The organism is Streptomyces sp. NPDC107546 (assembly GCF_055639175.1).
The window spans coordinates 1-55685 of record NZ_JBVKBA010000040.1 but is presented as its reverse complement, the minus strand read 5'-3'; the positions used below and the strand labels follow the sequence as shown (position 1 = coordinate 55685).

Here is a 55685-nt window from a genome sequence, read left to right as displayed (position 1 = left end):
CGGAGCGCACTCCGGCGCTGCGCGCCTCCGGGCCGAGGATGCGTTTCCCTCCCCGGCTGAAGCCGAGGATACCCACGCAAGATCAACGGATGGGAGTCCTCGTGGCGCTGCGCGTGAGCCAGATCAACGGCTGCGCCCTCTGTATCGACATGCACACCAAGGAGGCCGCCGCTGCCGGCGAGACCTCCGTACCTCGGGACGGTCACCGACGCCCGGGCAATCGGCCGGGAGGTGAAGCAGGCCCGTAGGCGGTCGAACTGACCCTACTGTGGTGCGGGCGCTCAGGAACTATGCCTTGGCGTTTCAGTTGGCGAGTCGAGTGTTGTCGGGACGTCGGTGGGGCTCCCCGTCAGGACGGGGCGAGGACGCAGAACTCGTGGCCCTCCGGGTCGGCCAGGCACGTCCACGGGACGTCGCCCTGGCCGAGGTCGAGGTCGCCGGCGCCGAGGGCTCGCAGCCGGGCCACCTCCGCTGCTTTGTCGTCACCGGGGTACGGCAGCAGGTCAAGATGCACACGGTCTGGCACGGTCTTCACGTCGGGCGTGCGGAGGAACTCGAGATACGGGCCGACACCCTTGGCGGAGCGCAACACCGCGTGATCGTCGGTCACCTCGTGCAGGGTCCAGTCCATCGCCTCATCCCAGAACCGGGCCATGGCGCGGGGATCCACGCAGTCGACCACCACCGCGGCGATCGGCCCGGTGTCCCGGTAGATCTCGCGAGGCTCCAGCACGCAGAACTCGTTGCCCTCGGGGTCGGCGAGGACCGTCCACGGCACTTCGCCCTGGCCCACGTCGACGGGCGTCGCACCGAGAGCCTTCAGACGCGCGACCAGTTCCGCCTGATGCGCCGCGGAGGTGGTGGCGAGATCGAGGTGCACACGGTTCTTCGTCGTTGTCTTGGGTTCCGGGACGGGAACGACGTCGACGCCGACGCCGACCGGGTCCGGCCAGACGAGGCCACCGGAGGGTCCCACGTAGGTGGTCACACCGGGGCTGTAAGCACTCCAGCCGAGCGCCTCGGCCCAGAACCGGCCGACCGCCGAGTGATCAAGAGCCTTGATGTTCACCATCACAGGTCGCAGTGCCATGTCGGCGATCCTATGCGCCCGCGCTGCAACGACATCCGCACCGGCGCCGAACAGAGATCAACTCGGTCACCGGACGAAGCGCCAATTCACAGCATGGTCCGGGTTCGCTCGTCGGTGTGCGCCTACAGGTCGAACTCCACGTGTTCCACGTCGGTGAACTGCACCTCCAGGCCCTGGGCCCGGCGGCCGCGGTCACGGAAGTAGATCTCGCCCAAGCCCTCGGCTGCGATATCGCGCAACTGCTGCTCGGTGGCCCCCTGTTCCTGGGCGTCGAAGAGACGGGCCGCGAACTCGGGGGGCAGCGCCACCGTCAGGTGACGCTGCCGCGGGTCGTCGGTCGTGCCGGGGGCGGCGGTGTACCCGAAGCGGCCGCGGGCGTCGATGACGATGCCGGTCCTGCTGGCCGCCTGCCGCTTGGCCCGGGCACGGACCTGCGGCTGCCAGCGTCTGCGGACTTCGCGCTCGAGCCGCTCGGCGAGCTCCGGTCTGGGCTTTCTCAGCTCGTCCTTGACGTAGCGTTCGACGGTGCGCTGGGTGATGCCGAGCAGCTCGGCCACTGGCCTCGTGCCCTTGAGCTGCTTGACGAGGTATCGCATCCGGGCACCGGCGCTCCTGGGGATCGGGCGGGTGAACGCCTTCTGCAGGACCTCTTCGAGGCCGTCCCCGACCGTGTCCATCGGTCAGCCCCTTTCCTACTCTCCGCCGTCGGTGGCGGTGATGCGGCCGTCCTTGATGTACCGGGCGAGGTTGAGGTCCTGGCCGTGCCTCTCGCGCACCTCTTCGGCCCACAGGGTGGTCTGGGTGCCCTCGTGCTTCACCATCCCCGGCAGGACGCCGAGGCGGAAGCTGCCGGGGACGGTCCTGCCGCCCTGGTAGGGCAGGACGTCCAGCGGGCTCGGTCCGTCGGCGGCGTAGACGGCGCAGTCCGACAGGATCGCCACAGGGTACCGTCCGGTGGCCGCGGCGAGGGCGAGCATCTTTCGGTGCATGTTGACACGGGCCCGGGAGATGACGGCGGCGCGGATGTCGGGCCGCCAGGTCGGCCGGGACAGTGCCGGCCACGGCCGGCCGGGGCGCCATCCGCCGCCGCGCGGGCGCTCCCGCAGTTTGCCGATGCCGCCCTTGACGGTCGCCTTGATCGCGGACAGGACGACTGCCATCTCCGCATCGCGTTGCTTGTAGCCGTCCATCGCCGTGAGGAACTCCTCCGGCGTCAGCCCCTCCGGCACTCCGAGGTCGGCCATGGTGGACACGTACGCGTCGCGGAGCCGCTTGTACCAGCTGTCCAGGTAGCGGCCGCTGGTAGTTCGGACGTGGGCCTCGAGGGGTGCGATGTCGTATCCCAGCTCGACGGCATAGGCCACGGTCGGCGTCGCGTACCAGGCCGGTCCCTCGGGCCGCTCCCCCCTGGGGGTGAACGGGCTGGGCAGCAGGTTCCCGTCGAGGTGCTTCCACTCCTTGCCGACCAGCACGCGGGACAGGTCGACATGGGAGAGGTCGACCAGCCAGGAGCCGGGCAGCTTCGGGTCGAAGGTCGGGTTCTTGACGTGGACCGGTTCGCAGGCGAGGCCGACGACCGCGCCGTTGGCGGCCGCGCCGAAGGCGAGGTTGACGTCGATGCCGACCACGTAGCGCTTCAGGCACTCGTCATCCGTGAGCGGCCGGGCCCAGTCGTACGCCTCCTCCAGCAGCATCTCGGCCGGGCCCCGCTGGTGGAACCGCGGCAGGCCGGCGAGGAGCGGGTGCCCGTCCGGCGCCTCGCACGGCGCGCAGTCCACCGGATCGCTGCCCAGCGAGCCGGGGTTGTACTCGCTGTGACGGCGGCCGTCGGCGTCCGGCTCGCTCGCCCTCGTGGGTGGGTGCAGAGCGGTCATCAGCTCAAGGCCCGTCACCGCGGTGGAGCCACGCGGGGTCATCACCCGCTGCGCGTAGGTGCCCAGGAGCCGGGCGAGCTCCGCCGGCGGAAGCTGCGCCGCGCCGTCCCAGTGGCGCGTGTCCAGGGCGTCCCAGGAGGGGATGCACAGCTGCACGCACTGGCGCCTGCCACCCTCGGCCGGGCGGTAGATCCGCGCCCACGGCCCGAACCCACGCCTGGTCAACTGCCAGTCGGACCGCTGCAGTTGCCTGACAACCTTGTGGGAGTCGGGGATCCGCCCGGCGAGGCGTTCCTCGTGGGCGAGCCGCTCTGGCAGCCCGTAGCGCTCGCAAGCGAACGCGGTGAGCACGATCAGCGGGTCCGCGTCCTTCCCCGAGTGGTTCAGGCGCGGAGCTCCGAGTCCGGCTTCGGTCAGGGTCCACTCGACCAGGGACGGCAGGGACTTGGCGGGCACGTCCAAGACGAGGCCACCGACGCAGTATGCGAGGACCTGGCCGTCCCGGTCGACGTCGACGACGGCGAGCGGCCCGTTCTCGAACCGCGGATCCACCTCGCTCGATGTGGCCCCGGTCGCAGTGGCCTTCTGCGGGGCGGCCTTCTTCGCCTCCGGCCGCGTCACCGACGGCGTTGCGGTGGCCGCCGGACGGGACTCCGCCACGAGGGTGGGGGGCGACGGGGGGTTGTTGGAGGCCGTCAGGGCCGCAGCATCCGGCGCCGGCCTGGTGGACGGAGTCCCTTCCTCTGCAGGTGCGGGCCCCGAGGGCGCAGGCACGGTCGCGGACGTCTCGTCGGCCGCCGCGGCGGGGTCGGCGGAGTGGGCGGGGTAGAGCTCCGCGAGCTTCTTCAGCAGGTGCGCGTATGCCTCGCGCTCGGGCGGCCTCGGTTCGGTCTTCCCGTTCTCCCAGCCGCTCACCGTGGCGCGCCGTACCTTCAACGCGCCGGCGACCTGGTCCAGCGTCAGCCCATGCGCCTGGCGCAGCCGCTTGCGCTCCGCCGGCGGCGGCAGCGGCGATGCGGAGGCGATCAACGCCTCGACCGCCTCGAACAACTCCGACATGGAAGACCTCCGGCCCCTTACCCTAGCTCAGGTAAACGTACGGATCGCGTACGGGCAGCGCACATTTCGCGCACTCACGGCTGCTGAAAATGATCTCCCGGAGATCGTCGTCGTGCCGGCGACCGGCGGCAGTTCGTGCGACCTTGCGCCGCGCTCCCCTACCAGCGTGACCGTTCCGCTCGCTCGACCGCCAAGGACCGGGCGTCCGCTGTCGGATGGGGCGGAATTCGGCCCGTGGCCGGTTCGCTGTCGGGCCGTCGGCGTCGTCCCGGCCGCACCGGGACAGCCACCCGGCCGCACGGCGACAGCCACCCGACCGCGCCCCGCGTCGATCGCCGGGGCGACGTACGAAGCGCCCACTTTGGTCAGTTGCGTCCGTCCGTGGAGGAGGCGGTGGCTTCCCCTGCGTGTCCGCCTCCTTGCGGGAGCCGTTCGACGAGGAGCATCGCCGCGTCGTCCGCCAGGCGGCCCCCGGTGTGGCGGATCAGCCCGCGGTGCAGCTGCTCGAGGAACTCCGAGGGAGTGCACGGGTGCACCGCTTCCATGGCCTGGTCCAGGGGGAAGAAGACCCCGTCAGGGCTGCGGGCCTCGATCACGCCGTCGGTGTGCAGCAGCAGCCGGTCACCAGGATCGAACGGATAGTTCTCCGCCTTGGCCGGCGTAACGCTGAGGAAGTCCTCCAGGCCCAGGGGAGGCAGCGGCGAGGTGGGCGTCAGTGCCTCGACCTTGCCGTTGCGCAGCACCAGTGGCGGTGGATGGCCGCGATTGACCACCTGGACCGTGCAGTTGTCGCACACCTGGGCAACGACGGCGGTCACGAAGTCCTCGGCCCGTTCTTCCTCATGGCCTTGATCGATCGTGTTCCTCCCGGTGCTCTGCCGCTCCAGTGCGGCCGCACAGTGGTTCATCACCTCGACCAGTTCGGCGTCATAGTGCGCGGCCTCCCGGAAGGCACCCAGCACGGCAGCGGCCAAGCGAACGGCAGGCAGTCCCTTGCCACGGACGTCCCCCACGATCATCCGGACCCCGTACCGGGTCTGCACAGCCTCGTACAGATCTCCCCCGATCTGGGCCCCCTTCTCTGCCGCGCGGTACATACTGGCCATCTGCACCGGCCCCAGCCGGGCGGGCACGGGCGGCAGGACCACCCGTTGCGCTGCCATGGCGACACGGCGTACCTGGTCGAGCTCGCTCTGCCTGCGCATGCGCATGGTGTTGCTCATGACGATGCTGGCTACCGACACCACGAAGAGGGACAGGAGGTTGCTGTAGACCTGTCCGCCCCAGCTCTCGTGGAGGGTCGCCGTGATCACGGTGACGGCAAGGGCTCCGCCCGCTGCCGAGAGGGTGCCTTTCGGCCCCATCGTGAGCGAAGCCAGGGCCGGCATCGCGGCGAGGATGGGACCGGTGACCACGGCGTGTGCGGGCGAGAGCTCGATACCCAGCGCGAGCATGATGATCATGAACGGCACACACTGCGCGAGTCTGAGGAGGACCCCGCTGTGCCCGCCCGCTCCTGGAGGATCAGATGAGCCGAACAGCGACCGCATGGCTACAGCCTGCCTCGCTGAAGTCCCGTGCTCCACTCAGGGCTCTTGTCTCCGTCAGGCCGGCCGATCGTCGTCCAGCTTGTCGACGCCGGCTCCCGACCGGCCGGGGGCGCGAGGGCAGCACAGGCCTTTCGGGGGCGTGTGACGCCTATGTCAGGACCTTCAGCAGCCGTTCCGCCAGGACCGCGGCCGACGCGGGGTTCTGCCCTGTGTACAGGTTGCGGTCCACCACCGTGTACGGCTTCCACATCTCGCCGCGGGTGAAATCGACGCCCAACTCCTTGAGCTCGTCCTCCAGCAGCCATCGGGCCCTGGGGCCCAGTCCGACGGCGTTCTCCTCGTCGTTGGTGAAGGCCGTGACCCGGTAGCCGGCGAAGGGTGAAACGCCGTGCACCCGGGTGGCCAGTATCGCGGCCGGCGCGTGGCAGACGACGGCGAGCGGTTTGCCGGAGGCGAGCGCAGCGGTCAGCAGCCGGCCCGCGTCGGCGTCGGCCCACAGGTCCTCCATCGGACCGTGGCCGCCGGGGAAGTAGACGGCGTCGTAGTCCTCCAGGTGGGCGTCCGACAGCTGGATCGGGCGCCGCATCTCCTCCGCGGAGCGGATGACGCCCTCCAGTTCGAGGGCGGTCTCCGCACTGCCTGCCATCTCGGGGCGCAGGCTCATCATGTCCACGTTCGGGACGACACCGTGGGGAGTGGCCACCACGACCTGGTGCCCGGCTTCCGTGAGCGCCTTGTACGGGGCCGCGAACTCCTCGGCCCAGTAACCGGTGGCATGTCTGGTGCCGTCCTTGAGCGTCCAGTACGTGGCTCCGGTCATCACGAACAGTAGTTTCGCCATCACGGAAGCGCCTCCTCATCCTCGCCGACGCGACGGGAGGTCATGCACCCAAGTCACCCTATGTCAGGGTCCGACCCGACGCATGCGGGCGGCTGCCCGCAACGCCCGCCGACATCCATGCCGCCGAAGCCGACGGCTGTCGGATCAGGCGCCGGGCGCAGGGCGGGTGGGCTTCGTCGACCCGTCGGGCGCCGGCCCTTCGCCAACGCGACCGCCTGCACCGGCTTCGGTCGCAAGCCCGCGATGATGGCCTCCATCCTGATGTACGCGGTCTTCACCGCGCTGGCCGGCATCGCCTCCAACCTCTGGGAATGGAACGCCTACCGCTTCCTGGCCGCCGTCGGCGTCGGCGGGGAGTGGGCGCTGGCCGGCACCCACGCCACCGGCTCCCTCGCCGTCTCGCTCAGCCTGACCGCCGTCGTCTTCGCCGTCGGCACGCTCCTCGTCCGGCTCGCCCCCGAAACCCGCGACCAGGCGCTCCCCTCCTGACGACCGGCTCGGCGAACACACCCGACAGCGCGTCCAGGGCCGGTTCGGTCACCCCCGGCCGGCCTTGGGCCGTCGTCGCCGCAGAGGTCGAACCGGGGTCGGCCTTCGACGAGTTCGGATCTGACCGGGCGCCGAGGCGGCATGACGCCCGGTGAGCCACCACCCGATCCGGCGCTAACGCTCGAGGAACGGGCCCAGTACCGAGAGGAGCTCGGCCGGCGCGTCCAGCGCGATGAGGTGAGCGGCGGTGGGGAACTCGACCAAGGTGGCATCGGGGATCTCAGCGGCGTACCGGCGGGCGATGTCCTGGAAGTCGGTGACATCGAGCTTGCCGATGCCGACCAGTGTGGGCACGGAGATGAGGGCGACGTCGCCGATTGCACCGCCCTGGGAGTGCTCTCCCACGATCTCTTGGTTGAGCAGCGACGTTCGTATCGGGCCCCGGAGTCGGTCGGCCAGTCCGACAGCGACGTCCTCCCACTGCCGAGCCGGCCCGCGCAGCCACATGTCCAGGTTGATACGGACGGCGGCGTCCAGGTCGCCCGAAGCCAGCGCCGCCGTTTCCGCCTCGTCGTACGTGACCATTTCCGAAGACCAGTGGTATCCCCGCCATGGCGGGGCGAGCACGGCCAGGGAGCGCACTCGGGTGGGGTGGGTGAGAGCGAAGTCCAGGGCCACGCGGCCGCCCCAGGAGGCGCCGACGAGCCGGACTCGTTCGTGGCCGAGGTGGTCCAGGAGACGGCGCAGATCGTCAGTCTCGCCGAACGGGCCGGTCGGAGGTGCGGACTCACCGAAGCCACGCAGGTCGTAGCGGATGACGGTGTGCCGTGCTGCCAGGTCGGGCACGATGGCGTCCCACATACGGTGGTCTGCGACGCCGGCGTGCACGAGTACGACGGGAGGTCCCTCGCCCGCGACGACGTAGGACAGGTGACCGAGATCATCGGTGAGAGTGAGCATCCGCAGATGCTCGCAGTACAACAGGACACGTGCCACCCAATAAGGGAAGCCTCCGCTCTCGCTGTCATGTCATCCGACTCGGCTCACGGTCGGAGCCACAACCCTTCACCCGGGCGGCCCTCTTCGTCACAGCACTAGCCTGCGCCCCATGCCCGACAACACCACGCACGCGCGACGACAGGCCCGAGGACCCGCGGCGGGTGCGTCTGAGCCGGGCCTTCGACGAGGACGCGGAGCTGTACGACCGGGCCAGGCCCGGATATCCGCCGGAAGCGACGGCGACGCCCCCTGACGCGCGGGCGGTCCGGACACCGTTCGGTTCCCGGGCCGCTCGACGGAATCGAGGCACCGGAGGGGGCACAAGAGCACGCCCGCGGTCTCCGTGCCCCCACACACACCCGGGCCGCGCGTCCCAACCGTCCGCGCCGGGTATCCCCTGGACAATCCCCCCGCGACGGCCGGCGCCGGACACCCGGATGCCGAGGCGCCGCAATCCCGCACTTCCGGAAGGTGGACCAACATGTCCGAGATCAACGGCCTGGAACCCGTGGCGACGTTCTGCGGGAACTGCAACTGCGGCTGTCCCCAACTGTTCGTCGACCCGAACGCCTCGGCCGACCGCCGGATCGTCCTGACCGACGACTTCGGCCAGCGCGTCCAGATGAGCGCCGACCAGTTCTCCTCACTCGTCGACGACGCCAAGGCGGGCAAGCTGGACGGCATCGCTCTGCCCTGACCCACCACCGCCGCCGCGCACCGCGGTCGCCCGGCATCGCAACGGATCGCTTCGGGTCGGTTCCCCTGCTCCAAAGGAGCCGCCCGTCGCCGGCCTCTGCGGGTGAACCTGTCGTGTCCGATCACCTGTCCGGCCCGCTCGGCGGCCAGACATCGCCGCAGCCGCGCGCCTGCGTACCCTGTTCCCCGTGTCAGCCTCCCGTCTGCGTCGCGTCGCCGTCCTGGTGCTCGAGGGTGCGAAGCCGCTTGACGTCGGCATCCCCGCACAGGTGTTCACGACCCGGGCGAGCATGCCGTACGAGGTGCGGGTGTGCGGCGCGGCACCAGGTCTCGTGACCGGCGGGGACGGTCTGTCGTACCACGTCGCCCACGGCCTCGACACGCTGGCATGGGCCGACATCGTCTTCATCCCCGGTTACCGGTTCCCGGACCGCGACGACCCGCCGAAGGCCGTCGTCGACGCGCTGATCACCGCCCACGCTCGGGGAACGCGGCTCGCCGCCATCTCGACGGGCGCCTTCGCGCTCGCCGCCACGGGCCTGCTCGACGGCAAGCGTGCCACGACCCACTGGCATTACACGCGGGCGTTCGCGGCGAAGCATCCGCTCGTCCAGGTCGACGAGAACGTCCTGTTCGTCGATGAGGGCAGCGTGCTGACGTCGGCCGGCGCCGCCTCGGGCATCGACCTCTGCCTGCACATTCTGCGCGGCGACCTCGGCGTGGCCGCCTCCAACCACGCCGCCCGGCGCCTGGTCGCGGCCCCCTACCGCAGCGGCGGTCAGGCGCAGTACGTACCGCGCAGCGTGCCCGAGCCGCTCGGCGAGCGGTTCGCCGCCACCCGGGAGTGGGCACTGCACCGGCTCGACGAACCCCTCACCCTTCACGTGCTCGCCCGGCATGCGGCGGTGTCGCCGCGCACGTTCTCGCGGCGCTTCGTCGAAGACACCGGGTACACGCCGATGCAGTGGGTCATGCGCGCCCGCATCGACCTGGCCCGCGAGCTGCTCGAGCGTTCGGAGCGGAGCGTCGAGCAGATCGCCGCCGACGTCGGTCTCGGGACCGGCGCGAATCTGCGGCTGCACTTCCAGCGCATCCTCGGCACCACGCCGAGCGAATACCGGCGCACCTTCGCCCAGGGCGAGTAGCCCGCCGCGGGTGGCGCGATCCTTGCGGACCGTGGCGATCACGCCGCTGTCCCGGGCGGCTGTCGCACCGGCAACCTGGTGGCGGACCGAAGGGACACTTTCATGACTCGTATCGCCATCAACGGATTCGGCCGCATCGGACGCAACGTGCTGCGCGCCCTGCTCGAACGCGACAGCGACCTCGAGGTCGTCGCCGTCAACGACCTGACGGAACCCACCACGCTCGCGCGGCTGCTGGCCTACGACACTACGGCCGGCCGGCTCGGTCGACCGGTGACCGTCGACCGGGACGCCCTCGTCGTCGACGGCCGCCGCCTCACGGTGCTCGCCGAGCGGGAACCGGCGCAACTGCCGTGGGCCGAGCTGGGCGTCGACATCGTGCTGGAGGCGACCGGCCGCTTCACCTCGGCCAAGGCCGCCCGCGCCCACCTGGACGCGGGCGCGAAGAAGGTGCTCGTCAGTGCGCCGTCGGACGGCGCCGATGTCACCCTGGCGTTCGGCGTCAACACCGACGCCTACGACCCGGCCGTACACACGATTGTCTCCAACGCCTCGTGCACGACCAACGCGCTCGCACCGCTCGCCGCGGTGCTGGACGAGCTCGCCGGCATCGAGCACGGCTTCATGACGACGGTGCACGCCTACACACAGGAACAGAACCTGCAGGACGGTCCGCACCGCGACGCCCGCCGAGCCCGCGCCGCGGCTGTCAACATCGTGCCGACCACGACGGGCGCCGCCAAGGCGATCGGCCTGGTGCTGCCGAACCTCGACGGCAAGCTGTCCGGCGACTCGATCCGCGTGCCGGTCCCCGTCGGCTCGATCGTCGAACTCAACACGACCGTCGCCCGCGACGTGACGCGCGACGACGTGCTGGCGGCGTACCGCACCGCGTCCGAGGGGCCGCTCGCCGGGATCCTCGAGTACTCGGAGGACCCGCTGGTGTCGTCCGACATCACGGGCAATCCCGCCTCGTCGATCTTCGACTCGGCTCTCACCCGGGTCGACGGCCGCCATGTCAAGGTGGTCGCCTGGTACGACAACGAGTGGGGCTTCTCCAACCGCGTGATCGACACACTCGAGCTCCTCGCCACCCGCTGACCGCATTCCCGGCGCCGAACCGTCCGTCAGGCCGGGGCGCACCGCTGTCGATGCGTGTAAGGGCGCGGGTCTGGTGCCAGGCGGCCCCTGGAACGTCTCTGGGGCGTTCCAGGGGCCGCTCATCCAGCGGGGGTTACGGAGTACCGGTGTCTCAACTGGTGGTGAGCATGCCTTCGCGCAGCCGGGCGAGCGTGCGGGAGAGCAGACGGGAGACGTGCATCTGCGAGACGCCGAGGCGTTCGCCGATCTGCGCCTGCGTGAGTTCCTCGACGAACCGCAGGTGAATGATCTGCCGGTCCCGCTCGCCGAGTTCGGCGATCATGGGGGCCAACGCCTGAAAGTCCTCCACCAGTTCGAGCGCCTGGTCGTCGGCGCCGATGAAGTCCGCCAGCGCGGTCTCACCGTCCTCGCTGCTGTTGATGGCGGCGTCCAGCGAGGAGGAGTTGTAGCCGTTGGCCGCCAGACGAGCCTCGATGACCTCCTCCTCGGACAGGCACATCAGCTCCGACAGCTCCTTGACCGTCGGAGCGCGGCCCAGGCGGCTGCGGAGCTCCTCGGTGGCGCGTGCGAGCTGGACCCGGGCCTCCTGCAGGCGCCGTGGCACGTGCACCGCCCACGAGGTGTCACGGAAGAACCGCTTGATCTCACCCACGATGTACGGAATCGCGAAGGAGGTGAACTCCACCTCCCGCGAGAGTTCGAACCGGTCGATCGCCTTGATCAGCCCGATCATGCCGACCTGGACGATGTCCTCCATCTCCTCCGGACCGCGGCTGCGGAACCGGGCCGCCGCGAACCGGACGAGGGACATGTTCATCTCGATCAGCGTGTTGCGCGCGTACTGGTACTCGGGCGTACCCTCCTCCAGCACTGCCAACTGGTCGAAGAACAGCTTCGACAACGCACGAGCGTCCTTGGGTGCAACCCCGGACGGGTCGGCGAGCTGCGGCAGTCCGGCTATATGCGCGGCCATTGTCGCCGTGGTCGCTGCCGTCACGTGTTTCCCTCCCAGATCCAAGCAGGCCTCCCTGCCTGCACGAGCTGACGAGGCCTCGTGTACCCCGGCATCCGCTGCACATGCCTGCGTTTGGACGCACGGCATCCCACCGCGGCTCCCCCACCGCGACACGCTCGTCGCGGGCCGAGGGACAGCCCGGTGGCCGGGGGCCTGGGAGCGGGTCTTGCGGTGGGGTGAAGACAGCATGGGGGCCGCCGCACCGCCGCGGCCCCCACTGACTGGGCGCACTCTGCGGGTATCACCGCGAGCATCGCGCGTGCGGCGCACCCTGACGCGCCGCTCGGGCTACCCGGAGCGGCGCCGGGCTCCCGCGCGCCGCTTCAGCGCGCGGCGTTCGGTTTCGCTCGTACCGCCCCACACACCGATGCTCTGATTGGTCTCGAGCGCCCACTGCAGGCACTCCTCCTGCACGGGGCAGCGTCGGCAGACCGCCTTCGCCTGCTGAGTCTGCAGCAACGCCGGACCCGTGGTGCCGATCGGGAAGAAGAGGTCGGGATCCTCGTGTCGGCACGCGGCATGGTCTCGCCAGTTGTCCATTGAAAAGTCACCTGCGATCGAAAGTCGTCCGTGCCCTTGGGAAACGCGTATTTCGTGTACTCGCTTCGGGTCACCTGCCGACGTACGGATGAAACCGGTCGAAAAGCCGTGCATGTGCAAGCTTCGCGGAATCCTCACAACTGCCCGTTCGAACAAGCCACCGTTGAACCGACCGGGCGTCAGCCGACCCCGGCTGCGGCCGAGAGGCCGGCTGGCGGCCGGGCGTCCCTGCACCTGTGGTCGCGGTCGTCGGCGAGAACGGCCGGAAAGGAGACACTCGGTGATTCTCGACAGCCGCCCTGTCCCCGTCGGGCTCCCCTGGCCGGCGGTCCGTCCCTCGTGCCGGAGCCATCGCCGACCCGGGGTGACCCGCCGGCCGGGCAGGATCGACCGAGCGCGACGCTCCGTGCGGGCAAAGGCGGATGCCCTAGCGGGCGTTCTCCCTCTGGCGCCGGAAGGGCGTGGACCGGTTCGCGACGGTGGTGCCGCGGGCCGCGGCGCGGGCCGGGCCGTCGGGGACGGTGAAGGCGAAGACCGCGGTCACCGCCGCGATCGCGGCCAGGGACAGGTAGGCGTGCTGGTAGGCGGTGACGGGCGGGTTTGCCGCGGCCGCCGAGGGGGTGCTCATGACCAGGGCCATGGTCACCACCGCCGGTGCGAGGGCGCCTCCGGTCTGGCGCACGACGGTGTTCAGCGTGGACGCCTGGGCCAGGTCCACTCGCGCGACGGTCGCCAGTGAGGCCACCGTGGTCGGCATGAAGACGCCGCCCATGGCGAGGCCGAGCAGGAACATGTAGCCGCGGAAGGCCCACAGGCCGGTGTGCTCGTCGCAGGTGGCGAAGAGCAGCAGGACCGCGCTGACACCGGCCAGGCCGCAGCCGACGATGACCCGGGGGCCGATCCTCGCGTAGAGGGCCCCGGCGACCTGAACGGTCAGCAGGACGCCGAAGGCCTCGGGGAAGGTGCTGGTGCCGGACTCCAGGGCGGTGCGGCCCTGCCCCTGTTGGAGGAAGAGCGGGCCCAGGTACATGGCGCCCAGGATCGGCACCAGACCCACCAGATTGATGAGATTGGTGTCCCTGAAGAGCCGGTCCGTGAAGAGGCGGAGCTTCAACAGGGGCTCGGCGGTACCCAGTTCGAAGGCGATGGTGGCAGCGAGCAGGACCGCGCCGAGCACCAGGGCGGTGACGACCCCGGCGGAGGACCAGCCGCGGTTGGGGCCTTCGCTGACGCCGAACATCACGGCACCCAGGGCCGCCGCGCTCAGCAGCAGTCCGAGCAGGTCGAAGCGACCGGGCCGGGGGCCGCGGTGCCCGGACAGGAACAGCACCCCGAACAGCACGGCCGGCAGGCCCACCGGCAGGTTGACGTAGAAGACCCAGCGCCAGGACAGATGGTCCACCAGCAGGCCGCCGAGTATGGGGGCGGCGGCCGGAGCGATCTGCTGGGGGATGATCATGTATCGGGAGATCCGCACCTGCTCCGAGGAGTTGAAGGTGGAGAACAGCAAGGAGGCCGAGGCGGGGAAGAGGACTCCGGCGGACAGTCCCTGGAGCGCACGGAAGGCGACGAGTTGGCCGAGGCCGACGGCCGCGCCGCACAGCAGTGAGGAGCCGAGGAAGCCGGTCAGTGCGGTGAGCAGGACGCGTTTGGCGCCGCATCGTTCGACCAGCCAGGCCGAGGCGGGGATGGCCATGGCCAGGCAGACCGGATAGGCCACGACCACTCCGTCCAGGGCGGCGGTGGTCAGCTGGAACTGGCGGGCGATCGACGGGAGCGCCACCGTGGTGATGGCTCCGTCGACGATCGCGATGAACGTCACACAGACGCACATGACGGGGACGACCAGGCGCTGGCCGGGACGGAGGGAGGGGCGGGGCAGGACGGGGCGACGGCGGAGCGGAAGCACATACTGAGCATACTCACTATGAGGGTGCTCATAGAATGGGATATCGCGACGGAACGGGGAAGTCACATGGCAGTGCAGGGCAGCAGCGACATCCTGGTCGACGAGCTCTACGAGACGACGCACCAACTGCGCCGCTTCGTGGAGTCCCGGCTGCGGGCGGGTGGCGCCTCGGTCGCCCGGCTCCGGGCACTGCGGATGCTCGCACGGGCGCAGCAGCCTCTGCGGATGCGGGACCTGAGCGAGATGACGGGGGTCGCGGCACGGACTACGACCAGCATCGTCGACAGCCTGGAGCGCGACGGGCTGGTGGAGCGCGTGCGCCATCCGGAGGACCGCCGGGCCTTCCTGCTCCGCCTCACCGACAAGGGCCGGCGGTGCCACCGCGAAGCGGAGGATGTGGACCGCCTCGCGCTGGCGGAAGCCACGGCCGCCCTGAGCGCGGCAGACCGCGCCGAACTGCGGACCCTGCTCGCACGGATTCGCGAGGCCACGGCCTGACACCGGTTCGGCAGCCCCTGCGGCTCGGTGACACGGACCTCGGCGTCAGTGCGCGGGATCGTGGTCGTGCGGCTCGTATCCGGGAATCGTTCCGTCCGTCTTACCAGGAACAGCCCCACCATCCCCATGTCGGAGTGGCTCTGCACATGGCAGTGGTACATCCACGCGCCCGCTCCGACGCCCTCCCCCGCGACGACCTGGAAGCCGAAGGAGTCGGCCGGGCCGACGATCTTGTTGTCGACGACCCGGTACGGGCGGGTACGGCAGGCGTGCGTGCGGCCGCACGCGCTTCAGGCGGCGGACGACGACGGGAAGTGCACGGCGAGCAGGGCCCTGTCGTCGGGCATCTCCGTGTCGGGCTGCTGGTGGAGCAGCAGGGAACAGATGCCCTCGGCGTCGAGGCCCGCGGTCGAGCGCGCCGTCTGAACGAGCTGTGCCAGACCCACGTCCAGGCTCTGACCACGCCGCTCGATCAGACCGTCGGTGTAGAACACGAGGGTGGAACCTGAGGGGACGCTGGTCTCCGCCTGCGGGTAGTCGGTGAACGGGACAGGGCCGAGCGGTGGGGCGAGCGCGCCCTCGAGGTACCGGCTCGATCCGTCGGCGCGGATCAGCAGGGGCGGAGGGTGGCCGGCCCGGGAGTAACGCAGGGTGCGGGTGCGGCGGTCGTAGGCGGCGTAGCAGGCCGTGGCCATCAGGCCGTGGTGGTAGGTGCCCAGGAAGTCGTTGAGCTCCGCCAGGACCGCGGGCGGACGGGTACCGCTGCGCCGGGCGATGCTGCGCAGCACGGTGGTGGTCTGGGCCATGGCGGTGGCCTCGGCGATGCCGTGGCCGGCGATGTCGCCGATGGTGAGGCCAACGGTTTCGTCGTCGAGGATGTGCACGTCGTACCAGTCGCCGCCGACGTCGACGAGCTGGGTACCGGGGGCGTAACCGCCGGCGATGTCCAGTCCGTCGACGTCTGGCAGGTTGGGCAGCAGGCTGCGCTGGAGGCGTTCGGCGAGCCGGTGTTCGTGCTCGAAGAGACCCGCCCTGCGCACGGCCTGGGCGATCTGCTGACCGATGGCGAGGGTGTGCTCGGCGTCCTGCTCGGCTCCTGGCGCGTAGTGGATGACCAGGGTGCCGAGGGTGACACCCTCGGTCTGAAGCGGAAGACGCTGCTCGGCGTCGTACGCCGCCGCGGAGACCGGTGCCCTGTGCAGCCGGTCGAGGTCCACCCAGGGGGCCGTGGTCACGGGCAGTGTGTCGGCCGGGCCGAGGGACGGCACGATGCGCCGCGGGTGCAGCTCGAGCGTCACGTCCGCGGCGTCCAGGGCCTGGGGCGCGCACTTGTAGACGGCGTCGCAGACGTCAGTGAGGGTGCCGGCGGCCGCCAGGGCCGCCGTGAGCCGGTACAGGCGCTGCATCCGCGCGCGGGCCCGCTGCTCGGTGCGCAGCAGCTGGTCCCGCTGCTGGGCGATCGCGTGCCGGTAGGCCATCTGCTGGTTCAGCAGGCTGATGCGCTGGCTGAGCGCCACGAAGCGGTCGCTGACGTCGAGCCGGGACAGGTGCAGCTGGATGGCCGGCTCGGGACCCTTCCACCAGGTGGCCCGGCCTCCGTGGCAACGCAGGCGCACCGGGTCGCCGGCGCTGTCGCGCACGGTCATGACGCCGGGCAGCGGGGATCCGCTGCGCGCCCACTGTGCCATCCGCCGGTACAGGTCGGCGGGGTCCAGCACCAGGTCCGCGAGTTCCACATCGAGACGGAGCGTGTCCACCGTACGGCTCGTGGCGGGATTGACGGCCACCACCCGGCCGGAGACGGTGCAGACCACGACGGCGTGGGGAAGGGCCCTGACGATGGCCTGGAACATCGCCAGGTTCATCTCAGCCACCCGCTCCGGTCCCTGCGTCCACCATCTCCTCTTCGACCGCCGCAGCGTCGCCGAAGTACTCGCGGCCCGGTTCCTCGCCCAGGTCGAGTTCGGGTTCGAGGTGCACCACGACGCGGCAGCCGGTGGCGCCGCGGGCGATCGTCTCCTCCAGCTCGACGCGTGCGTATCCGAGGTTCTGCGCGGCGATGGTGCCGAAGACGTTGGACGTCATCATGCACATCGACTCCCGCCCGAGCACCTTCTCCGCGAACGGGCAGCTGCGGCTGCCCAGGACGATCCGTTGCTCGTCCTGGGAGATGAGATAGAAGTCGCCCTCGATGCGCTGTTTGAGATCGACCAGCACGTCGGCGACCTGCTCGCGGGTCAGCTGCGGCAGGCCCATGGCCTCGGTGTAGGCCTCGTTGATCTGCAGCCCCACCGACTGGCCGACCAGGCTGATGTAGCCGGAGGCCTCCTCGAGTCCGACCACGGACTCCAGGGACGTGGCCAGCTCGCGGACCAGTCCCCGCATGAACACGTCCCGGTCCAGGTCCACGTGAGCTTCCTTGGCCAGGTTCACGACGGCCCTCCTTTGTCTCGGAGTACCGTGCGCACGGCCGGTGTAGATGTCGACTGACAGGTCCATCTGTCATCACACGGTCTGTTCGCGAGCATAGCGCCCCCATCAGCGACGCACGATCCCCCGGTTACGGGCACCACCGCATACCGGCGTTGACGCCGGTAGTACAGCGCGGCGGGCCGCGCCCGGACCGGTCACAGCAGCCGCCGGATGTCGCCGCGGACCCGGTAGAAGCCGCCGGCCGCCGCGTGCAGGGCGTCCACGACGTAGCGGGCCCCGGGCTCCCGTATCGCACGCGGGAACTGCACGTTCCAGGAGGAGTCGTAGCCCTCGGACACCACATGCACGCGGAGGCGGCCGCTCTCCTGGACGCATTCGACGACGACCGTCCCGGCGGGAGCGTGGGCGACGGTGGCCACCGAGCCCGCGGCCGTGGCCGGAGCGTAGGTCGGCAGCGCGGCGGCGAGCTTGACGTCCCGCGCCACCGGCACCGTTCCCTGCTGCGCCGCGGACACGGCCGTCTCGCTCGCGTCCACGCACACCAGCGAGCCGTCCGTGGTCACCACATACAGCCGCTCGTCGCGGTACTGCATCGACAGCGCCGAGCCGCCGCCCGTGCCGAGCTTCCACAGGCGCGTGCCGTCGCGGTCGAAGCAGTACACGGAAGAGGCGGCGTCACCGGCGAAGACGAACCGCCCGCCGGGCGATGTGGCGCACGAGTACACCGCGCTGTCGCACGCGTAGGTGGCCTCTATCGCGCCGGTCGCCTTCGACAGTCGTTGGACCACGCGGTGCGCGGTTCCCGCGTAGACGGTGTCGTCCTCCTGCCAGCCGAACAGGACTCCACCCCGGGTGGGTGCGTGCCACAGCTCGCGGCCCCCGTCGGGCGCGTAGGCGGTGACGCCCCGGTGGTGGCCGTGGTAGACGGCCCGGTCGTCCGCGCGGACCATCCAGGCGTGCTCGCCCTGACTGCGGCGGGCCCACTGGTGTTCGTCCTCGTGATCGATGACGGTCAGGCGGCCGTCACGGTCCGAGACGTTCAGGACGCCCTCGTGGATGTCCAGCCAGAAGATGTCGACGTCCGGCGCGATCTCGTACGCCGCGAACGGCAGTTTGGAGGACAGGTCGTACACCCTGCCGTCGTCGCAGCCCGCGTAGATCCAGAAGTCGTCGGCCACGAGGCACTTCACGCCGTCCGGCAGGCTGAAGCGGGCGAGTACGCCACCGTCGTGGTCCAGGGTGTAGACGTCGCCCGCCTGGTTGCCGACCCAGCAGTGCTCGTCGTCGACATGGATACCGAACGCCGAGGAGCCGGTACGGAACCGCCACAGCACGGGCGCCACGGCGCGGGCGGTGGACGGAGCCGAGGCGACCTGACGCCGGGTCACCGTGCGCGGCGCGCGCTGCCCGGGCACAGCCGGGGCGTATCCCTTGCGGACCTTCTCCCCCACCTTCTTCGCGGCGGCGGCCCGTGCCTTGTCCGCCGTCGGGAAGGTCGTCGTCTGGGTCTGTCCGGCTGCGCCGATCCGCCCGTACCGCACCGTCACCACTTGGCCGTCGACGGCCACTTCGTAGAACTTGTGCGCACCGCCGGCTTCCTGCGACAGTTCCAGATACGTGGTCGACACCGCGGACCCTGCAGACATGACAGACAGCCCCCTCCCCAAGAGCGGCCCCGCGGCCTTTCCGCCGGGTCCCACCGCTCACACCGTAGGGGGGGCCACTGACAATCGCCCCGCACCGCGGCTTGCGGACCGGGTGCTGCGGCTCGTGGTCACGGGCCGTGCGCGGCGGAGACATGGCCGGGCGGCCGGGAGGGCCATGGAAGTCGGCGGGATGGCGGCAGCCGTGCGGGCCGGCGTTCCCCTATGCCGCCGGCCCGCACGGACTCTGGTGGGCCACTCGCCATCGACCCCATGAGCCGGATCAGGCACCCCCCGGTCGCCTGATCCACTCCGCCGCAACCGCCCAGCGCCCGTGGGCCGGAGTGCGTCCGGGAACGTCGATGTCGCTTCGGTTGGAGTGTGGATCAGCGAGGGGGCGCACCGGTATGGGTAGAACTGCGTACGACGAACGGCCGGATGAGCGAAAGAGGACACATGGCACAGGGGCTGGACGTGGCCTACGAACGCATGCTGTCGGTGGCCACGGCGGCGCTCCACGAACGCGAACCCGCGCGGTTGTGGCCCCTGATGGCCGCCACGCTGCCGGATGTGTGCGGCGGCGAGGTCCTGATCTACAAGCTGGACGACTGGAGTGAGAGCGCGGGCACGGTCGGTACGGCGCCCGAGGCGGCAGCGGCGTTGGACGTACTCGACGACGAGGCACTGGGGCTTCTGCGCGCCGGGTTTCCGTTCGCGGGGCATTACGGGAGCGATCGCGACCGCGCGCCGGTCACAGCCGGCCGGGTGCTCGGTGCTGCCTGGTCCGCGAGCGCGACCGCATGTCTGGTCGACGATGCGCTGGACATGGACCATGTGCTGGCGATCCCGCTGCCCGAGGCGACCACCCCCATCACCGGGTGTCTCGTCTACCGCTCCGGAACGGACTTCACCGACGACCAGGTCAGCTTCGCCCGGAGGGTGCAGCCTCTGCCGGCGGCCGTCGACCAGCAGCGGCAACTCCTGGAACGCTGGCAGCGACTCGTCGCTCCTGGTGCTCCGCAGGAGGTGGCCGCGGACTGTGGTCTCACTCCTCGGGAGGCGGCCGTCCTGCTGCTGCTCACCGAAGCGCTGACCGCCGCCGCCATCGGCCGCCGCCTCGGCATATCCGACCGGACGGTGCACAAGCACATCCAGAACGTCTACCGGAAACTGGGCACCCGGGACCGCATCAGCACGGTGCTCCGGGCCCAGCAACTCGGCCTGGTCCCCGCACCGAACCCGCCCCACCGTCAGCGCGGATAGGCCATCGAGCCTGGCGGGCCCCTCCCGATGCCCGCCGGGCCCGGCGGCATGTCGCCGGGCCCGGGTGTCGGCGAGGCGATCCGTCAGTTGACGGCGAGCGCGGGCCAGGAGGGGCCGACCCGGCGGACATCCCCCGCACACCTCGCCCCGCCGGCCGTCACCCCCGTCCCGTCGGCAGCAGTCGGGCGATGGCCGGTTCCAGCCGGGGCAGCGCCCGTTGGCCCATCAGCGCCAGAGCGATCGCCGCGGCGACGCCCGCCCAGGCGAACGGTCCGAGCGGAGTGCAGCCGAACAGACGGCTGACGCCGGGCGTTTGGACGAGGGCGACGAGTGCGACGGCGGAGCCGAGGGCCGTCACGCGGACCAGCGGGCTGTCGCGGCGGTCGGCCAGGGTCTGGGCGAGCTGGGTGCCGACCACCCCGCACAGGGCCATCGTGCCGGCGCGGCGAGCAGTGCCCGGGGTGAAGCGGCCGATCAGCCAGGCCGCCACCGCGCCCAGGCAGGTGGTCAGCGCGCGATGGCGGATCTGCCGGATCAGGGGCGCCCCGAGGACTCGTGGCACTCCGTCCACGGATGCGGCGTCTTCCTCCCCCTCCCCGTCCTGCTCCCCCGTCGTCGTGGGCTCCTGCCGCTTCGGCGTCACCGCCACCGCCATGGCCGGGAACAGGTCCGTGAACAGGTTCACCAGCAGCATCTGACGGGTACTCAGCGGCGCGGTTCCCGACAGCAGGGTGCCGATGGCGCCGAAGCCGATCTCGCCCGCGTTCCCGCCGATGAGGATGGCGACGGCGTCGGCGACGCTGCGCCACAGGGCGCGGCCCTCGCGGACCGCCTCGACCAGGACGGTCAGATCGTCGTCGGTGAGCACCAGGTCGGCGGCGTTGCGGGCGGCGGCCGATCCCCGGGCGCTGATCCCCACGCCGACGTCGGCGGCGCGGATCGCCGCGGCGTCGTTGGCGCCGTCGCCCACCATCCCGACCACCCGGCCGGCGTCCCGCAGGGCCTCGACGACCTGGAGCTTCTGCTCCGGCGCGACCCGGGCCACGACGCCCGCGCCGGCCAGCATCCGGATCCTCACCGACCGGTCCGCGGCGGCGAGTTCTTCTCCGGTGACCACGACGGTGTCCTCGGGCCAGCCCAGTTCGGTCGCGATCGCCCGGGCGGTCCGCGGATGGTCACCGGTCAGCATGACCGGTCGTACGCCGGCGTCCCGCAGACCGCTCACCAGGGCCGTGGACGTCTCGCGCGGCGCGTCGGAGAGCGCCAGCAGACCGGCGAACTCCAGTCGGTCCAGCGGTCGTTCGATGACGTCGGACTCCTTCTCGTGCTCGCCCAGGGTGCGCCTCGCCACCGCCAGGACACGCAGGCCCTCGCCGGCGAGCGCCTGGGCCGTGGCGGACGCGTGGTCCGGCAGTGCTGAGCAGGCGGGCAGGACGGTCTCCGGGGCCCCTTTGACCACGAGCGTGCGCGGGCCGTCCGCGGCGCGGCCGACCGCCGCGGCATACCCGCGGGCCGCCTCGAACGGCAGGCCCGCGGCCTGCTCCCACTGCGGGTCGGCACCGGCCGCGTCCAGGACGGCCGCGTCGGTGGCGTGCACCGGCCGCTCGGTACCGCCGTTCAGCCGGGGGCAGGCACGCGCCGCGTCCCGTACGATTCCCGCGACCGCCGCCCGGGTCGCCCCGTGGACCGTGCCGTCGGCGTCGGCGACACGGGTCAGGCGCAGCCGGTTCTGCGTGAGGGTGCCGGTCTTGTCGAAGCAGACGGTGTCCATGCGGCCCAGGGCCTCCAGCGTGCGCGGGGTGCGTACCAGGACGCCGCGGTGGCCGAGGCGCCGGGCGGCGGCCAGTTGCGCGACCGTGGCCACCAGGGGCAGACCCTCGGGCACGGCGGCCACGGCGACGGCCACGCCGCCGCTGACCGCCTCCCGGACCGGCGTGCCGCGCAGCAGCGCCAGTCCGGTCACCGCCGCTCCGCCGCCCAGGGTGAGCGGGAGTGCCTTGCGGGTGAGTTCCTGCAGCCTGGCCTGCACCCCGGCGGAGGGCGGGGTGCGCGCGGCGAGCGTCACGGCACGGGCCGCCTCGGTGCTCTCGCCGGTCTGCACCACGACGGCCCGCGCGTGTCCCGCCACCACCGTGGTGCCCTCGAAGACCATGCAACTGCGGTCGGCGACAGGGGCGCCCGGGGTCGGATCGACCTGCTTCACAACCGGCAGGGACTCCCCGGTCAGCGCCGACTCGTCGACCTCGAGGCCGTCCTGCCAAAGCAGGCGGGCGTCGGCGGGTACGACGTCGTCCGCCTTGAGCTGGATCACGTCGCCGGGCCTGAGCCGGGCGGCGTCCACCGTCCGCGCGGGTTCCGCCGCGTCGTTGTGCGCGGGTGCAGGTGCCACGCGTGCCTTCTGCTTCTGCTCGGCGAGCAGGCCGGACAGCGCCCGTTCGGCCCGCAGCCGCTGGATGCCGCCGACCAGCGCGTTGAGGTCGAGCGCGCCGACGACGAGCGCCGCGTCGACGACGGAGCCGAGGATCGCGGAGGCGGCGGAGCCGACCGCCAGGACGGGCGTGAGCGGATCGTCGAGTTCACCGCGCACCGCCCGGGCGAGTTGGAACGTCCAGCGCGCCGGGGCCAGGGCGGGCAACCGTCCGGCCGCGCGCGTCGCCTTGCGCAGCCGGGCCGTGGCCAGGTCGACCGGGTCCGGTTCGCGGGCTCGTTCGGTTGCCAGCCGGGCCTGGGCCTCCTGGGGCGGCAGCTCGTGCCAGGGCACGCGCGGACGGGGGCGCGGCGCGCGGGCCGCCGCGACGCCCAGCGCCGACCGCGCTCCGGAAACCAGGGCCGTCGCCGCGCTCACGTCGACCGGAACGTGCCGCAGGCCGGGCAGCAGACCCCGCCGCCCCCGGCCGCCCTTGGACTCGCCCACGGCCACCAGCAGACCGGAAAGCGCGGCACCGGAACGGGCCAGGGTCTGTGCGCGGCGCCCGACTGCGCGGGCCGCGGGGACCGCGACCAGCAGCCGCCACACGTCGGCGAGGCCGTGCACGGCCAGGACGTCCGCTCCCCATACGACGGCGGCGTCCCGGTCCGTGAGGGCGACGGCGACGTCGCCGGCGAGCAGCCCGGCCAGCACGGTGCGTTCGTCGGCCGAGCCAAGCCGGGCGACCGTGACGACGCCGCCGGAGTCGCCGCGCAGCCCGTGCACCACATCGTCCAGGGGGCGCCGCGCGTCCACGACCTGGTCGGCGAGGCCGGTGAACTCCTCAAGTGCGGGGTCGTCCACGACCACGACGCGCAGCCCGGCCCGGCGCGCCGCGTCCAGCACCACCTCGGCCCAGGGGTCCGCCTCGCCGCTCTCGGTGCGCAGCGCGCTCGGGTGCAGCACGACCGTGCCGGCCGTCTCCAGCTGCCGCAGCCGCTGCGGGTCGCGCACCAGAACGCCCTCTCGTGACAGCGCGCCGCTCAGGACGGCCTGGAAGGCGCCGGGTCCGTAGCGCGCGGCCTTCGGCGATCCCGCCAGCACCGCCTCGGCGGCCTCGTCGACACTGCGCTTGACCAGCAGCGTCACCGCGGCTCCGACCAGGCTTCCGGTGGAGGCGCGGGAGGCGTACTCCTGGGCCGGGGCCGTGCGCAGCGGCGGGCGCGGAACCTCGCCGGCGGGCACGCTGACCCGCTCCGGCGTGCACACCTCGTCGTGGACGGCGTCGAAGGCGGCGGCGCGCGCCACCGTCTCCGCCAACTGGCACGACCGCAGCGCTCCGTCGAGCACCAGGGACGTGGGTGTCTGGCCGGCGCCGTGTGCGGCCGCGTTCGCCCAGGCCAGCGCCAGGTCCATGCCGGTGCGGCCGAGCCGGGCGCGCAACAGGTCGCGAAAGCGCGGGTTCTCCCGCAGCAGTGTCACGGCCGCGGTCACCAGACGCGGCGACGGCGGCAGGCGCAGCGCCGAACCGATCACAGCGGCCGCGGTGCCGGCCACGTCGGCCGCCAGCGCGGTCGCGGCGGCCCGTACTCCTGCGGGCCCGGCCGGATGCGGGAACTCCTCCGGCAGGTCGTCCGCCCGAACCAGCCCGTGGCGTTCCGCGAGGCCGGTCGCGTCCTCCACCACACGGTCGGTGACCGCGTCCTCGGTCGCGGCCACCACCAGGCGGGCCAACCCACCGTCCCAGTACGCGAAGGCCACGTCCGGGTGTTCCGTCAGCGCCGCGGCCACCCGGCGCGCCCTCGTCGCGATTCCGTCCGCCCGCCGCTCCTCCCCCGGAACCGCCTGCCGCAGCGCGAGATGCGCCCGCGTGCCGGACCGCCACGGGCGGGGACGGCCCGGTAGCGCGTGCCGGGCGACACGGGCGACACGGACCGCGGCGTCCGCGCTCCGCACCCCCGCCCGCGCCGTCTGGGCCACGGCTCCCGCGGCCGCGCCCACGGCGGTCGGGGCCGACCGTTCGAACAGGTGGACCGCCGCCGGCACGATACGTCCAGCGGTGGCGGAAGGCCTCGTCAGCAGCGCAAGAACCATGACGCGCCCTCAGCCGGTGGTACGGGCGCGGCGCGTACCGGAGCCGTCGCGTCCGGAGGACGCCGAAGGCTTCTTCGAGGGCGCGGGCTCGGGTGCCGAGGCCGTGGGCTTCTTCGCCCGGGACGCCCTTGGCCGGGGTGCGGTGGAGGTTGTCCCCTCGCTCTCGGACACCCGGGCCGGAGCCTGCCCGGATGCCTGCGGTCGGGGCTGCGTGAGCCAGGCCACCGCCGCGCCGGTGAGGGCGACGGGCCACTCGACCACGCCCACGGCGCCGAGCACTCCGGCCCCGGCGTAGACCGCCAGGCGCCGCCCCCGCGGCGACACGGCGCCGACCTTCTCCAGCGTTCCCTCGGCCGCCCCGCCCACCATCCCGGCGCCGGGAAGCCGGCCCAGGGCCGAGGCCGCGCCGCGCACCGGCCGGGGAACGGCCCTCAGCGGCATCGGCAGGGACGGCGACTTCTGCTCTGCCATGACTCACCTCATCCGTGGTGACATCGCCTTCTTGCGGGGCCCGGGTTCCCGCGTCGGCGCCGGCCATCCCCGGGTCTTGGTCATCTGCGATGTGCGCAGCAGCGCGGCGAGGGGTTGAGTGACCAGCGGCGCGGCGACGGGTCAGGTGATGTGCCGCAGCAGCGCGGCGACGGCGGGGGGCGTCTGTCCCTGTGGGTGGACGACTCTCACCGTCCACGCCGGTGCCTGTCCGGCGAACGGGCGTACCGGCAGATCGGGGAACCGGGAGGCGAGCGACGGGGGCATGATGCACACACCCAAGCCGTGCCGGACCAGGTCGGTCGCCGCCAGCACGTCGTTCACCTCGAAGGTGGCGGCGCGTTCGACCGAGGCCGCCCGGAAGGCCTTGTCGACCTCGTGCCGGATCGCCCAGCCCGGGGGGAAGTCCACCAGCGGCAGGCGGGCTGCTTCGGCCAGGGTCACCGGCCGCCGGCCCGGCGGGGCACCGGTGGCCGGCCCTGTCACCAGGACCATGTCCTCCTGGGCCAGCAACCGGGCTGTGAGTCCCCGCATCTGGGGTGTGTCGAGGGCGACGACGGCCAGGTCCACGCTGCCGTCGCGCAGCGTCTGCGGGATGTCGCCGACAGGGGCCTGGCGCAGCCTGAGCGTCACCGCGGGGTACTCGCGGTGGAAGCCGGCCAGTGCCTGGGCGAGGCCGGTGAACAGGCCCTGCATCACACCGACGGTGATCTCGCCGCGCAGTGCGTCCTTGAAGGGGTCGACGGCCGTACGGGCCTGTTGGGCGGCCTGCAGGGTGGCACGCGCGGCAGGCAGGAAGGCCTCTCCCGCGGGGGTCAGCGACACCAGGTGAGTGGTGCGTTGGAACAGCGGTGTGCCCAGCTCGCGCTCCAGGGACTGCACCGTGGTGGACACCGCGGACTGCACCACGTGCAACCGCCGTGCCGCCGCGCTGAACCCGCCTTCTTCGGCGACCGCGACAACGACCTCCATCTGCCGGAGATCCATGGCCGCCTCCTCCCGTATCGACCCGTTCGGTCGACCCCTTCGGTCAACCCGTCCGGTCAGCCTCGGGGATGACCGTCATATCAGGCACCGTGCCGCGCGGGTCACCATCACCCCGAGCACCGTAGCGGCCGCCGAGCGGCTGCCGCCTGGCCGCGACCCGGACGCCGGTACGGCATCTTCCCCGCGCAGCAGCGGTGTCGACGCAGGGTCGGGTGCCGGATGCTCAGTGAGCCTCGTGGGCGTACTTCTCGGTGGCGAGATAGATGCGGGTGGTCGTGCCGTCCGGGCCGGTGTGCAGGCGGACCAGGTCGGCGAGGATGTTCACCAGCAGCAGGCCCCGGCCGCCGGGCCGGGCGGAGGGCGGAGGGATGCGCCCGGCCAGCGGATTGGTGTGCACCCCCGCGTCGTTGACCTCGCACACCAGCTGCCGGGCCTCCGCCCACATGCGCAGGGTGCCCCGGCCGCCGCCGTGCACCACGCTGTTCGTGGTCAGCTCGGCCACCGCCAGCTCCAGGTCCGCGGTCCGGTCTTTCGCCAGGCCCAGCAGTACCGCCTGCTCGGTGGCGAAGTGGCGGGCGGCGGGCAGTGCGGCGGCGTCGAAGGGGAACTCGGCGGCGCCGAACGGTGCGGGCGGCAGGGGCTGGTTGTACCGGCTGACGACCTGTTCGGGCGCGTAGGCGCCGCTGGCGCGCTCCTGGCCGCGCTCGATGACCGTCGGGTGGGTGGCGTGCGCGTCGGCGAGCACCGCGGAATCCAGCCGGGAGGTGTCGTACGGGCACAGGATGCTCACGGCCCGGCCCCGGAAGGCCGCGTTGATCAGGGCCTCGTGCTGCACACACGCGGGGTACTCGGTCGCGGTGCGTCCGGCCCAGATGGGCTCCCCGACGATCCGTACTCGCCCCGTGGGGTGGGCGTCCGCGAAGCCTCGCAGCACCCGGGGGATGATCCGCCCCGGATTGCGCCCGGCCTCGGTCATGTCCAGGAACTGCACGGCCTCGCCCTGTGCGCCGAGAGCGTCCCGCAGCAGACGCAGATTGTCACCCGGCACGGCCACTGCCACCGGCTCCCCGGCGGCCAGCCCTTCCTGCACGAACGACACGGTGCCGGCCAGGTACTCGTCGCGGCCGGAGTAGAACAAGGCGGGGTGCCAGAACCGGTGGTCCACCTTCGTACCAGTCATGACTGCGCCACCTCGATCACCGACAGCTCGGGCCAGAACAACTCCAGCGTTCGCCGCAGACTCGCCGGGGGCTGCAACAGCACGATGCGCCGCCCTTCCCCCAGAGCTTGGGCCGCCGCCACGAGAGAGGCGGCGCCGCGGACGTCGATGAAGGTGACCGCGGACAGCTCCAGATGGCACACCGGCTCGTCCCCGTCCACGAGTTCCTCCAGCAGAGGCTCCCACACCGGCTGCGTCGCCAGGCTGATTTCACCCACCGCCCGCATCCCGGCCCGGTCCGGTAGCGGGCCGCCCTCCAACGTGGCTGTCGGCAGGAGCTGGGAGGCCGCCTGCCGCTTGCCTTGTGGTGTGTCCATCTCTCCACCTCGTGCGGCTGCTCCGGAACCCGGCCAGTATGGCCTACGGCCCGGCGACGCCATGCGGCGGTATCCCGCGGGCGGGCACACGGCACCGGCCGGAACGGTCACGGCGCTTGTCACTGCCCGGCCTCCGTGCCGGGCACGCCGCCCGCCGGGGCACCGAGAGCGGCAATCGCCCCTGCGTCGCGGCCGGTGGCGGGCGCCGGTGAGCCGAGTGCCCGGTAGGCGACCGTGCCGGCTCCCCCGGACGGCAGGGCTTTGGTCACAGGCCACGTAAGCGAGTACTCCCCTGTGGTGTAGGAGCTCGGAGTTCCGAGCGAGGTGGGGACCGGACAGACCCTCCGAGTTCCCCGGGCGCGGCGCACAAACGCCGCCGGTCGAGCGGCGGCTGATCGGGTGCTGTCCGTGGCCGGGAGACCGCGCGCCGCCGCGACCTTCAGCGGCGTATGAGGCCGGTGCCGGGCGACCGAGCTCCACGAGCACAGATGCGGCCGCCTCTCAACCGGGACGAGCGTCGCCGACGGCACCGCAGCGGGGCCCGGTGCGCGGTGGTAAGCGGAATGCATGAAACCCTCGCGTATCGCCGCTCGTCTGTGCTCACTTCTCACCGCCGTCTGCACCCTCACCGCAACTCCCACGGCGCACGCCGCGCCTCGGGGGTACGCCACCGGGTACGTCGCCCTCGGCGACTCCTACTCCGCCGGTGTCGGTGCCGGCAGCTATCTCACCTCCAGCACCGACTGTCTGCGCAGCAGCCACTCCTTCCCCGCGTTGTGGGCCGCGGCCCACGCGCCGTCCAGCTTCGACTTCACCGCCTGCAACGGCGCCCGCGCCCTCGACGTGCTGAGCCGCCAGCTCGGGTCGCTCAACGCCCGCACCGGGCTGGTCACCATCACCGTCGGCGGCAGTGACGCCGGCTTCTCCCATGTGATGACGACCTGTGTGCTGCACGGCTCGGGGACCTGCCTGGACGCCGTCAGGGAAGCGCTCGACCGCATCGACGGCGCCCTCCCCGGCGACCTCGACCGCCTCTACGCCGCCATCCGGGCCAAAGCCCCCCACGCCCATGTCGTCGTCCTCGGCTACCCGCACCTGTACCAGCTCAACGGCAGCTGCAAGGCGGGGCTGGCGGACACCACCCGCTCCGCCCTCAACGGCGCTGTCGACCGCCTCGACAAGGTCATCGACGAACGGGCCACGCACCACGGGTTCACCTACGTCGACATCACCGGCGCCTTCACCGGCCACGAGATCTGCTCCCCCGCCCCATGGCTCCACAGCGTCAACTGGCTTGCCCCGACCGAGTCGTACCACCCCACCGAAAAGGGACAGTCCCAGGCCTACCTGCCCGCCCTGAACCGCACCGCCTGAACTTCGCTCGGGTCCCGCCGTTCTCGGCACCCCGACAGGTCCGCCTCAGGTCACACGGGGTGGCACCCCCTGGACCTGCGCCTCATCCGGCTGCCAGAACGTCTTCATCCCGAGACGCCGCAACCGCGAATGACGCAAAACTGGGTACATCCACCTGAATGGGGGAACTGTGTATGTAAGGAATAAATCAATCCTCATCGAGAGGCACAGCGATGTCGTATCCGCAGCACTCCAGTGGAATGGGCACGCATCCCGAGATAGCGGAGATGCGGGAACGGCTCGAGCGCACGGCGGCCAGCGGCGGGGCGATCGCCCTTGAAGGGATGATCCTCCTGGCGGGTGTCTACGCCGCGATATCACCCTGGGTCGTGCACTTCTCCGGTACGCCCTTCATCACCGTCAACAACCTGATCGTCGGCATCGCCGTCGGCCTGATCGGGCTCGGTATGACCCTGGTGCCCGAGCGCATGTTCCGCCTGGCCTGGGTGGTCGTCCCGCTCGGTGTGTGGCTCATCATCTCGCCCTGGGTGGTCACCGCCACGCACAGCGCGCGGGCCGGCATCATCGCGAACAACGTCGCGGTGGGTGCGGTGACGGCTGCGCTGGGCCTGGCAGCCATGGGTCTGACCATCGGCGTCGCCCGCCGCGCTCCGCAGTGAGACCGCGGTACGGCACAGCCCCTGGTGAGCGTGCCGGTGTACGCGACTCGCGCACACCGGCACGCTTCCGGCCGCCTCGGCGCACACCGGCACGCTTCCGGCCGCCTCGGCGCACGACGGTCCGATGGGCCGCCCGCCGCGGCGCCTCACACGGGTGAGGCGTCCTGGAGCTCCAGCACCCGCGTCAGGACGTCCGAGCGGAACAACGTGCGGGCGTGGGCGACGCGCCGGTCCCGGTCGGGACCCGGGGTCGTGAGGCGGTCCAGCGCATCGAGCAGCTCGGACTCCGTAGTGGCCACCTCCGTCAGGCCGAGCGCGGCCATTCGGTGGACGCCTTCGTCACCATGGCCCGGAAGCGGGCGGTATCCCACCACAGGCAGGCCCGCAGCGAGAGCCTGTACGGCGGTCTGACCTGCGGCGTTGTCCACCAGGGCACCGGCCGTGCGCATCAGCTCGGGCATGTCGGCGACCCAGCCGAGCGCGAGAACCCCCGGGATCTCGGCGAGGTGCTTGCGGAGCACGTCGTTGCGGCCGCACAGCACGACCGGGAGAAAGCCGTGCGCGACCAGCAGGCCGGCGGTGGCGGGGAGATGTGAGCCCGCTCCCCAGGCGCCCGCGGCGAGGATCACCGGGGCCCGCCCCGGAGCAAACCGGGCGAGGCGACCGGACCACCGCGCGTCGGCCGGGGCCGGGGTGAGGAACTCGGGGGCCACGGCCGGTCCGGTCGTCTCGGCGGGGACGGCGATGTCCTCCCGAACCTCGCGAGAGGCCTCGTCGGTGAGGCAGAAGTAGCGGTCGTTGCCCGGATGGAGCCACTGCCGGTGCACCGCGAAGTCGATCAGGAAGACGGCGCTCGGCACCCGTAGCCGGCCCCGGGACCTGAGGTGGCCGGTCAGTTGCGCCGCCAGGTGGAAAACGGGGAGGACGACATCGGCGCCCGTACGGTCCACGAGATCCGTCAGGCGGCCGCCCGCGAGGCGGGCCAAGGGCACACCGCTGGGACGGCGGCCGGGGCCCCGGCGCAGGAACGTGCGGTAGAGGAGGGCGTACACCCACGGGAAGTGCCGGACCGAGGACTGGTAGAAGCGGCGCAGCCCCGCGCCGAGGCCGTACGGCAGGAGGGCGAGGACGTCGACGACGTCCGCCTCGTGGCCGCGCTCCCGTGCGCGCCGCGCCAGTTCCCCGGCGACCGTGTCGTGCCCGGCCCCCATACTCGCGCTCACGATCAGGATCCGCCGGGAGCCGTCAGGGGGCGGAGGCGGCGGGGCCGCTGGGGCGGTGGCCGATCCCACCGAACGGGCTACCTCGGCCGCCGGGCCGCGGGCGGGGTTCATGGCCGCTCGCGTCGCTCGCCGTCGAGGCACGGGGGAAAATGCACGCACTGGTACTGATTGTCCCGAGCCGCACTTTCCAAACACGCCCGTATTGCGGGTTTCGCGGTGTAGCGAGCGGGATACTCACCGTCCGCTTCGTCCGCTTCAACCCTGTCAGCGCAGGAGTGCTCGAAGCCAGGAGCACCCGACCGACAGCCGTCGCCACCCGTTCCGTCCGTCCGGTGTTCGCCGTCGCAGCCGAGCCGAGGTCGCCGCCATGTCCCATGCTCCCTCCCCTCCTCGATCCCTCCCCGCCCTCTCCGTGGACGCTCCGTCCCCCTCCGCGGGCGCCGCGCCCCGGCGCATCGGTGACCGGGCGGACCACCCGGGCACGGCACTGGTGACCGGCGCCTCCTCCGGCATCGGGGCCGCCGTCGCGCGGCGGCTGGCCGCCGAGGGCGGCTGGCGTCTGGTGCTCAACGGGCGGGACGCGACCCGTCTGGCGCAGGTCGCCGACCGGGCAGCGGCCACCGGTTACCCGGCGGATCTCACCCGTCCCGGAGCAGGCCGGCAGCTGGCCGAGTTCGCCCTGGAGCGGATGGGCCGCGTGGACCTGCTGGTGGCGTGCGCCGGGATCGGCTGGGCCGGCGAGTTCAGCACCATGCCCCCACACGCCATCGACGAGGTGATCGACGTCGATCTGCTCGCCACACTGCATGTGGTACGGCAGCTCGTCCCCCATATGGTCCAAGCGGGCTCAGGGCGTGTGGTGATCGTCGGATCGCTTGCGGGCGCGGTCGGCGTGCGCGGTGAGGCCGTCTACTCCGCGGCCAAGGCGGCGCTGGCGGCGTTCGCCGACGCCCTGCGCTACGAACTGCGCGGTACCGGGGTGCGGGTCAGCCTTGTGGTCCCCGGTGTGGTGGACACCCCCTTCTTCGAGCGCCGGGGTGTGCCCTACCGCAGGTCCAGGCCGAGGCTGGTGCCGCCCGAGCGGGTGGCGGACGCCGTCTGGTGCGCGGTGAGCCGGGGCCGGGACGAGGTGTACGTGCCCCGCTGGCTGCGGCTGCCCGCCCGGATCCGTGGTGCGGCGCCCGGTCTGTACCGGCGGCTCGCCGCAACGTTCGGATGAGTGGCGGGTGAGCGCTCTCACCGTCGTACTCGCGCTTCTCACGGCGCTGTCCAACGCCTCGGCCTCCGTGCTGCAACGGCGCGCGGCGACGGACGCGCCCGCGGGCGGCCGCGGGGTGCGCCAGGCGGTGCGTTGGCTCGGTCAGGTGCTGCGGCGGCCGTACTGGCTGGCGGGGGCCGGGCTGCTGGCACTGTCGACCGTGTTCCAGGCGGCCGCGCTGGCCGTTGGCAGTCTGGCCGTCGTGCAGCCCCTGCTGGCCACCGAGTTGCTGTTCACCCTGGCCGTCGGCGGCGTCGTCTTCCGCGCTCGCCCGAGTCGGCGCACCTGGCTGGCGTTCACCGCCCTCGCCGTCGGCCTGGCGTTGTTCCTGGGGGTGGCAGCGCCCTCCCCCGGCCGGACCACGGCCCTGCCGGGGCGCTGGCTTCCGGCAGGGGTGGCCGTGGTGTGCGCCGTGGTGGCTCTGGTCGTCTCGGCCCGTGCGGTGCGGGGCGCGCCGCGTGCCGCGCTCCTCGGGCTGTCGAGCGCGGTGTCGTTCGCCGCCACGGCAGCGCTGCTGAAGGAGGTCATGGGACGGCTCCCGCAGGGCGTGGGGGCCGTGCTGACGCAGTGGCCGCCCTACATGACGGCCCTGATCGGCGTGGTCAGCTTCCTGTTGTTGCAGAGCGCGTTCCGGGCCGGGTCGCTGACGGCGTCGCAGCCCGCTCTGACTCTCGGGGACGCGATGGTCGGGGTGGCGCTGGGATTGGCGCTGTTCGACGAGCAGATCGCCCTCGGGGTGCGGGTGCTGCCCGAGGTGCTCGGCTTCGCGCTCATCGGTGCGGGCAGTATCGGACTGGCGGGCGCCCCGTGGGCCGGCGGTGCCTGGGACACGGCACCGAACGGCCGGGACGGGCCGGACCCCGAGGCCCGCGAGCGGGCGCCGGGGAGGCCGTCGGCCGCTGGCCCGGACGGCGAGCAGCCCGGCCCCTGACGACGATCCCGGTCCAACAGGGGCCTCGATCCGTGCCCGTCGCGATCCGTGCCGGCCGCGATCCATGCCGGCGCAGATGCTGCAAGCCCCGATCCGTGTCAGCCCCGATCCATGGCGCTCCCGCCCGATCCACGGCGGTCCCGCCCCGACGACGACCCGTCGCCCACGACGGCCCGGAACCCGGCGAAGCCCCGGGTGCCTGACGACAAGGAGGCAGTTGCCCGATGACTCGTCCCTACGGTCCCTCCGCCGGCGGGCGCGCGGCGGCCCTCCTGGCGCCGGTCGCGGCGGTCGCGGCGGTGCACATCGGCCCGGCCGCCACCTGGCTGCCCGGCCTGCGGCGCCGCTTCCTCCCCGGGCTCGCCGGGGTGGGCCGCCCCGACCACATCGCTCTGACTTTCGACGACGGCCCCGATCCCGGCTCCACACCGCACTTCCTCGACGCGTTGGACGACCTCGGCGTCCGGGCGACGTTCTTCGTGCTGGGCGAGAGTGTCGTGCGCTATCCGGCACTGACCCGGGACATCGCGGAGCGGGGGCACGAGCTGGCCGTGCACGGCTGGAGCCACGGCAGGCCCTGGCTGCCGTCTCCGGCTCGTGACACGGCGGACCTGGTCCGGACGGTGGACACGGTCCACGCCGCGGCGGGCCGTCGGCCCCTGTGGTACCGGCCGCCGTACGGGATCCTCACGTCGGGACGCTGGGCGGCGGCCCGGCGGGCAGGCCTGCGACCGGTGCTGTGGACGGCCTGGGGCAAGGACTGGAGGGCCGACGCCACGCCCGCCTCCGTACGCGCGACGGCCGGTACGGATTTGCGGGGTGGCGGCACCCTGCTGCTGCACGACTCGGACCATGCCGCGGCGGTCGGCTGCTGGCGCGCGACGCTCGGGGCGCTCCCCGGCATCGTGGACGACTGCCGTTCGGCGGGGCTGTCGGTGGGACCGCTCGGCGAGCATGCTGTGGGAGCCGGCGTGGAGGAGCCCGCGTCGCGGCAGACGGCGGGGTGCGTCCGCGGCGCCTGACGCCCGCCAACGGAGTGAACCGGACCACGGCGTCACGATCTGGCGGACTCCGGGGTCACCTGGGTCGCCGGAGAACACCGGCCGGCGGCGTCTGCGCCCGCGTGGCAAGCCGCCGCCGGGCGCGTCGCCGGGTGCGCCGCCGCCCGGGGCACCGCCGTCTCACCCCGCTCAGGGTGCCGCGGGCGACCGGCTCGCCGGCCAATGCGGTCGCGGCGTTCTGCGGCCGCCTGCTCCGGGCGTCCGGGGGCATGCTGGAGGAGTGATCCTTCTCGCCGCGCTGTTCGCCGTCATGGGTGCCGCCAGCAATGCGGTCGGTACCGCGTTCCAGCGCAAGGCGGCGTCCACGGTCGCGCGCGGCGGCGGCCTGCGGCTGCTGATCGAGCTGGCCCACCGGCCGGCCTGGGTGATCGGCATCGGCGGCGTCGTCGGCGCCGCGTTGTTCCAGGCGCTCGCCCTGGTCAACGGGCCGATGGCACTGGTGCAGCCGCTGTTCGTACTGGAGCTGCCGTTCGCCCTGATGATCGCCGCTCCCCTGATGCAGCGACGGCTGCCGGCCGCGGCCTGGTGGGCGATCACCGGTGTCGTCATGGGGCTTGCCCTGGTCCTCGGTTCCGCCGCTCCGTCCGGGGTGGTGGACCAGGCATCGATGGTGCGCTGGATCCCGGTCCTCGCGGCCTGCCTGGGTGCCATGGCCACCGCGGTCGTCATCGCCCGCCCGGGGCGCCCGCCGCTGTTCCGGGCCGCCGTGCTGGCCGCGGCCTCCGCTGTCGGCAACGCCCTGACCGCGGCGTTGCTGAAGTCCGCCACGGGCAGGTTCGCGCAGGGCGGCCTCGTCGCCTTCCTGCAGTCCTGGCAGACCTACGGCTTCGCGCTCACCGGTGTCAGCGCCATCCTGCTGCTGGAGAACGCGCTCCAGGCGGGCTGGCTGACCGCGTCCCAGCCGGCGCTCACCATCGGGGATGCCACGGTGAGCCTGCTGCTCGGCATCACCCTGTTCGACGAGCGGATCCGCACCGGCTGGTGGCTGCTGCCCGAGGCCATCGGCGTCGCCCTGATCGTGTGGGGAGTGGTGAGGCTGAGCCGGGCGGTGTCGAGGATCCGGACGCCTGAGGCCGACCCCCGGCAGGCGTTTGTGGGTGGGGGCCAGGGGGACTCGGGGCCGCAGGAGGACGAGGGCTGGGACAGCCGGGGTCCGCGCACCCGGCGGGGACGGGGACCCACGGGAGAACGGCCCGAAAGCGAAGGCTGACCCGGTGGCCGGCCCCCGAGGGAGGCATTCGTATGACGGTGGAAGACACGCGCTACGACCAGAGCGGCGACACGCCGCTGGCGGGCTACGCGCTCCTCGCGACGACGTTCACGGCGGGTACCGCGGTGTTCGCCGCGGTGGCACGCCGCCGGGGGCTGCGGCTGCCGCACCAGGTGCCGCCGTGGGACGTCGCCCTGCTGGGAACGGCGACGTTCAAGGCGTCCCGGCTGCTGACCAAGGACAAGGTGACCAGCTTTCTGCGGGCGCCGTTCACCCGGCGGGAGTCCGACAGCACGGCCAACGAGGTGATGGACCAGGCGCGTGGCAGCGGTGTGCGGCGCGCCGTGGGCGACCTGCTCTCCTGCCCGTTCTGCACGTCCGCGTGGGTGGCCGGGGCGCTGATGTGCTCCTACACCGCCGCGCCGAGGGCCACCCGGCTGGTGTGCGCGGGTCTCACGGCCGTCACGGTGTCGGACCTGCTGCAGTACGGGTGGAGCGCGACGGCCGAGGCGGCCGAGGGCTGACGTCGGGCGCCCCTCCGGGCGTCAGGCGTGCCCCTCGGGATCCCCGGCCAGCCGTGCGGCGGTCTCCAGCAGCAGGGCGTGGACGAACGCCTGTGGGAGGTTGCCGCGCAGCTGCCGCTGGGCGATGTCGAACTCCTCCGCGTACAGGCCCGACGCCCCGCAGGCGGCACGGTTGCGTTCGAACCAGCGGTGGGCGTCGATCAACCGGCCCTGCTGGTGCTCGGCGAGCGCCATCACGAACCCGCACAGCAGGAACGCCCCCTCGGCGTCCCCGAGGGGGCGTTCGTCGTGCCGGAAGCGGTAGATGTAGTGGTCCTGGGCCAGTCGACGACGGCAGTCGGCCAGGGTGGCGCGGCTGCGGTCGTCGTAGGCGGGCAGGGCGCCGCGCACGGCCGGCAGCAGCAGGGCGGCGTCGGCCTTCGGATCGTCGGGGGTGCGCTGCCAGTGGCCGTCGGGATGCAGACAGCGCCGCGCGGTGGTGTCGAGGAGGGTGTCGGCGAGCCGGGCGCAGCGGTCGGAGAGCGGATGGCGGGGGGCCGCGGCGGCCAGGGCGCGCAGCCCGGCGACGCAGGTCAGTCGGCTGTGGGTCCACCACTGGGAGTCCAGTTCCCAGATCCCGGCGTCCGCCTCCCGCCACCGCTCGGCGATGGCGCGCACCGCGATCTCGGCGGCCTTCCACCCGTCGGAGTCCAGCCGCTGCCGGCGTTCGGCCGCCGCGAAAAGCAGAAGGGCCTCGCCGAAGCAGTCCAGCTGGAACTGTTCCCTGACCTGGTTGCCTACACGGCTGAAACCGCCGGGGTAGCCGGGCAGGTCGAGTTCCCTCTGGCCGGGGACGGGGGTGCCGTGCACCGTGTAGGCGGGGGCCAGGCGCGGGCCGTCCTCCCGCAGCCGCTCACCGACGAAGCGCACGGCCCCGTCGAGGAGCTCGGGGGCGCCGGCGGCGGCCGCGGCCTGCCCGGCGTAGCTCTGGTCGCGGATCCACACGTAGCGGTAGTCGTAGTTGCGCCCCGCCTCGGCACGTTCCGGCAGGCTGGTGGTGGCGGCCGCGACCATGCCGCCGCCGTGGGTGGTCAGGCCTCGCAGGACGGCGTAGGCACGGCGGGCGTCGCGCGGGGCGATCGTGTCGTCGAGCGGGGGTACGGCCTCGCGCCAGGCCTGCTCCGTCGCGGCCCAGGCCTCGGCGGCCCGCGGCGCGGTGCGGGGCAGAGGTGAAGTGGAGCACTCGAGGACCAGGTCGTGGCGCTCGCCGGGTTCCAGCACGATCTCGGCTGTCAGGCCCTGGCCGCGGGCGACGGCGAACGGGGCGCCCTGCCAGCGCAGACGGTGGGAGCCCGAGGTGAGGTACCACACGCCGTCGTCGGTGCGGTGCGCGGAGGTCACTGAGGATCGGCCGTAGTCGCCGTGCGGCTCGAGCAGGACCCGTACGTGGGCCACCGTGTCGACGGCGTGCAGTTGCCGCAGCAGCACCAAGCGGCTGGATTCGCCGGGGAAGGCGAGGGCCTCCCGGCACTCGACGATGCCGTCGGTGGTCACCCAGCGACTGCGCCAGACGAGGGTGCCCTCCTCGTAGTAGCCGCCGAAGACATGGCGGCCCCTGGGTGTGATGGCGTAGACACCGCCGCCGCCGATGAGCGAGGCGAAGACGGCGTCGTTGTGCCAGCCGGGTGAGCACAGCCAGCCGATGTCGCCGCAGGGGCCGATCAGCGCGCCGCGCTCCCCGTCGGCCAGCAACGCGTAGTCGTGCAGCGCGTGCGGCGGGAACGATGTGCTCATGGGTGCTGCCTCCTGGTTCGGCCGACCGGGGGAGCGCGGCCTGCGGGGTCGCAGGGACCTCAAGCCGTACGGCTACCCGGTTTGAGCTGCGGCATTGGCGCCGAGCGTGTGAGAAGCGTTCCGGGACGGCTGGAGAGATCCGTTGATTGGGCTGGGACCAGTGGGGAAACCGGTGCCGCATGCCAACGACCCGGCGACGTCCGCCGTCCCGTCCGGTGCCCCCGCCGCGCCCCGCCGCACCGCCACGGGCGCCCGTGGGGCGCGGCCACCGTGCCCGTCGGGGCGCGTGCGCACCGCGGGTCCTCACCCTGCGTCACTCACTCGGATGACGTACACCACCGAGCCACCGGCGCCGCGGCGACGGACGCTGATCGGGGTACTCGACGGTCTTCCGCGACGTCAGCGGCCCGGCGCCCGGAGAACCGGGCCCGACAAGCCGTCGCCGCGTAGGGAGGAGTTCTTCAATGGCCAGCCCTCTGTCACGGAACTGGGACCACGCCGTCGTCACCGGCGGCGCGGGGTTCGTCGGTTCCCACCTGTGCGCCGCCCTGCTGGAGGCGGGCGCCTCGGTCACCTGCGTGGACGACTTCAGCACCGGCCGGCCGGAGAACGTGGCGCCCTTGCTCGACCGGCCCGGGTTCACGCTGGTGCGGGGCAATGTGGCGGAGGGGCTGACCGTCGACCGGAAGCCGGATCTCATACTCCACTTCGCCTCCCCCGCGTCGCCCGCCGACTATCTGCGCCTGCCCCTGCACACGCTGGACACCGGCAGCCTGGGCACGCGCAACGCCCTCGACCTCGCGCACCGCTCGGGGGCGCGCTTCCTGCTCGCCTCGACCTCCGAGGTCTACGGGGACCCGCAGCAGAACCCGCAGGACGAGCGGTACTGGGGGCATGTGAACCCGATCGGTCCGCGCAGCGTGTACGACGAGGCCAAGCGGTTCGGTGAGGCCCTGGCCACCGCGCACGCCGAGGCGAAGGGCACCGACACCGGCATCGTGCGGCTGTTCAACACCTACGGTCCGCGGATGCGGGGGCACGACGGCCGCGCGGTTCCGACGTTCGTGCGGCAGGCGCTCGCCGGTGAGCCGCTGACGGTCACCGGTGACGGACGCCAGACGCGGTCCCTGTGCTACGTCGACGACACCGTCCGCGGCATTCTCGCGGCGGCGGCGCACGGCATGCGTGGCCCGGTGAACATCGGGAACCCCTCCGAGATCACCATGCTGGAGCTCGCCCGTCTGGTCATCCGCCTCACCGGGTCGACGTCGGAGATCCGGTTCATCGAGCGCCCGACGGACGACCCGGCCGTGCGCTGCCCCGACATCACGCTGGCCCGCGACAAGCTCGGCTGGGAGCCGCAGGTGGACGCCGAGGAAGGCCTGCGCCGCACCATCGACTGGTTCCGCGTCACCTCCGGGGGCTGACCCGCGCGCCCGCCCTCCGGCCGCACCCCGCGGCAGCGGACCCGCCCCGTCGTTCGGGCCCCGTACCGGCAGACGCCTCCCCGCACCTGTGCCCTCACCACCCGCTTCCGTCCGGCTCTACCGCCGAAAGGCCTCGGAACCCCATGCGCATCCTCGGAATCAACGCTCTGTTCCACGACCCCGCCGCCGCCCTGGTGATCGACGGCCGGACCGTCGCCGCCGCCGAGGAGGAACGATTCTCCCGGCGCAAGCACGGCAAGCGGCCGGTGCCGTTCTCCGCCTGGGAACTGCCGGAGAAGGCCGCCGCGTGGTGCCTCGGGCGTGCCGGACTGCGCCCCCAGGACCTCGACGCCGTCGTCTACTCCTACGATCCGGATCTCGCCCTTCCGGCCGAGGCCATGGGTCTGGACGACCCCTGGGACCACCTGCGGCAGACGTACGCCCGCGAGGCTCCCGGCTTTCTGAAGACGGCGCTGCCGGGCCTCGACCCCGGCATCGTCCGTTTCGTGCCGCACCACATGGCGCACGCCGCGTCCAGCGCCTTCGCCGCGCCCGACGCAGGGGACTCCTCCGTACTGGTCCTGGACGGCCGCGGGGAGCGCGCCTCGCACCTGGCCGCGCGCCGGGTCGGGGACCGTCTCGAGCCCCTGTACGCGCAGGAACTGCCGCATTCCCTGGGGCTGGTCTACGAGGAGCTGACCGAACATCTCGGGTTCCTCAGGTCCTCCGACGAGTTCAAGGTGATGGCGCTCGCCTCGCACGGCCGTCCGCGCATGCTCGCCGAGCTGCGCCGCCATGTGTACCCCACGGGTTACGGCGGCTTCCACGCCACTGGGGTGCCCTGGCACGAGCTGTGCGCGCCGCGCGGCCCGGACGAGCCGTGGACGCAGGACCACGCGGACGTGGCCGCGAGCGCCCAGGCCGTACTGGAGGAGACGCTGCTCGACCTGGTGCGCTGGCTGCACGGCAGGACGCACCACAGCGTGCTCACGCTCGCCGGGGGCGTCGCGCTGAACTGCGTCGCGAACTCGCGGATCGCCCGCGAGGGGCCCTTCTCCCGGGTGTGGGTGCAGCCCGCGGCCGGTGACGCGGGCACGGCGCTGGGCGGCGCGTTGCTGCTGGCCGCCGGGCAGGGGGACGAGCCGGAGCCGATGCCGGGCGCCGATCTGGGCCGGGACTGGTCGGACGCGGAGCTCGGGGCATGGCTGAAGACGGCGGCGGTGCCCTTCGAGCGGCCCGCGGACATCGCCCGGACCGTCGCCGAGACCCTCGCGGACAACGGGATCGTGGCCTGGTTCCAGGGCCGTTCCGAGTACGGCCCCCGGGCGCTGGGGCACCGTTCGCTGCTGGCCCACCCCGGGCACGCGGGCAACCTGGAGCGGCTCAACGACGTCAAGGGCCGCGAGCAGTTCCGGCCGGTGGCGCCCATGGTGCCGGCCGACCGCGCCTCCGAGATCTTCGACGGTCCGCTGCCCAGCCCGTACATGCTGTTCGTGCACGACGTGGCCGAGGCGTGGCGGGACCGCATCCCGGCGGTCGTGCACGTCGACGGCACGGCCCGCATCCAGACCGTCGACCCGGCCAAGGAGCCGCTGGTCGCCCGTATGCTCGGCGAGTTCGAACGGCTCACCGGGCTGCCCGTGGTGGTCAACACCAGCCTGAACACGGCGGGCCGGCCCATGGTGGACGATCCGCGCGACGCGCTGGAGTGCTTCGGCTCCTCCCCCGTCGATCTCCTCGCCATCGGTCCTTACGCGGTGCGGCGCGGAGACTTCTTCCGCGGCGCCGGCGCGAGGAGCACGTGATGGCGGAGCGCGGAGACGACATGGTGAACACCGCCGACGACGCGTACGCGGTGGTGATACCCACGCTGGGACGGCCCAGCCTGAGTGCGTGCCTACGGGCGCTGGCCGAGGCGTCCGGGCCCCGGCCGGTGCGGGTGGTCCTCGTCGACGACCGCCCCGGAGACGAGGGCGAGCCCCTCACGGTCGACATCCCGGGGCCGCTGCGCCCGGTGACCACCGTGGTGCGCGGCCGTGCCCGGGGGCCGGCCGCGGCCCGCAACGACGGGTGGCGGGCGGCCGGGCGGATCCCCTGGATCGTGTTCCTCGACGACGACGTGGTGCCCGGCCGTACCTGGGGCGACGACCTCGCCCTGGACCTGGCGGAGGCGACGGAACCGACGGGCGCGATCACCGCCCGGATCGATGTGCCGCTGCCGCCCGACCGCCGGCCCACCGACTGGGAACGCAACACCGCCGGCCTCGCCACCGCGCGGTGGATCACCGCCGACATGGCCTACCGGCGTACGGCCCTGGAGGCCGTCGGCGGCTTCGACGAACGGTTCCGGCGGGCCTTTCGGGAGGACGCGGACCTCGCGCTGCGGGTGCAGGCCGCGGGGTGGGCGGTCACCTCGGGTTCCCGGAGCACCACGCACCCGGTGCGCCCGGCCGACCGCTGGGTCTCGGTGCGCCTGCAGACGGGGAACGCAGACGACGTGCTGATGACCCGGCTGCACGGCCCCGGGTGGTGGAGCAGGGCGGGCGCACCACGGGGACGGCTGCCCGGTCATCTGGCGGCGACCGGAGCGGCGGTGGCGGCCCTCGCCTGCGCCGCCCTGCGCAGGCCCCGGGCCGCCGCGGTCTGTGCCGCCGGCTGGCTGGCCGGGACCGCCGAGTTCGCCCTGGCACGGATCGGCCCGGGGCCGCGCACCCCGGACGAGGTGGCCACCATGGCGCTGACCAGCGTGCTCATCCCGCCCGCCGCCACCTGGCACTGGCTGCGCGGTCACATAGTCCACCGGGGAGCGCCGCCGCACGTCGCACACGACGCCGGGGCGCAGCCGCCGGTGCGGCGCCAGTCGCTCGAGGAACGGGTGCACCCATGAGCGGACGTCCCCTGCCGCCCCGTCGCCCCGACGCCGCCGTGCCGTCGGCGACCGGGCCCTGGCTGTTCGACGGACCCCGGGGCGGCCCGCCGCAGGCGGGGGCCACCCTGCCGGCGGCGGTGCTGTTCGACCGCGACGGCACGCTCGTGGCCGATGTGCCCTACAACGGTGACCCGGCGCGCGTCGTGCCGATGCCGACGGCGCGGGAGGCGGTCGACGCCGTCCGTGCGCGAGGCATTCCCGTGGGGGTGGTCAGCAACCAGTCCGGCGTGGCCCGGGGCCTGCTGACGCGCGCTCAGGTGGAGGCGGTGCGGTGGCGGGTGGAGGAACTGCTCGGCCCGTTCGACGTGTGGGCGGTGTGTCCGCACGGCCCGGGCGACGGCTGCGTCTGCCGCAAGCCGGCTCCGGGCCTGGTGGTGGCCGCCTGCGCACGGCTCGGCGTCCCGGTGGAGCGCGCCGTCGTCATCGGGGACATCGGCGCGGACATGGGGGCCGCCCGGGCGGCGGGCGCCCGCGGCGTGCTGGTGCCGACCCCGGTCACCCTCCCGGAGGAGATCGAGGCCGCCGAGGGCACGGCCGGCGACCTGCTGGCGGCGGTGCGCCTGGTGCTGGACCCGGAGGACGGCCCCGGTCACGGGCCGTGCGCCGCCTCGATGGCGGGGGAGGCACGATGACGGACACCCGACGCCTTCCCCGCACCCTGGTGGTGCGCCTCGACAGCGCCGGCGACGTGCTGCTGGCCGGGCCCGCCGTGCGTGCCGTCGCGGCCGGTTCCTCGCACACGGCGATGCTGTGCGGTCCCCGTGGAGTGCAGGCGGCGAAGCTGCTGCCGGGCGTGGACGAGGTGCTGGAGTACGACGCCCCGTGGGTGGGGCTGGAACCGGCGCCGGTCTCCCGTGCGGCGACGCGGCGGCTCCTTCAGCCGCTGACCGCGGGCTGCTTCGACCGCGCCCTGGTGCTCGTCTCACATCACCAAAGTCCGCTGCCGATCGCGCTGCTGCTGAAGCTGGCCGGGGTCGGCTGGACGGCCGCCGACAGCGAGGACTACCCGGGCGCCCTGCTCGACCTGCGGCACCGCCGGCTGCCGCACCGGCACGAGGCCCTGGCGGCGCTGGACCTGGCGCGGGACGCCGGTTTCGCGCTGCCGCCCGGCGACGAGGGGGCACTGCGGGTCACCACGCCGCCGGACACCACTCACCTCACCGGGTCGGAGCCGTACGTCGTGCTGCACCCCGGTGCCGCCGTGCCGGCCCGGGCGTGGAGCCCCGAGCGGGCGGTGCGGGCCGCGGCCGCCCTGGCCGCCGAGGGCTATCGGGTCGTGGTCACGGGGGGCCGGGGGGAGCGGGAGCTGACCGCGAAGGTGGCCGGATCGCATGGGCTGGACCTCGGCGGCCTCACCGATCTGCGGCAGTTGGCGGGGGTGCTGGCCGGGGCGCGGGTGGTGCTGGTCGGCAACACCGGGCCGGCGCATCTGGCGGCCGCGGTGGGCACCCCGGTCGCCTCCCTGTTCGCGCCGGTCGTACCTGCCGAGCGCTGGGCTCCGTACGGCGTCCCGCATGTGCTGCTCGGGGACCAGAGCGCGGCCTGCGCGGCGACCCGCGCCCGCAACTGCCCGGTGCAGGGACACCCGTGTCTCGACGGCGTGAGCGATGCCGAGGTGCTGGCCGCCGTGGCGGCGCTCTGTGAGAGAAGGCCCACGGCGATGCATGACGCGGACCGGACGCGAAAGCCGGACCGAGCGGATCTCACCACGGACGCGTCGCCCGGGCTGCGTGACGGGTCCCGCCCGAAGGACGCGTCCGGCTCCGAGGACGTGTCAGGGCCCGGGGACGCGAGCGGCCCGGCGGAGGACGTGTCCGGTCCGGGCCGCGGTCCCGAGACGGAACGAGGAGCGACCGTATGAACATCCTGTTGTGGCATGTGCACGGCTCCTGGACGACGGCGTTCGTCCAGGGTCCCCACACCTACCTCGTTCCGGTGACACCGGGCCGCGACCCCGACGGACTGGGGCGGGCCCGCACGTTCTCCTGGCCGTCCTCGGTGCGCGAGGTGACCCCCGAGCAGCTGCGGGACGCGGACGTGGACCTGGTCGTCCTGCAACGGCCGCACGAGCCGGCGCTGGCCGAGCGCTGGCTAGGCGGCCGCCGCCCCGGCCGCGACATACCCGCCGTCTACCTGGAGCACAACGCACCGGACGGCGACGTGCCGAACACCCGGCACCCCTTCGCCGACCGCGGGGACCTGACGCTGGTTCACGTCACCCATTTCAACCGGTTGTTCTGGGACTGCGGCAGGACGCGCACCGAGGTCATCGAGCACGGCATCGTCGACCCGGGACACCAGTACACCGGTCGTCTCGCCCGCGGGGCAGTCGTCGTCAACGAGCCGGTACGGCGCGGCCGTCACACCGGTACGGATCTGCTGCCCGCGCTGGCGGAGGCGGCGCCGCTGGACGTGTTCGGAATGCGCACCGAGGGCCTGGCCCGCCATCTCGGGTTGCCCGAGGAGCGGTGCCGAAGCGCGGACCTGCCGCAGGCCGAGCTGCACCGGGCGATGGCGCAGCGCCGGTTCTACCTGCATCCGGTGCGCTGGACCTCCCTCGGCCTGTCGCTGCTGGAGGCCATGCACCTGGGCATGCCCGTTCTGGCGCTCGCCACCACCGAGGTGGTCGAGGCGGTCCCGCAGGGCGCGGGCGTGCTGTCCACCCGGCCCGATGTCCTGGCCCGGGCAGCCCGGCACTACCTGCACGAACCCGAAGCCGCGGCCGAGGCCGGCGCCCGAGCCCGCCAGGCGGCCCTCGGCCGGTACGGGCTCAAGCGCTTCCTGGACGACTGGGAGCGCCTGATGACGGAGGCGCGCTCATGACCTCATCCCTGCACCCCATCCAGCCCGGCACCGTCGACGCCGACGGCCCCGGTTCCCTGTCGATCGCACTGGTCTCGGAACACGCGAGTCCCCTCGCCACCCTGGGCGGGGTGGACGCCGGCGGGCAGAACGTCCACGTCGCCTGCCTGGCCGGAGCGCTCGCCGACCGGGGTCACCGGGTGACCGTGTACACCCGCCGCGACGACAAGGACCTGCCGGACCGGGTGCCGCTGCGCGAAGGGGTCGAGGTGCGCCATGTGCCCGCGGGTCCGCCGGAGCCGTTGCCCAAGGACGAACTGCTGCCCTACATGGCCGACTTCGGGCGCTATCTGGCCGGGGTCTGGCGGGTGCGGGCGCCGGACGTGGTGCACTCGCACTTCTGGATGTCGGGGCTGGCGTCGCTGCGGGCCGTGCGCGAGCTGGGGCTGCCGCTGCTGCACACGTACCACGCGCTCGGCACCGTGAAGCGACGACACCAGCAGCTGGCGGACACCAGTCCGCCGCGGCGGATCGCGTACGAGACGGAGGTGGGCCTCGGCTGCGACCGGGTGATCGCCACGTGCCGGGACGAGGTCGTCGAACTGGGCAGGATGGGCATACCCGCCGGGAAGGTCGGCATCGTGCCGTGCGGGGTGGACACCGAGCTGTTCACGCCGAAGGGTCCGGTCGCCGAACGCGGCACCCGCCGCCACCGGCTGCTCCAGCTGGGCCGCCTGGTGCCGCGAAAGGGCTCCGCGGTGTCCGTCGCCGCGCTCGCCCTGCTGCCGGAGACGGAACTCGTCGTCGTCGGCGGGCCGTCGGCGGACCGGCTCGACGAGGACCCGGAGGTGCGCCGGCTGCGCCGCATCGCCGAGGAGCACGGCGTCGCCGACCGGGTGATCTTCAGGGGCGGTGTGGCGCCGCGCGATGTGCCGCCGCTGCTGCGAGCGGCCGACGTGGTGGTGTGCCCCGCGGACTACGAGCCGTTCGGCATCGTCCCGCTGGAGGCCATGGCCTGCGGCAGGCCGGTCGTGGCCAGCGCGGTGGGCGGCCAGCTGGACACCGTCGCAGACCCGACCACCGGGCGCCTGGTGCCGCCACGGGACCCCGAGGCCCTCGCCCGGGCCGTCGGTGAACTCCTCGCCGACCCCGAGAAGCGGGAGGCGTGCGGCGCGGCGGGCCGCCGTCGCGTGCTGCGCAGGTACGGGTGGGGACGAGTCGCCGCGGCGACCGAGGCGACGTACTGCTCCGTCCTGGACGCCCAGCCCGCCGCCACGGGGGTGGTGTGATCACGCACCGTCCGCCCGGCCCTCGACAGCGTTCCCGACCCACCGCGGAGCTCCGACGTCCGAAGGAGGTGCGGGTCCGGCCGCCGTCCCCGTGACGCGGTACGCCCGAAGAACATGACCGATTTTTCTGCATCCCTTGCACTCGATGCCGCGCATCTGCACTGCCGTTCACTGGAGCAGGCGCTCGTCCGCCTGCGGCGGGACGGCCTGCACCGGATCGCGGAGTGGGGCGGCCGACTCGCGATCGTCCTTTCAGCCGGCGGCCGGCTGCTGGCCGCGGGCAACGGCGGCAGCGCCGCCCAGGCCCAGCATCTGACCGCCGAGCTGGTCGGTCGTTACCGGCAGGAACGGCCGGCCTACTCGGCCATCTCGCTGCACGCGGAGACCTCCAGCGTGACCGCGATCGGCAACGACTACGGCTTCGACCAGGTCTACGCCCGGCAGGTGGCCGCACACGGCCGCCCGGGTGACGTGCTCGTGCTGCTGTCCACCTCCGGCCGCAGCGCCAACCTGATCAGCGCGGCCGTGACCGGCCGGGCGGCCGGGCTGCGTGTCTGGGCGCTCACCGGGCCGGGCCCGAACCCCCTGGCGGAGGCGGCCGACGAGGCCCTGTGCATCGACGTCGGCAACACCGCGACCGTTCAGGAGGCCCATCTGGTGGCCGTGCACCTGCTCTGCGAGAGCTTCGACGCGGCGCTCGGCGCCGCGACCCGGCCCACCGCCGCGCCACGTACGGTCGGAGCGCACGGGAGGGTGTCGTGACGGGGCGGGGTCCGCTCGTGGTCGTCGGGGACGTTCTGCTCGACGAGGACATCGAAGGGGTCGCCACCCGGCTGTCCCCGGACGCCCCCGCCCCGGTCGTCGACGTCACCGAGGACCGGCGTCATCCCGGCGGGGCAGGCCTCGCCGCCGCGCTTGCGGCCGGCGGCGGGCGCGAGGTGGTGCTGGTGACCGCACTCGGCGACGACTCGGCCAGCGAGGCCGTGCGCCGTGATCTGCGCGGCCGGGTGCGGCTTGTGGAGATCCCGCTGAGGGGCAGCCTGCCGGTGAAGACGCGGGTGCTGGCGAGCGGCCGGCCTCTGGTGCGGATCGACCGGGGCGGCGGCACGCCCGGCGAGCCGGACGCCGCGGTGCGGGAGGCGCTCACGCAGGCGCACGCCGTGCTGGTCGCCGACTACGGGCGGCACACGGCCGGTGCCGTGCGGGAGCACCTGGCGGCCGTCGTGCCGCGTACGCCGCTGGTGTGGGACCCCCATCCCCGGGGCGACACTCCGGTGCCGGGGGCGCGACTGGTCACCCCGAACGCGGCGGAGGCATGCGCCCTGTGCCCCGGCGACGGCGACTCGCTGCGCGCGTACGCCGACCGGGCCGCTCGGCTCGCGGAGCGCTGGCAGGCGGCCGGTGTCGCCGTGACCCTCGGGGATCGCGGGGCGTTGCTGGCCAGGCCGGGCAACGGCACGCCGATGCTGGTGCCGCCGCCGTACCGGGCCAGCGGGGACCCGTGCGGTGCGGGCGACTGTTTCGCGGCCACGACGGCGGCGGCGCTGGCGGACGGCGCACTGCCGGAGGAGGCCCTGCAGCGGGGCGTCGCGGAGGCCGCCGCGTTCGTCTCGGCGGGCGGGGCCGGGAATCCGGCGCTGTGGCGGACCCCGCCTCCTCCCGCGGCGCAGACTCCCCGCACCGACGCCTTCGCGGTCGCCGAGCGGGTTCGCGCGCGGGGCGGCACCGTGGTGGCCACCGGCGGCTGCTTCGACCTGCTGCACGCGGGGCACGTGGGCCTGCTCGAGAGTGCGCGGCGCATCGGCGACTGCCTGATCGTGTGCCTCAACTCGGACTCCTCGGTCACCCGACTGAAGGGGCCGGGACGCCCGCTGAACACGGTGGCGGACCGGGTGCGGGTCCTCGAGGCGCTCGGCAGCGTGGACGCCGTCGCGGTCTTCGAGGAGGACACGCCGGAGACGGTCCTGAAGCGGCTGCAGCCCGATGTGTGGGTCAAGGGCGGCGACTACTCCGTCCAGGACCTGCCGGAGGCGGAGGCGCTGCGGGCCTGGGGCGGGCAGGCGGTCGTACTGCCGTATCTCGACGGCCGCTCCACGACGCTGCTGGCCCGCCGGGCGGCGCGGGCCGCCGTGCCCCCGGTGCCGCCGTCGTGAGGACGGCGGAGGCGCACTCGCCGCGGGTGCTGGTGCTGCGGGCGCTCGGGCTCGGCGATCTGCTGACGGCGGTGCCCGCGCTGCGGGCGCTGCGGCGGCATCTGCCCCGCCACCGGATCGTGCTGGCCGCGCCCGGGCGGCTGGCACAGGCGGCCGCGGCGACCGGCCTGGTGGACCGGGTGCTGCCCGCCTCCGCCCCCGGCCGGGCGGTGCCCGCCGAGCTGGCCTGGGCCGGGCCCGCGCCCGATCTGGCCGTCGATCTGCACGGCAACGGCCCGCCGAGCCATCTCCTGCTGCAGCGGCTCGGGCCGCGGCGACTGTTCGCCTACGCGCACCCGGACACTCCCGACATCCCCGGTCCGGTGTGGCGGGAGGACGAACACGAGCGGGAACGGTGGTGCCGTCTGCTCGCCTGGTACGGCGTCCGGGCGGACCCGGAGGACCTGTCGATCCCGGCGCCCGCGACGCCCTCCCCCGCACCCGGCGCGGTCGTGGTGCACCCCGGGGCCGACGCGGCCGCGCGGTGCTGGCCGCCGGAACGGTTCGCGGCCCTGGCGCGGGAGGTGCGCCGCTCCGGGTACGACGTCGTGGTGACAGCGGGCGCCGGGGAGGGCACGCTGGCGCGCAATGTGGCGGCTCGGGCGGGGCTGCCACGGGAGGCGGTCGTGGGAGGCGACGGCGACGTGCCGTTCGACCGGTTGGCCGCGCTGGTGGCCGGGGCCCGCTGTGTGGTGGTCGGCGACACCGGGCTCGCGCATCTGGCCACGGCGCTGGGCACCCCCTCGGTGGTCCTGTTCGGCCCGGTCGCCCCTCGGCTGTGGGGGCCGCCGGCCGACGCACGGCACCGGGTGCTGTGGCACCCGGGGGACGACGATGCGCCGAGGCCGGGGGACGCGCACGGAAGGGTGCCGGACGAGCGGCTGCTGAGGATCACGGTGGCGGAGGTCGCCGAGGCGGTGCACGGCCTGCTGGAGCCGGGGCCCGTGCGGGAGCGGGGGTCGGACCGTGGGGCACGGGGCGAGGTGCCCGGAGCACTGACGGCGGGGCTGCGGGCCCAGGGCTGAAGGAGGACGACGGCGGACCGGAGGCCCATGAGGGCTGTGCCGGTCGAGGGCCGACGGCCGAAGAAGGCACGAGCCTCTGCACGAGCCCACCGCATCCGTCCGCCGTGAGGCGGTGGTGGGATCCCGTCCGGCGACCGGGCCCGGCCGCCTCGGCGGCATCGCGCGCGGCCCCGGCCCGGCATGAGGGCCGGGCGGCGACACAGCGGGGACGGCCCCGGAAACGGGCGGCGACACGCAGGTCGGCCCCGGCAATGGACGGCCGGCCGTCCGCCGCCCGGACGGCTCAGGCCGCGGTGCTCAGATCCGGTACCCCGCAGTCCTCCGTGCGGAGCACCACCGCCGGGGCGGTGCGGCGGCGCCGGCGCAGGGCGCAGCCCGCTCCGATCGTGCCCGCGATGATCACCCCGCCGACGACCAGGGCGCCGCGGGCTCCGGCCAGCTGCATGAGGAGGCCGAGCGCGGGCGGGCCGCCCAGGCCCCACGCCGTGCTGATGGTCCTCCACACGCCGAGCACGCGACCGCGCAGGTGGGCGGGCGGGTCGGTCTGCAGGACGGTGGTCCCGGCGGTGTCCGAGACGGACTCCACCACGGCCATCGGCAGAACCAGCACCAGCAGCACGGCGAGCGACGGCGAGAGGCCCGCCACGATCTGGAGGAGTCCGCCCACGGCGGCCAGCGTGCCCACCACCCGCACGGAGGGCCGGCGCAGCCGGGCACCGAGGACGGCGCCGATGATGCCTCCGACGGCGAGGACGGTGGACACCGTGCCGAACGCCGCGGCGCCGCCCGCGAGCGGGCCGGTGACGAGGACGGCCAGGGTGAGGCCGTAGTTGCGTCCGAAGATCGCGCTGATCCCGGTGATGCCCGCGAGGGCGACCAGCCGCGGGCGGCGGGCGAAGAACGCCAGGCCCTGCCGCACGGTCATGTCCCCGCCCGCGGGCCGACCGCCGCGCTGGGCCGGGATGGCCTGCCCACGGCGAGCGGGAGCCCGTACGGCGCCGGGTGCCGGGCGGAGGAAGGGGATGACGGAGGCGACGAACAGGAAAGAGACCCCGTTCGCGGCGTACGCGGCGGCCGTGCCGAAGAAGCCGACCGCCACACCGGCGAGCGCCGTACCGGCGAGCCGGCCCGCGCTGTGCACCAGCGAGCCCACCCCGATCGCGGAGGGGACGTCCTCCTCGCGGACGAGGTCGTTGCCCAGCAGGGCGCACGCGGGCCCGTCGACGGTGGCGATCAGGCCGGTGACGGCGGCCAGCACCATCAGCACGGGCACGTCGAGCCGGCCGAGCGCGACGAGGACGGCCGTCGTGAAGGCGACGGCGCCGAGGAGCGCCTGGCTGACGGCGGCGGTCAGCCGCCTCGGCAGGCGGTCGACGGCGGCGCCGCCCGCAAGGCTCACGAGGAGGGCGGGGGCGGCCTGGACGGAGATCGACAGACCGGTGGCGGCGGCGGACCCGGTGATCTTCAGGACCAGCAGGTTCTGCACCGTGAGCTGCATCCAGGTGCCGGCGTTCGAGACGAAGTTCGCCAGGGACCACCAGCGCATGCTGCGGTACTTCAGGGATCTCCAGGGCGAGGAGGACCCGGCCGCCGGGGCCGCCGAGGCGGCGTCCGGCGCGGAGGCAGCCGGCACGGGGGTAGGAGAGGACGCGGAAGCGACAGGAGAAGAAGGCACAGTGATCTTCGGGGAGGGGTCCCGGGGGGGACTCACACGGAACATCGGCGGGAGCTCGGTACACCGGCTGCGCTGCGCGGTCGCTCCCCCGGATCTGGCGGGTGCCGTGCCGCCGGTGAGCCGCGGTGCGGGTCCCGGGAGGACGGCCTCGACCATCGTGGCAGACGGGACCGGCGAGTCGTCGCCGCGGGCCCCGGACGGGATGCCGAACACGCGCCAAGTCCCCGACCGTGGCGGGGACTTGGCGCCCTTGTGTACTTGCTCACAGCATCCGTGGCCGGCCGCCGTGACGTCAGCCCTCCAGTTCCTCCTGGATCGGCGTCTTCGGGGCGTCCCGCAGGTGCTGTGACAGCCCGGGTTTACCGCCCTCGCGCGCCTGCTCGGCACGCTGTGCGGCGGTGTGCCCGAGGTCGGAGTCGGGGTCCACCCGGACCGAAGGAGTACACCAGCCGGGAGGACGTGGCGCCGCCCCGCGCCCGCGACAGCGGACGCCGCGAGCCGGGCGCCCCATTTTGTTCGGGGCTCTCAGAGCTACTCCCCCGGCCCTGACGGTGTCGCCGGGGATCGCGCGCCCGGTCTGCGCATGGCCCCGCCGGGCCCCGGGTACTCGGGGGTCCGGCGCTTTTGGCGGCGCCGTGTCAACCGGAACGTCTCACCGCCTGGAGGAGCCATGGCGGGTGTCAGCCCCACAGATCTGCAGAAAGCACTGTCCGGCGCGGAGTACCCGACCGACACCGAGCAGCTCAAGAAGGTCGCCCGGGACAACCGAGCCCCCAAGGAGATCACCGAGCGCATCGATCACCTCGGGAAGAAGAAGTTCCAGAATCCGGCCGAGGTGAGCAAGGCGGTGTTCGAGAACGAGTGATCCAATGTCGAAGGTGCGGCGGCCGGGGCGAGGTGCCCCGGCCGCGGTGCGTGCGCCGGTGGTCAGCCGACGTACTTGCGGGCCGGGGAGGTCCGCCTCGCCTCCTCCAGGGCGATCAGCCGGGCCTCGAGGTCGGCGGGCACGGGATCGCGCTGTTTCAGGACCCAGGGAAGCCCCGCCGCCGCCCGCGCGAACGCGCGCACGGACGCGTGGTCCCGGGGGACGGTGCGCAGCAGGTACCAGGTGCGGCGCAGCGCGGACGGCCAGGGGCGGCGCAGCCAGGTGAACCACAGGGTGTTGCGCAGTCCGAGGACGCGCCGTTCGGTGCCGTCCCGTACCTGGGACGCGGCGTGATGGATCGTCAGTTCGGGTACGTAACTCAGCCAGTGGCCCCGGCGCAGCAGGTCGGTGGCGAGAAGTTCCTCCTCACCGCCCAGCCACAGTCCGGGGTGGAAGCCGCCCGCGGCCCTGAAGGCGTCGACGCGGATCACGGTCGCGGCGGCGAGGAACGATCCCAGGGCGGGGCCGGGCAGCCAGTCGGGGCCCGTGAGGGGTGAGTCGCGCAGTTCGGCGACGACGGGGTCCTCCTCCCCCGACGGCTCGACCACGATGCGGCCCGTCACGGCCGCGAGCTGAGGATGGGCGTCGAGGAGGTCCGCGGCCCGCCGCAGGGACCCCGGTTCCCACCAGGTGTCGTCGTCGCAGAACGCCACGTAGGGCGTCCGTACGTGGCGCACGGCCAGGTTGCGGCCGACCGCTCCCAGGTTGCGTCCGGGGCACAGCAGCCGGACCTCGGGGAAGTGCCGGGTGACGGCGTCCGCGGTGCCGTCGGTGGACCCGTTGTCGGTGACGACGACCGGGGGCCGCTCGGGCAGGTCCCGCAGGGTCCGCAGGGTGCGCAGCAGTTCAGGCCGACGATCCCGGGTGATCACGACTACCGTGGTCCGGCGGTCGGGGTGGAGGTCGTCGTCGTGCGGGGCGCCGGTGTCCTTCCGGGGTGTCGTGGCGGGCACATGAGAGGGGTCGTGGGGCATGTCCGCTCGTCCTCGGTCGTCGGTGCCGTCGTCGGCGCTCATGGGGTGGCCCGCTCCAGCAGGCGAACGGCGTGCTCGATCCGTGCGGGCAGCGGTTCGCGGTCCCTGAGGGCCGCGGGGAGCCGGGCGATCGCACCGCGCAGCGCCGCCGCGGCGTCGCGCTCCCCGCGGGCCGCCGCCGCGGCGAGGCGGGCGGTGTGGCCCAGCGCCACCGTGACGGGCCGGCGGAGCCATGCGGTGAGCAGGGCGTTGCGCCGCTGGACCGCCGAGCGGCCGGGGCGTTCACCGGGGTCCGGGTGGTGATGGGCCGTCACCGACGGCACATAGCTGACGCCCCAGCCGCGGGCCGCGAGGTCGTAGGCCAGCAGGGTCTCCTCGCCCCCGAAGAACAGCACCCGGTGGTAGCCGCCTGCTTCCAGGAAGGCCCGGCGGCGGACCACCGCCGCGCAGGCGAGGAAGCCGAGCACCGGGCGGCCGGGCAGGTCGGGGTCGGGCGGCAGCGGCGAGCGCGCGAGGACGGAGTTCAGCGGGTCCTCGGCGGCGTCCGGGCCGACCAGGGTGCGGGCGGCCAGCAGGCCGAGCCGCGCGTGGCCGTCGAGGACGTCCGCAGCGGTGTCCAGGGCGCCCGGCGCCCACCAGGAGTCGTCGTCGCTGAAGGCGACGTAGGGCGTGGTGGCGTGCCGTACCGCGAGGTTGCGGCCCAGTGCGCCGGTGTTGCGTCCGGCGACCAGGACGCGCACGCCCAGCGGGTGGTCGCGTACGGCGTTCACGGTCGCGTCGCTGGAGCCGTTGTCCACGACGATGACCGGGGGCCGCTCGGGCAGGTCGGCCAGCCGGTCCAGGGTGCGCAGCACACTGTCACGTCGGTCGCGGGTGATCATGGCGACGGTGACACGGGAGGCGTGTCGCTCGGGCGCGTCGGTGTCCTTCACGCGCCCTCCTGGAGCAGCTTCTGCACGCCGCGCCGCACGTCGTGGGCCGTGATCTCGTTGATGACGACGTCGGCGGCCCGCACCGCCCCGGCCAGGGGCCGCGCGTCCGTACGGCCGCCGAGGTCCACGGCCGTGCCGCGGCTGACGTACCTGGTCAGGGCGGTCTCGTGCGGGCCGCCGGTGACGACGACTCGATGGCCCGCGTCGGCCGGCAGGACGCCTCCGAAGCCGTCGAACCGCACGACGAGCGCCTTCACCGCGCCCCTCCCCCGTGCGCCACTGGCTCGGGGGTCGTGTCACCGGCCGGCCGGGCTTCCGCCAGGTCGTCCGCACAGTCGACGTCGATCCCGCTGTCCAGGAGACGCTCGCACAGGTGTGAGCCGGGGAACCCGGCGCCCCCGGTCACCACGGCACGGCCCCAGAAGGGCCGGGCCGTCGGCAGCGGCGAGAACGTGGTCGTCGGCGTCATCAGCACGCGGTCCTCCCGCCTTCCTTCCCCGGTGGGTGATGCACGCCTGCGCGCGGCGGCCGGTCGAGTGCCCCGGCTAGTTGTTTTCATGCTCCGGCCTGCGGTGAGGGCGTGCCACAGGGGTGCGTGCACGGCACCGCCTACCGCACGGCGGCCACCGTGGCTCGTCGTGGCCCGTACGGGTGAAACCGCGCGGTGGGACGGCCCGCCCGGCATCCCCCGGGCCGAACGGGGTACTTCGCCGCCATGCGGGTGAGCGTGATTGATGTGGGTTCGAACACGATCCGTCTGATGGTGGCGGACGCGGAGCGCGGTGTGCCCCTCCCGGTGCACACCGCGAAGTGGAAGCAACGGCTGTCCGACCAGACGGACGCGGACGGGCGGATGGCGGACGCGGCGGTGGAGCAACTGGCCCAGTCGGTCGCCGAGGCCGCCGCGACGGCCGAGCGGTGGGGCTCGGGGCCGCCCCTGGCGTTCGCGACCGCGGTGGTGCGCGCCGCGCCCAACCGGCGGGAGGTCCTGGAGGCGGTGCGCGGCCAGACGGGTGTGGCCCTGTGCACGCTGCCCGGCGAGGTGGAGGCGGAGCTGACGTTCCTTGCGGCACGGCGGTGGATGGGCTGGCGGTCCGGGCCGCTGGCGCTGCTCGACATCGGCGGCGGCTCCCTGGAGGTGGCGCTGGGCCGGGGCAGCCTGCCGGACTTCGCCGCGTCGTTGCCGCTCGGTGCGAACCGGCTGACCCGTGAGTTCTTCGCCGAGAACGATCCGCCCACCCCGGCGGACATCAAGGCGCTGCGCCGCAACGTACGTCACCAGCTGCGCGACGTGGCCACGCGCGCCCGTTGGGAGAGCCCCTGCACGGCGGTGGCGACCTCGCGCACGTTCCAGCAGCTGGCACGGTTGTGCGGGGCGCCGCCGGGACGGCACGGCCCGTTCGTGCACCGTGAGTTGCGCCGTGCGGATCTGCGGCGGGCCATCGACCACCTGGCCTCCCGCCGGTCGGCGGAACGGGCCGACCTGCCGGGCATCTCCGCGCCACGGGCCCGTCAGAGCCTGGCCGGTGCCCTGGTCGGCCACACCGTCATGAAGCTGGGGAACTTCGAGACGGTGACCATCTGCCCGTGGGCGGTCAGGGAGGGTGTGCTGCTGCGGTCCATCGAGGACGGCCTCGCCTGGTGGTCGAAGGTCGCGCGGGACGGTGAGGAGACGTTGTCGGGTGCCGCCGTTCCGCTGCGCGTGGCGGAACCGACGGCCTGACCGGGGCACCCGCAGGGCGGCGACCGGGCCGCGGCACGCTCCCCCCCCCCCAGCCCGTCCCCGCCCCTTTGGTCTTCCCCCCCTTTTCCCCCTGCCCGAGCCCCCTCCCTTTCCTCCCCGG

General features: G+C 73.3%; 50 protein-coding genes and 3 pseudogenes. 26 read left to right on the top strand and 27 right to left on the bottom strand.

Annotated elements, in window-relative coordinates; translation table 11 throughout:
* Positions 1-98 precede the first annotated feature (98 nt).
* A pseudogene (locus ACZ7L1_RS34555) lies at positions 99-191 on the top strand (carboxymuconolactone decarboxylase family protein); the annotation flags it as partial.
* 158 nt (positions 192-349) lie between these two features.
* On the opposite strand, the gene ACZ7L1_RS34550 reads toward ACZ7L1_RS34555, so the two are convergent.
* The 5 genes from ACZ7L1_RS34550 to ACZ7L1_RS34530 form a co-directional block, all read right to left on the bottom strand.
* Positions 350-1090: a VOC family protein gene (locus tag ACZ7L1_RS34550; protein WP_471443017.1), complete on the bottom strand. Its 741-nt coding sequence runs from the start codon at positions 1088-1090 to the stop codon at positions 350-352.
* Positions 1091-1212: 122 nt separating this feature from the next.
* Positions 1213-1767 (bottom strand): telomere-protecting terminal protein Tpg, encoded by a 555-nt coding sequence (gene tpg, locus ACZ7L1_RS34545; protein WP_471443015.1) that lies wholly within the window; start codon positions 1765-1767, stop codon positions 1213-1215.
* 15 nt (positions 1768-1782) lie between these two features.
* Entirely contained in the window at positions 1783-4023 is a 2241-nt protein-coding gene (gene tap / locus ACZ7L1_RS34540; protein ID WP_471443013.1) for a telomere-associated protein Tap, read from the bottom strand.
* Between the two features lie 365 nt (positions 4024-4388).
* Positions 4389-5486, bottom strand: coding sequence for a PP2C family protein-serine/threonine phosphatase (locus ACZ7L1_RS34535; RefSeq protein ID WP_471443011.1), 1098 nt, complete (start codon positions 5484-5486; stop codon positions 4389-4391).
* A 235-nt stretch (positions 5487-5721) separates the two neighbouring features.
* Entirely contained in the window at positions 5722-6414 is a 693-nt protein-coding gene (locus ACZ7L1_RS34530) for a type 1 glutamine amidotransferase domain-containing protein (protein WP_471443009.1), read from the bottom strand.
* A 42-nt stretch (positions 6415-6456) separates the two neighbouring features.
* Between ACZ7L1_RS34530 and ACZ7L1_RS34525 the strand changes: the two genes are divergently transcribed.
* Positions 6457-6903 (top strand): MFS transporter, encoded by a 447-nt coding sequence (locus tag ACZ7L1_RS34525; RefSeq protein WP_471443007.1) that lies wholly within the window; start codon positions 6457-6459, stop codon positions 6901-6903.
* Between the two features lie 174 nt (positions 6904-7077).
* On the opposite strand, the gene ACZ7L1_RS34520 is transcribed toward ACZ7L1_RS34525, so the two are convergent.
* On the bottom strand, positions 7078-7899 hold the full coding sequence (locus tag ACZ7L1_RS34520; RefSeq protein ID WP_471443005.1) for an alpha/beta fold hydrolase: 822 nt from the start codon (positions 7897-7899) through the stop codon (positions 7078-7080).
* A 484-nt stretch (positions 7900-8383) separates the two neighbouring features.
* Between ACZ7L1_RS34520 and ACZ7L1_RS34515 the strand changes: the two genes are divergently transcribed.
* From ACZ7L1_RS34515 to gap, 3 genes are all read left to right on the top strand, one after another.
* The gene (locus ACZ7L1_RS34515; protein WP_471443003.1) at positions 8384-8599 is read left to right on the top strand and encodes a hypothetical protein; all 216 of its coding nucleotides are present in this window, start codon (positions 8384-8386) and stop codon (positions 8597-8599) included.
* A 187-nt stretch (positions 8600-8786) separates the two neighbouring features.
* Entirely contained in the window at positions 8787-9743 is a 957-nt protein-coding gene (locus ACZ7L1_RS34510; protein WP_471443002.1) for a GlxA family transcriptional regulator, read from the top strand.
* 102 nt (positions 9744-9845) lie between these two features.
* Entirely contained in the window at positions 9846-10844 is a 999-nt protein-coding gene (gene gap / locus ACZ7L1_RS34505) for a type I glyceraldehyde-3-phosphate dehydrogenase (protein WP_471443000.1), read from the top strand.
* 151 nt (positions 10845-10995) lie between these two features.
* Here the strand turns inward: gap and ACZ7L1_RS34500 are convergent, their stop codons facing one another.
* The 3 genes from ACZ7L1_RS34500 to ACZ7L1_RS34490 form a co-directional block, all read right to left on the bottom strand.
* Positions 10996-11817, bottom strand: a complete 822-nt coding sequence (locus ACZ7L1_RS34500; RefSeq protein ID WP_471443026.1) for an RNA polymerase sigma factor SigF — start codon at positions 11815-11817, stop codon at positions 10996-10998.
* Positions 11818-12147: 330 nt separating this feature from the next.
* A complete protein-coding gene (locus ACZ7L1_RS34495; RefSeq protein ID WP_471442998.1) occupies positions 12148-12399 on the bottom strand; it encodes a WhiB family transcriptional regulator in 252 nt (83 codons plus the stop codon).
* Positions 12400-12826: 427 nt separating this feature from the next.
* Positions 12827-14233 (bottom strand): DHA2 family efflux MFS transporter permease subunit, encoded by a 1407-nt coding sequence (locus ACZ7L1_RS34490; protein WP_471443025.1) that lies wholly within the window; start codon positions 14231-14233, stop codon positions 12827-12829.
* A 141-nt stretch (positions 14234-14374) separates the two neighbouring features.
* Between ACZ7L1_RS34490 and ACZ7L1_RS34485 the strand changes: the two genes are divergently transcribed.
* Entirely contained in the window at positions 14375-14806 is a 432-nt protein-coding gene (locus tag ACZ7L1_RS34485) for a MarR family winged helix-turn-helix transcriptional regulator (protein WP_471442997.1), read from the top strand.
* A gap of 45 nt (positions 14807-14851) precedes the next feature.
* Here the strand turns inward: ACZ7L1_RS34485 and ACZ7L1_RS34480 are convergent.
* From ACZ7L1_RS34480 to ACZ7L1_RS34465, 4 genes and pseudogenes are all read right to left on the bottom strand, one after another.
* Positions 14852-15060: pseudogene (locus ACZ7L1_RS34480) on the bottom strand (multicopper oxidase domain-containing protein); the annotation flags it as partial.
* Positions 15061-15096: 36 nt separating this feature from the next.
* A complete protein-coding gene (locus ACZ7L1_RS34475; protein WP_471443023.1) occupies positions 15097-16671 on the bottom strand; it encodes a SpoIIE family protein phosphatase in 1575 nt (524 codons plus the stop codon).
* 1 nt (position 16672) lies between these two features.
* The gene (locus tag ACZ7L1_RS34470; RefSeq protein ID WP_471442995.1) at positions 16673-17239 is read right to left on the bottom strand and encodes a methanogen output domain 1-containing protein; all 567 of its coding nucleotides are present in this window, start codon (positions 17237-17239) and stop codon (positions 16673-16675) included.
* 194 nt (positions 17240-17433) lie between these two features.
* Positions 17434-18885 (bottom strand): WGR domain-containing protein, encoded by a 1452-nt coding sequence (locus tag ACZ7L1_RS34465; RefSeq protein WP_471442993.1) that lies wholly within the window; start codon positions 18883-18885, stop codon positions 17434-17436.
* Between the two features lie 453 nt (positions 18886-19338).
* Between ACZ7L1_RS34465 and ACZ7L1_RS34460 the strand changes: the two genes are divergently transcribed.
* Positions 19339-20145, top strand: coding sequence for a helix-turn-helix transcriptional regulator (locus tag ACZ7L1_RS34460; RefSeq protein ID WP_471442991.1), 807 nt, complete (start codon positions 19339-19341; stop codon positions 20143-20145).
* Between the two features lie 157 nt (positions 20146-20302).
* On the opposite strand, the gene ACZ7L1_RS34455 is transcribed toward ACZ7L1_RS34460, so the two are convergent.
* The 6 genes from ACZ7L1_RS34455 to ACZ7L1_RS34430 form a co-directional block, all read right to left on the bottom strand.
* Positions 20303-24646, bottom strand: a complete 4344-nt coding sequence (locus ACZ7L1_RS34455) for an HAD-IC family P-type ATPase (protein WP_471442989.1) — start codon at positions 24644-24646, stop codon at positions 20303-20305.
* A 9-nt stretch (positions 24647-24655) separates the two neighbouring features.
* Entirely contained in the window at positions 24656-25117 is a 462-nt protein-coding gene (locus ACZ7L1_RS34450; protein ID WP_471442987.1) for a hypothetical protein, read from the bottom strand.
* A gap of 141 nt (positions 25118-25258) precedes the next feature.
* Positions 25259-26122: a LysR family transcriptional regulator gene (locus ACZ7L1_RS34445; protein WP_471442985.1), complete on the bottom strand. Its 864-nt coding sequence runs from the start codon at positions 26120-26122 to the stop codon at positions 25259-25261.
* Positions 26123-26345: 223 nt separating this feature from the next.
* Complete coding sequence (locus ACZ7L1_RS34440) at positions 26346-27302, bottom strand: anti-sigma factor RsbA family regulatory protein (RefSeq protein ID WP_471442983.1); 957 nt, start codon at positions 27300-27302, stop codon at positions 26346-26348.
* Complete coding sequence (locus tag ACZ7L1_RS34435) at positions 27299-27658, bottom strand: STAS domain-containing protein (RefSeq protein ID WP_471442981.1); 360 nt, start codon at positions 27656-27658, stop codon at positions 27299-27301. The genes ACZ7L1_RS34440 and ACZ7L1_RS34435 overlap by 4 nt, the downstream gene beginning before the upstream one ends.
* A gap of 119 nt (positions 27659-27777) precedes the next feature.
* Entirely contained in the window at positions 27778-27927 is a 150-nt protein-coding gene (locus tag ACZ7L1_RS34430; RefSeq protein WP_471442979.1) for a hypothetical protein, read from the bottom strand.
* Positions 27928-28225: 298 nt separating this feature from the next.
* Here ACZ7L1_RS34430 and ACZ7L1_RS34425 point away from each other — a divergent pair, with 298 nt between their 5' ends.
* Together ACZ7L1_RS34425 and ACZ7L1_RS34420 are read left to right on the top strand one after the other, a co-directional pair.
* Positions 28226-29032 (top strand): SGNH/GDSL hydrolase family protein, encoded by an 807-nt coding sequence (locus tag ACZ7L1_RS34425; protein WP_471442977.1) that lies wholly within the window; start codon positions 28226-28228, stop codon positions 29030-29032.
* A 212-nt stretch (positions 29033-29244) separates the two neighbouring features.
* Positions 29245-29691: an SPW repeat protein gene (locus ACZ7L1_RS34420; RefSeq protein WP_471442975.1), complete on the top strand. Its 447-nt coding sequence runs from the start codon at positions 29245-29247 to the stop codon at positions 29689-29691.
* Between the two features lie 146 nt (positions 29692-29837).
* On the opposite strand, the gene ACZ7L1_RS34415 is transcribed toward ACZ7L1_RS34420, so the two are convergent.
* Positions 29838-31025: an MGDG synthase family glycosyltransferase gene (locus tag ACZ7L1_RS34415; RefSeq protein WP_471442973.1), complete on the bottom strand. Its 1188-nt coding sequence runs from the start codon at positions 31023-31025 to the stop codon at positions 29838-29840.
* Positions 31026-31281: 256 nt separating this feature from the next.
* On the opposite strand from ACZ7L1_RS34415, the gene ACZ7L1_RS34410 reads away from it, so the two are divergent.
* The 5 genes from ACZ7L1_RS34410 to ACZ7L1_RS34390 all read left to right on the top strand — a co-directional run bounded on the left by ACZ7L1_RS34410 (position 31282) and on the right by ACZ7L1_RS34390 (position 35898).
* Complete coding sequence (locus ACZ7L1_RS34410; protein ID WP_471442971.1) at positions 31282-32133, top strand: SDR family NAD(P)-dependent oxidoreductase; 852 nt, start codon at positions 31282-31284, stop codon at positions 32131-32133.
* 7 nt (positions 32134-32140) lie between these two features.
* Positions 32141-33103 carry a DMT family transporter gene (locus ACZ7L1_RS34405; protein WP_471442969.1) on the top strand — a complete coding sequence of 321 codons (963 nt, stop codon included), beginning with the start codon at positions 32141-32143 and terminating at the stop codon, positions 33101-33103.
* 224 nt (positions 33104-33327) lie between these two features.
* Positions 33328-34125, top strand: a complete 798-nt coding sequence (locus tag ACZ7L1_RS34400) for a polysaccharide deacetylase family protein (protein ID WP_471442967.1) — start codon at positions 33328-33330, stop codon at positions 34123-34125.
* Positions 34126-34384: 259 nt separating this feature from the next.
* Entirely contained in the window at positions 34385-35374 is a 990-nt protein-coding gene (locus tag ACZ7L1_RS34395; RefSeq protein WP_471442965.1) for a DMT family transporter, read from the top strand.
* 32 nt (positions 35375-35406) lie between these two features.
* On the top strand, positions 35407-35898 hold the full coding sequence (locus ACZ7L1_RS34390) for a DUF1360 domain-containing protein (RefSeq protein ID WP_471442963.1): 492 nt from the start codon (positions 35407-35409) through the stop codon (positions 35896-35898).
* Positions 35899-35919: 21 nt separating this feature from the next.
* Here ACZ7L1_RS34390 and ACZ7L1_RS34385 read toward each other — a convergent pair whose 3' ends face one another.
* Positions 35920-37671: a glycoside hydrolase family 15 protein gene (locus tag ACZ7L1_RS34385; RefSeq protein WP_471442961.1), complete on the bottom strand. Its 1752-nt coding sequence runs from the start codon at positions 37669-37671 to the stop codon at positions 35920-35922.
* A gap of 464 nt (positions 37672-38135) precedes the next feature.
* On the opposite strand from ACZ7L1_RS34385, the gene ACZ7L1_RS34380 reads away from it, so the two are divergent.
* The 10 genes from ACZ7L1_RS34380 (at position 38136) to ACZ7L1_RS34335 (ending at position 49335) form a co-directional block, all read left to right on the top strand.
* Complete coding sequence (locus tag ACZ7L1_RS34380; RefSeq protein ID WP_471442959.1) at positions 38136-39098, top strand: UDP-glucuronic acid decarboxylase family protein; 963 nt, start codon at positions 38136-38138, stop codon at positions 39096-39098.
* A 143-nt stretch (positions 39099-39241) separates the two neighbouring features.
* Positions 39242-40903: a carbamoyltransferase family protein gene (locus tag ACZ7L1_RS34375; RefSeq protein ID WP_471442957.1), complete on the top strand. Its 1662-nt coding sequence runs from the start codon at positions 39242-39244 to the stop codon at positions 40901-40903.
* Positions 40903-41985, top strand: a complete 1083-nt coding sequence (locus ACZ7L1_RS34370) for a glycosyltransferase family 2 protein (protein WP_471442955.1) — start codon at positions 40903-40905, stop codon at positions 41983-41985. The genes ACZ7L1_RS34375 and ACZ7L1_RS34370 overlap by 1 nt, the downstream gene beginning before the upstream one ends.
* Positions 41982-42659 (top strand): D-glycero-alpha-D-manno-heptose-1,7-bisphosphate 7-phosphatase, encoded by a 678-nt coding sequence (locus ACZ7L1_RS34365; protein ID WP_471442953.1) that lies wholly within the window; start codon positions 41982-41984, stop codon positions 42657-42659. Before ACZ7L1_RS34370 ends, ACZ7L1_RS34365 begins: the two co-directional genes overlap by 4 nt.
* Entirely contained in the window at positions 42656-43888 is a 1233-nt protein-coding gene (locus ACZ7L1_RS34360; RefSeq protein ID WP_471442951.1) for a glycosyltransferase family 9 protein, read from the top strand. The genes ACZ7L1_RS34365 and ACZ7L1_RS34360 overlap by 4 nt, the downstream gene beginning before the upstream one ends.
* On the top strand, positions 43885-44850 hold the full coding sequence (locus ACZ7L1_RS34355; protein WP_471442949.1) for a glycosyltransferase: 966 nt from the start codon (positions 43885-43887) through the stop codon (positions 44848-44850). The genes ACZ7L1_RS34360 and ACZ7L1_RS34355 overlap by 4 nt, the downstream gene beginning before the upstream one ends.
* Positions 44847-46118, top strand: a complete 1272-nt coding sequence (locus ACZ7L1_RS34350) for a glycosyltransferase (protein WP_471442947.1) — start codon at positions 44847-44849, stop codon at positions 46116-46118. The genes ACZ7L1_RS34355 and ACZ7L1_RS34350 overlap by 4 nt, the downstream gene beginning before the upstream one ends.
* 114 nt (positions 46119-46232) lie before the next feature.
* On the top strand, positions 46233-46880 hold the full coding sequence (locus tag ACZ7L1_RS34345; protein WP_471442945.1) for a D-sedoheptulose-7-phosphate isomerase: 648 nt from the start codon (positions 46233-46235) through the stop codon (positions 46878-46880).
* Positions 46877-48271, top strand: a complete 1395-nt coding sequence (rfaE2, locus tag ACZ7L1_RS34340; protein ID WP_471442943.1) for a D-glycero-beta-D-manno-heptose 1-phosphate adenylyltransferase — start codon at positions 46877-46879, stop codon at positions 48269-48271. Before ACZ7L1_RS34345 ends, rfaE2 begins: the two co-directional genes overlap by 4 nt.
* Positions 48268-49335, top strand: coding sequence for a glycosyltransferase family 9 protein (locus ACZ7L1_RS34335; RefSeq protein WP_471442942.1), 1068 nt, complete (start codon positions 48268-48270; stop codon positions 49333-49335). Before rfaE2 ends, ACZ7L1_RS34335 begins: the two co-directional genes overlap by 4 nt.
* Positions 49336-49618: 283 nt before the next feature.
* On the opposite strand, the gene ACZ7L1_RS34330 is transcribed toward ACZ7L1_RS34335, so the two are convergent.
* Complete coding sequence (locus ACZ7L1_RS34330; RefSeq protein ID WP_471443021.1) at positions 49619-50881, bottom strand: MFS transporter; 1263 nt, start codon at positions 50879-50881, stop codon at positions 49619-49621.
* A 421-nt stretch (positions 50882-51302) separates the two neighbouring features.
* Positions 51303-51437, bottom strand: coding sequence for a hypothetical protein (locus ACZ7L1_RS34325; protein WP_471442940.1), 135 nt, complete (start codon positions 51435-51437; stop codon positions 51303-51305).
* A 243-nt stretch (positions 51438-51680) separates the two neighbouring features.
* Between ACZ7L1_RS34325 and ACZ7L1_RS34320 the strand changes: the two genes are divergently transcribed.
* On the top strand, positions 51681-51875 hold the full coding sequence (locus ACZ7L1_RS34320) for a DUF2795 domain-containing protein (protein WP_471442937.1): 195 nt from the start codon (positions 51681-51683) through the stop codon (positions 51873-51875).
* A 62-nt stretch (positions 51876-51937) separates the two neighbouring features.
* Here the strand turns inward: ACZ7L1_RS34320 and ACZ7L1_RS34315 are convergent, their stop codons facing one another.
* From ACZ7L1_RS34315 to ACZ7L1_RS34300, 4 genes and pseudogenes are all read right to left on the bottom strand, one after another.
* Positions 51938-52951, bottom strand: coding sequence for a glycosyltransferase family 2 protein (locus tag ACZ7L1_RS34315; protein ID WP_471442935.1), 1014 nt, complete (start codon positions 52949-52951; stop codon positions 51938-51940).
* Positions 52948-53790 carry a glycosyltransferase family 2 protein gene (locus tag ACZ7L1_RS34310; protein ID WP_471443019.1) on the bottom strand — a complete coding sequence of 281 codons (843 nt, stop codon included), beginning with the start codon at positions 53788-53790 and terminating at the stop codon, positions 52948-52950. Before ACZ7L1_RS34310 ends, ACZ7L1_RS34315 begins: the two co-directional genes overlap by 4 nt.
* Before the next feature lie 47 nt (positions 53791-53837).
* Positions 53838-54098, bottom strand: a complete 261-nt coding sequence (locus tag ACZ7L1_RS34305) for a hypothetical protein (protein WP_471442933.1) — start codon at positions 54096-54098, stop codon at positions 53838-53840.
* 50 nt (positions 54099-54148) lie between these two features.
* Positions 54149-54310, bottom strand: a pseudogene (locus tag ACZ7L1_RS34300) (NAD-dependent epimerase/dehydratase family protein); the annotation flags it as partial.
* A 246-nt stretch (positions 54311-54556) separates the two neighbouring features.
* Here ACZ7L1_RS34300 and ACZ7L1_RS34295 point away from each other — a divergent pair.
* Positions 54557-55564 carry a Ppx/GppA family phosphatase gene (locus tag ACZ7L1_RS34295; protein WP_471442931.1) on the top strand — a complete coding sequence of 336 codons (1008 nt, stop codon included), beginning with the start codon at positions 54557-54559 and terminating at the stop codon, positions 55562-55564.
* The last annotated feature ends 121 nt before the right edge of the window (positions 55565-55685 follow it).

Coding starts and splice junctions, on each gene's coding strand:
- ACZ7L1_RS34550 (WP_471443017.1), bottom strand. CDS start 1,090: ATGGCACTGCGACCTGTGATGGTGAACATCAAGGCTCTTGATCACTCG.
- tpg (WP_471443015.1), bottom strand. CDS start 1,767: ATGGACACGGTCGGGGACGGCCTCGAAGAGGTCCTGCAGAAGGCGTTC.
- tap (WP_471443013.1), bottom strand. CDS start 4,023: ATGTCGGAGTTGTTCGAGGCGGTCGAGGCGTTGATCGCCTCCGCATCG.
- ACZ7L1_RS34535 (WP_471443011.1), bottom strand. CDS start 5,486: ATGATCATCATGCTCGCGCTGGGTATCGAGCTCTCGCCCGCACACGCC.
- ACZ7L1_RS34530 (WP_471443009.1), bottom strand. CDS start 6,414: ATGGCGAAACTACTGTTCGTGATGACCGGAGCCACGTACTGGACGCTC.
- ACZ7L1_RS34525 (WP_471443007.1), top strand. CDS start 6,457: ATGCACCCAAGTCACCCTATGTCAGGGTCCGACCCGACGCATGCGGGC.
- ACZ7L1_RS34515 (WP_471443003.1), top strand. CDS start 8,384: ATGTCCGAGATCAACGGCCTGGAACCCGTGGCGACGTTCTGCGGGAAC.
- gap (WP_471443000.1), top strand. CDS start 9,846: ATGACTCGTATCGCCATCAACGGATTCGGCCGCATCGGACGCAACGTG.
- ACZ7L1_RS34500 (WP_471443026.1), bottom strand. CDS start 11,817: ATGGCCGCGCATATAGCCGGACTGCCGCAGCTCGCCGACCCGTCCGGG.
- ACZ7L1_RS34495 (WP_471442998.1), bottom strand. CDS start 12,399: ATGGACAACTGGCGAGACCATGCCGCGTGCCGACACGAGGATCCCGAC.
- ACZ7L1_RS34490 (WP_471443025.1), bottom strand. CDS start 14,233: ATGTGCGTCTGTGTGACGTTCATCGCGATCGTCGACGGAGCCATCACC.
- ACZ7L1_RS34485 (WP_471442997.1), top strand. CDS start 14,375: ATGGCAGTGCAGGGCAGCAGCGACATCCTGGTCGACGAGCTCTACGAG.
- ACZ7L1_RS34475 (WP_471443023.1), bottom strand. CDS start 16,671: ATGAACCTGGCGATGTTCCAGGCCATCGTCAGGGCCCTTCCCCACGCC.
- ACZ7L1_RS34465 (WP_471442993.1), bottom strand. CDS start 18,885: ATGTCTGCAGGGTCCGCGGTGTCGACCACGTATCTGGAACTGTCGCAG.
- ACZ7L1_RS34460 (WP_471442991.1), top strand. CDS start 19,339: ATGGCACAGGGGCTGGACGTGGCCTACGAACGCATGCTGTCGGTGGCC.
- ACZ7L1_RS34455 (WP_471442989.1), bottom strand. CDS start 24,646: ATGGTTCTTGCGCTGCTGACGAGGCCTTCCGCCACCGCTGGACGTATC.
- ACZ7L1_RS34450 (WP_471442987.1), bottom strand. CDS start 25,117: ATGGCAGAGCAGAAGTCGCCGTCCCTGCCGATGCCGCTGAGGGCCGTT.
- ACZ7L1_RS34445 (WP_471442985.1), bottom strand. CDS start 26,122: ATGGATCTCCGGCAGATGGAGGTCGTTGTCGCGGTCGCCGAAGAAGGC.
- ACZ7L1_RS34440 (WP_471442983.1), bottom strand. CDS start 27,302: ATGACTGGTACGAAGGTGGACCACCGGTTCTGGCACCCCGCCTTGTTC.
- ACZ7L1_RS34435 (WP_471442981.1), bottom strand. CDS start 27,658: ATGGACACACCACAAGGCAAGCGGCAGGCGGCCTCCCAGCTCCTGCCG.
- ACZ7L1_RS34425 (WP_471442977.1), top strand. CDS start 28,226: ATGAAACCCTCGCGTATCGCCGCTCGTCTGTGCTCACTTCTCACCGCC.
- ACZ7L1_RS34420 (WP_471442975.1), top strand. CDS start 29,245: ATGTCGTATCCGCAGCACTCCAGTGGAATGGGCACGCATCCCGAGATA.
- ACZ7L1_RS34415 (WP_471442973.1), bottom strand. CDS start 31,025: ATGAACCCCGCCCGCGGCCCGGCGGCCGAGGTAGCCCGTTCGGTGGGA.
- ACZ7L1_RS34410 (WP_471442971.1), top strand. CDS start 31,282: ATGTCCCATGCTCCCTCCCCTCCTCGATCCCTCCCCGCCCTCTCCGTG.
- ACZ7L1_RS34400 (WP_471442967.1), top strand. CDS start 33,328: ATGACTCGTCCCTACGGTCCCTCCGCCGGCGGGCGCGCGGCGGCCCTC.
- ACZ7L1_RS34390 (WP_471442963.1), top strand. CDS start 35,407: ATGACGGTGGAAGACACGCGCTACGACCAGAGCGGCGACACGCCGCTG.
- ACZ7L1_RS34385 (WP_471442961.1), bottom strand. CDS start 37,671: ATGAGCACATCGTTCCCGCCGCACGCGCTGCACGACTACGCGTTGCTG.
- ACZ7L1_RS34380 (WP_471442959.1), top strand. CDS start 38,136: ATGGCCAGCCCTCTGTCACGGAACTGGGACCACGCCGTCGTCACCGGC.
- ACZ7L1_RS34375 (WP_471442957.1), top strand. CDS start 39,242: ATGCGCATCCTCGGAATCAACGCTCTGTTCCACGACCCCGCCGCCGCC.
- ACZ7L1_RS34370 (WP_471442955.1), top strand. CDS start 40,903: ATGGCGGAGCGCGGAGACGACATGGTGAACACCGCCGACGACGCGTAC.
- ACZ7L1_RS34365 (WP_471442953.1), top strand. CDS start 41,982: ATGAGCGGACGTCCCCTGCCGCCCCGTCGCCCCGACGCCGCCGTGCCG.
- ACZ7L1_RS34360 (WP_471442951.1), top strand. CDS start 42,656: ATGACGGACACCCGACGCCTTCCCCGCACCCTGGTGGTGCGCCTCGAC.
- ACZ7L1_RS34355 (WP_471442949.1), top strand. CDS start 43,885: ATGAACATCCTGTTGTGGCATGTGCACGGCTCCTGGACGACGGCGTTC.
- ACZ7L1_RS34350 (WP_471442947.1), top strand. CDS start 44,847: ATGACCTCATCCCTGCACCCCATCCAGCCCGGCACCGTCGACGCCGAC.
- ACZ7L1_RS34345 (WP_471442945.1), top strand. CDS start 46,233: ATGACCGATTTTTCTGCATCCCTTGCACTCGATGCCGCGCATCTGCAC.
- ACZ7L1_RS34330 (WP_471443021.1), bottom strand. CDS start 50,881: ATGCGCTGGTGGTCCCTGGCGAACTTCGTCTCGAACGCCGGCACCTGG.
- ACZ7L1_RS34320 (WP_471442937.1), top strand. CDS start 51,681: ATGGCGGGTGTCAGCCCCACAGATCTGCAGAAAGCACTGTCCGGCGCG.
- ACZ7L1_RS34315 (WP_471442935.1), bottom strand. CDS start 52,951: ATGAGCGCCGACGACGGCACCGACGACCGAGGACGAGCGGACATGCCC.
- ACZ7L1_RS34310 (WP_471443019.1), bottom strand. CDS start 53,790: ATGATCACCCGCGACCGACGTGACAGTGTGCTGCGCACCCTGGACCGG.
- ACZ7L1_RS34295 (WP_471442931.1), top strand. CDS start 54,557: ATGCGGGTGAGCGTGATTGATGTGGGTTCGAACACGATCCGTCTGATG.